This is a genomic window from Streptomyces sp. BPTC-684 (genome assembly GCF_030028635.1).
Lineage (GTDB): Bacteria > Actinomycetota > Actinomycetes > Streptomycetales > Streptomycetaceae > Streptomyces > Streptomyces noboritoensis.
Genome location: NZ_CP124863.1, coordinates 4,539,406 through 4,594,341, shown reverse-complemented (window position 1 = coordinate 4,594,341; position 54,936 = coordinate 4,539,406). Strand labels below are relative to the sequence as shown.

Here is a 54,936-nt window from a genome sequence, read left to right as displayed (position 1 = left end):
GCCGCCAAGGCCCGGGGCGAGAAGTGGCCCATGCTCACCGCGTACGACGCGATGACCGCGTCCGTCTTCGACGAGGCCGGGATCCCGGTGCTCCTCGTGGGCGACTCGATGGGCAACTGCCACCTGGGCTACGACACGACCGTCCCGGTCACGCTCGACGAGATCGCCATGCTGTCCGCCGCCGTCGTACGGGGCACCAAGCGCGCCCTCGTCGTCGCGGACCTGCCGTTCGGCACCTACCAGGAGGGCCCGGTGCAGGCGCTGCGCAGCGCCACCCGCCTGATCAAGGAGACGGGCGTCGGGGCCGTCAAGCTGGAGGGCGGCGAGCGCTCGCTGGCCCAGACCGAGCTGCTCGTGCAGTCCGGCATCCCGGTCATGTCCCACCTGGGCCTGACCCCGCAGTCCGTGAACGCCATGGGCTACCGGGTGCAGGGCCGCTCCGACGAGGCCGCGCACCAGCTGCTGCGCGACGCGAAGGCCGCGGAGTCCGCGGGGGCGTTCGCGGTGGTGCTCGAACTCGTGCCGGCCGAGGTGGCCGCGGAGATCACGCGCTCGCTGCACATCCCTACGGTGGGGATCGGGGCGGGTGTCGGGTGCGACGCGCAGGTGCTCGTCTACACCGACATGGTGGGGCTTACCGGGGGGAAGGTGCCGCGCTTCACTAAGCAGTACGCGGATATGCGGCGGGTTCTTGGCGATGCGGCCAAGGAGTTCGCGGGTGAGGTTGTCGGCGGGGCGTTCCCGGCCGAGGAGCACACCTTCCACTAAGCGCGCCGCTTGGGGGATGCGGTCAATTTTGACTGCGGACCGGCCTGGGCTGGTCGCGCAGTTCCCCGCGCCCCTGACGGGGCCCGCCAGCCCGTCGGTACTCCGGTATCGGCGGGCTGTCGGCGTCTGTAGGTCGCCTGTCGGTGGATTGTCGGTGGCGGCTGGCACCTTTGGGGCATGACGCGAATCGACAACAACCCCGAAGGCGGCGCGGCCAACGCCGTCACGGTGCGGGGGCTGGTGAAGCACTTCGGCGACACCAAGGCGCTGGACGGCGTGGACCTGGACGTCCGCGAGGGCACGGTCCTCGGAGTCCTGGGGCCCAACGGCGCCGGCAAGACCACCCTCGTCCGCTGCCTGTCCACCCTGATCGTGCCGGACGCCGGCACCGCCACCGTCGCCGGGTACGACGTGGTGAAGCAGCCCCGCCAGCTGCGCCGCACGATAGGCCTCACCGGGCAGTACGCCTCGGTGGACGAGAAGCTGTCGGGCTGGGAGAACCTGTACATGATCGGGCGGCTGCTCGATCTGTCCCGCAAGGACGCCCGGGCCCGCGCCGACGAGCTCCTTGAGCGGTTCTCGCTCACCGAGGCCGCCAAGCGGCCCGCGATGAACTACTCGGGAGGCATGCGCCGCCGCCTCGACCTCGCGGCCTCCATGATCGGCAACCCGGCCGTGCTCTACCTGGACGAGCCGACCACCGGTCTCGACCCGCGCACCCGCAACGAGGTGTGGGACGAGGTCCAGCGGATGGTGGCCGAGGGCGCCACCGTGCTGCTCACCACCCAGTACATGGAAGAGGCCGAGCAGCTGGCGAACCAGCTGACGGTCATCGACCGCGGCAAGGTCATCGCCAACGGCGGCATCAACGAGCTGAAGGCGAAGGTCGGCGGCCGCACCCTGCAGATCCGGCCCACCGACCCGGGTCAGCTGGGAGCGATGGCCCGCGCCATCACCGAGGCCGGTCTCGACGGGGTCTCCGGCACTCAGGCGGTCCCCGACGAGGGCCTGCTGAACGTGCCGATCCTCAGCGACGAGCAGCTGACCGCGGTGGTCGGCCTGCTGGGCGCCCGCGGCTTCGGCATCGCCCACATAGGTACCCATCTGCCCAGCCTGGACGAGGTGTTCCTGGCCATCACCGGCCAGAAGCCCACCCTCCAGGAGTCCGACAGCGACGACACGATCGAGGAGGTCGCGGCATGAGCACCGCCACCACCGCCGAGGCGGCCCCCGCGAAGGCGCCGACCGGCATCCGCCCGCCCGTCACGGACGCCGACGGCCGGATCGGCCCGCGCGCCAATCTGCGGCACATAGGCGCCCTGGTGCGCCGCAACGCGCTCCAGATCAAGCAGGACCCGGAGTCGATGTTCGACGCCGTGTTCATGCCGATCATCTTCACGCTGCTGTTCGTGTACGTGTTCGGCGGCGCCGTCTCCGGCAAGGGCAACCAGGGCGAGTACGTCAACTACCTGATCCCGGGCCTGATGGCGATGCAGGGCCTGAACATCGCGATGGCGGTGGGCACCGGCATCAACGACGACTTCAAGAAGGGCGTCATGGACCGGTTCCGGACCATGCCGATCGCCCGGTCGTCGGTCCTGATCGCCAAGATCGTGGTCGAGATCGGCCGCATGATCGTCGCCACCTCGATCCTGCTGGTCATGGGCTTCATCCTCGGCCTGTCCATCCACACCTCGGTGCTCGAACTGCTCGCGGCGGTCGGCCTGTCACTGGTGTTCGGCGCCTCGCTGATGTGGATCTTCATCCTGCTGGGTCTCACCATGAAGACGGCCCAGGCCGTCCAGGGAGTGGCGATGCTGGTGCTGATGCCGCTGCAGTTCGGCTCGTCGATCTTCGCGAAGCCGACCACGATGCCGGGCTGGCTGCAGACCTTCACGGACTACAACCCGCTCTCCAACCTCGCCGACGCCGCCCGCAACCTGGTCAACGGCGGCCCGGTCGCCCACTCGGCGCTGATGACGCTGGGCTGGGCGGTCGCGATCACCGCGATCACGGCCCCGCTGGCGGTCGCCAAGTTCCGCAAGAGGACGTGACCCTGACGGCTCGTCAGGGTTGACATCAGTCCCGTTCGCGTTGTGCCAGGGCGGCGGCCTCCTCCAGGGAGAGGCCGCCGCCCTCGGCGTACGCGGCGTCGTAGGCGGCGCCGTCGAGCAGCGGGCGGACCAGCGCCTCCACCTTCGCCCGCAGCTCCGCCTCCATGGGCGTGGCGAAGTGGACCGGCGGCAGCAGGGTGTCGTGCGCGCCGATCAGCCGCGCCGCGTCGGCGGCCCTCCCGGCGCCGGGTTCCGCGAGGCCCGCCCACGCCCAGGCGACGGAGAGCAGGTGCACCGGGATCATCTGGGGCGCGACCATCCGGGCCATCGGCTCCACGGCCCGGGCCAGCGCGGCGCGGGCGTCCGCCAGGCCCTTGCCGTAGGCGCCCTCCAGGTTCTCCAGCCAGGCCCGGATGCCGAGCACGAAGCCCTCGAAGAGCGCGAGGTTGCTCGACTTGAACTCCTCCAGCATCAGCGCGATCTGCTCCCGGGCCTCCGGGACCCGCTCGGTGCGGCCCAGCCACATCGCCAGGAACATCCGGGCGGCGGGCTGCGCCTCGTACCCCGCCTGGCGGCCCGCGGCGAGGATCTCGCGCAGCATCGCCTCGCCGCGCTCGCCCTCGCCGGTCTCCAGGAGCACCGACGCCAGGCGCGCCTTCAGGAGCGACACCTGCGCCTGGGCGCCGAGCCGTTCGGCGTACCGCACGGCCTCGGTGTAGTCCTCGGCCGCCGGCCCGTACTCGCCGCGCCGCTCGCGGGCCTCGCCGCGCGCGGACAGCGCCTCGGCGGCGCCCCAGTCGTCGCCGAGGCGCCGGTAGATGACCAGTCCCGCGTCGGCGTCGCGGGTCGCCTCACCGGCCCAGTCGCTGCGGTTGGCGAGGACGTTGGCCCGCATCTGGAGGGCGTTGGCGAGCTCCCACTCGTAACCGAACTCCTCACAGGCCCGCACGGTCGCGTCGAGCAGTTCCCTGAGCTTGTCCACGTCGCTGATCAGGACCACCGGGAAGAACCAGAGCGCGCCGGGCATCCGGCAGGTCTGCGGCAGCCCCGGCCGGTAGACGCCCACGATGGTGTGCAGGCGCTCCCGCGCCTCGGGCGTCGTCCAGTCGTCGGCGGCGTGGTCCATGGAGACGAGCAGGAACAGCCGCACCCCGCGCCGCGCCTCCTGGAGCACCTCGGGCTCCATCGGCGGCGGGCTGTCGGTGCAGCGCGCGAAGACCGGGGGCGCGGGCTCGGCGGGCGGCGCGAACGGGTCGGGGCCGAGCTCCGCGGCCGCCTCGGACCAGCGGCGGGACTCGCCGCGCAGATCGCGCATGTGCCAGTACGAGGCCAGCGCGTGCACCATGCAGAGCACTTCCTGCTCGTCGGCGAGGTCGACGGCCCGGCGCAGCGCGGTGCGCAGGTTCTCGTACTCCCGCTCCAGGAGATCGACCGCGGCGCGCTGGCCTCCGCCGCGCAGCTCGGGGTCGGTGGTCCGGGCCAGCTCGCGGTAGTGCACGAGGTGGCGGCGCTCGGTGGCGCCCCGGTCCCCGGCGCCGTCGAGCCGCTCCGCCGCGTACTCGGCGACGGTCTCCAGGAGCCGGTAGCGCATCTCGCCGCCGTTCCCGGGCGCGGCGACGACCAGCGACTTGTCGACGAGGGAGCCGAGCAGCGGGGCGACGTCGAGGGCGGCGACACCGGCCGGGCCGTCCGCGCAGACCTCCTCCGCCGCCGCGAGGTCGCAGCCGCCCGCGAAGACGGAGAGGCGGCGCAGGACCGTGCGCTCCGGGGCCTCAAGGAGGTCCCAGGACCAGTCGACGACCGCGCGCAGGGTCTGCTGGCGCGGCAGTACGGTCCGGCTGCCGCTGGTCAGGAGGCGGAACCGGTCGTCGAGCCGGTCCGCGATCTGACGAGGCGTCAGCATGCGGAGACGGGCGGCGGCGAGCTCCACCGCCAGCGGCAGACCGTCGAGGCGGCGGCAGATCTCGGCGGCCGCCCCCGGGTCGTCCTCCACCCGGAAGCCCGGCCGGGCCGCCGCACCCCGGTCCGCGAGCAGCCGCAGCGCCACCGGCGCCGGCAGCGGCTCCACCGGCCGCACCAGCTCGCCCGGCACGCCCAGCGGCTCCCGGCTGGTGGCCAGGACGGTCAGCCCCGGGCAGCGGGCCAGCAGATACTCCGCCAGCTCGGCGGCGGCGCCGATCACGTGCTCGCAGTTGTCCAGGAGCAGCAGCATCCGGCGGCGCTCGCAGTGCGCGGCGAGGTGGACGAGCGGGTCGCCGCCGGTGCGGTCGACGGCCCGCAGCTCCTCGGCGCCGGCGCCGTGCAGCACGGTCTCGCGGGCGCCGACCGAGGTGAGGACGGCGGCGGGCACGGCCGCCGGGTCGGCGACCGGGGCGAGTTCGGCCAGCCACACCCCGTCGGGCCAGCCGTCCCCGGCCGCGCCGACGGCCTCGGCGGCCTCCTGGGAGAGCCGGGTCTTCCCGGCCCCGCCGGGCCCGAGCAGCGTCACCAGGCGGGCGCCGCCCAGGTCCCCCCGGATCGCCTCGATGTCGGCCTCGCGCCCGACGAAGGAGGTGAGCCGGGCGCGCAGATTGCCGGGGGCGGCGGGACGGGCGGCGGCGGGCGCCTCGACGGCAACAGGCGCTTCGGGCGTGTGCAGCAACTCCCCGTGCAGCGACCGCAGTTCGGGGCCCGGGTCGGCGCCGAGGCGGTCGGCGAGGGTGCGGCGGACGTCCTCGTACGCGGCGAGGGCCTCGGCCGTGCGGCCCGCCGCGCGCAGGGCGCGGATGCGCAGGGCGTGCAGCGGCTCGTCGAGGGGGTGGGCGGCGCAGAGCGCGGCCAGCTCGGGCAGCGCCTCGTCGGCCCGGCCGAGGGCCAGGGCCGCGGCGAGGCGGGCCCGGCGGGCGTCGAGGCGGCGGGCCTCCCAGCGGGCCGCCTCGGCGGTCCGGTCGGGCAGATCGGCCAGGACCGGCCCGGTCCACAGCGCGAGCGCGTCGTCGAGCCTGGTCAGGGCCTTCGCCGGGTCGCCCTGCTCCAGGGCGCGGGCCCCGTCCCCGGCCAGCCGCTCGAACCGGTACAGGTCGATGTCGTCCGGCTCGGCGTCGAGGCGGTAGCCGCCGCCCTCCACCGAGGCGATCGCGGTGTGCCCCACCGCCCGCCGCAGCCGCCCCACCAGCGCCTGGAGCGCACCGGCCGCGTCGGCGGGCGGCTCGCCGTTCCACACCTCGTCGACGAGGAGGCCGACCGGGACCGTACGGCCGGGACGCAGGGCGAGCACCGTCAACAGGGCGCGCAGCCGCGCCCCGCCGACGGCGACCGCCGTTCCTTCGGGGTTCAACAGCTGGGTGGTGCCGATAATCCGGTAGCGCACGGCCCCATTCTCCGCGACGTGCGGCGCCCCCGTGCCCCCGCCCGCCAACTCCCGGCCAAGCGCCGGTGGCCAGGGGTGGAACTCGTACGGGATCGCCGGACGTTCTCGGGGTATCACCTGTACGGTCGGGGCCGTCCGACCGCACCTCCACCCCGGGAGCCCCGCACATGGCCACCGCCACCTCGCGCCGCAGCGACCGGAGGATCAGCCCGGTCTTCCTGGGGATCGCCGCCGTCACCGCGGTCGCCGGATGGGCGGTGTGGACGGGGTTCTCCAGCGCGCCGGGCTTCGCCGTCTTCCTCTTCGTGACGGGCGCCTGGGTCGTCTCCCTGTGCCTGCACGAGTACGCGCACGCCCGCACCGCGCTGCACGGCGGCGACATCTCGGTGGGCGCCAAGGGCTATCTGACGCTCAACCCGCTGAAGTACACGCACGCGATGCTGTCGATCGTGCTGCCGGTCATCTTCGTGATCATGGGCGGCATCGGTCTGCCCGGCGGCGCCGTCTTCATCGAGCACGGCCGGATCCGGGGCCGCTGGAAGCACAGCCTGATCGCGGCGGCGGGCCCGCTCACCAACGTGCTGTTCGCGGTGGTCTGCACGGCGCCGTTCTGGCTGCACACGCTGGACGGCGTGCCCGCCGGGTTCCGCTACGCGCTGGCGTTCCTGGCGCTGCTCCAGGTGACGGCGGCGATCCTGAACTTCCTGCCGGTCCCGGGCCTCGACGGGTACGGAGTGATCGAGCCGTGGCTGTCGCACGGGATCCGCCGCCAGATCGAGCCGTTCGCGCCCTTCGGGCTGCTCGCGGTCTTCGCGTTCCTGTGGCTGCCGTCGGTGAACAACGTGTTCTTCGACGCGATCCACTCGATCCTGCGCGGGCTCGGCGTCACCGAGTTCGACACCTACTGGGGCCAGCGCCTCTACCGCTTCTGGCAGGGCACCCCCGACATCCCGTCGCTCACCGGCTGACGGCGGCGGCCCGCCGCGCGTCGGCCTTCGCCTTGCGCAGGTAGTACCAGGCCATGTTGGAGGAGAGCCCGGCGAGCAGGATCCAGACGACGCCCGTCCAGTTGCCCTGGACGAAGGAGACCACAGCGGCGGCGACCGCGAGGGCGCAGACGACGAGGGCGTACAGAGCGAGGCGGGGCATGGGGGTCGGCTCCTGTCCGGGTACGGCGCTGATGCCCGTCCAGTGTCCCCCATGCCCCGGACGGACCTACACGTCGGTCACGCGCAGCCCGGCGTGCGCCTTGTAGCGGCGGTTCACCGAGATCAGGTTGGCGACGAGCGACTCCACCTGGTGGGCGTTGCGCAGCCGCCCCGCGAAAACCCCACGCATCCCGGGAATCCGGGCGGCCAGCGCCTGCACCAGGTCGGTGTCGGCGCGGCTCTCGCCGAGCACCATCACATCGGTGTCGATCTCCTCGATCGAGGCGTCCTGGAGGAGCACGGCCGAGAGGTGGTGGAAGGCGGCGGTGACCCGCGAGTGAGGCAGCAGGGCGGCGGCCTGCTCGGCGGCGCTGCCCTCCTCGGGCTTGAGGGCGTACGCGCCCTTCTTGTCGAAGCCCAGCGGGTTGACGCAGTCGACGACGAGCTTGCCCGCGAGCTCCTCGCGCAGCGCCTCAAGCGTCTTGGCGTGCCCGTCCCACGGCACCGCGACGATCACTATGTCGCTGCGGCGCGCGCACTCGGCGTTGTCCGCGCCCTCCACACCGAGGCCCAGCTCGTCGGCGGCGGCCCGGGCGCGCTCGGCGGCCCGCGAGCCGATGATCACCTTCTGGCCCGCCCGGGCCAGCCGGTAGGCGAGCCCGCGGCCCTGGTCGCCGGTGCCACCGAGCACGCCGACGACCAGGCCGGAGACGTCGGGCAGGTCCCAGGGGTCCTTGGCGGCGGGCTTCGGGGTGTTCTCAGCACTGTCAGTGGAAGTCATGGAGCCGACCTTACGCCGGGCCCTACCGGGAGGTAGGGCCCTGGTGTGCCTGCTCCCGTTCGGGTGAGGAGTGACGATCGCGGCCCGCCGGGGCGCGCGGTGCGGCAGGATGCCGGGCCATGGATGCCGTACGCGTCGCACTGTTGCGGGAAGTCCTCGCGGGGACGGAGTGGCTGCGGGGCACCCGCCGGTTCGCGGGGGTGCTGCGGGGGTCGGTGGTGCCGAACGGCGGGGGGCTGCTGCTTGTGGGGACCGAGGCGTACGAGCCGTGGCACCTGGCGGCGCACCTGACCGACGAGGCGGCCTGGTCGGGGGTTCCCGAGCTCACCCCCACGCTCGTACGCCACCGGGTCGAGCCGGGCCGCGGCCCTCACCTGTCCGTAGGACTGGGGCGCCTGGCGGCGGCCGGGCGGGGCGAGACCCTGCTCGTGGTGGCGCCGGAGCGGCCGGACGGCGGCCTCCTGGAGCGGGTGCACGACGCCCGGCGGGCCGGGGCGCGGGTCCTGGCCCTCGACGGGGGCGACCCGGAGGTGCGGGGCCTGGTCCACGAGTCGCTGACGGTGCCGCCGGGCGCGGAGGTGGACCTGGACACGGTGCAGCACCTGGTGAGCGCGGCGGCGGGGGAGAACGGGCTGCCGGTGCAGCGGGGGCGGCGGGGGTTCCGCGACCGGCTGTCCCGCTTGGCGGACCAGCTGACGGCGCCACCGCCGGCTCGGTGGTGACGGGGCAACTCTTGCACCGGGCTGTGCCCCGGGCCCCCTCGGGGCTTCGCCCCGAACCCCCGTTTCGGCTGCGGGCCGTGGGGGCTGGTCCGCAGACAAAGCACGGGGCCTGGGGCGAAGCCCCAGCAGGGGATACGGGGGCCTCAGTCCCCCGTCTCGGGTTGCTTGTCGTGCCACTTCGGGTCCGTGTCCCACTCCAGGTTCCGCTCCTGGGCGGTCTCCATCGCGTGCTGGGCCTCCTCGCGGGACCCGTAGGGACCGAAGCGGTCCTTCGCCGGGCACTCCGGGCCCTCCTCGACCTTCTGGTGGACCAGGCAGTAGTACCACTCGCCCGGCTTGCCGGCCGTGCGCTTCTTGAACAGGGCCATGCGGAGGCTCCTTCCTCGGCCCGCGCTCCGGACCTTCTCGACCATGCTGCCCCAACGCGGCTCGATAGACTCGGCGGCATGTCCGCCCAGTCGCTGCTAGTACCAGGGGAGCTCTCTCCCACCCGCTCCGTCCCGGGGAACATCCGACGCCCCGAGTACGTCGGGAAGCCCATGCCCACGCCGTACACCGGCCCAGAGGTGCAGACCGCCGAAACGATTGAGCTCATGCGGGTCGCGGGCCGCATCGCCGCCCGCGCGATGGAGGAGGCCGCCAAGCTCATCGCGCCCGGCGTGACCACCGACGAGCTCGACCGGGTCGCGCACGAGTACATGTGCGACCACGGCGCGTACCCCTCGACGCTTGGGTACCGGGGCTTCCCGAAGTCCCTGTGCAGCTCGGTCAACGAGGTCATCTGCCACGGCATCCCGGACTCCACCGTCCTGAACGACGGCGACATCGTGAACCTCGACGTCACCGCGTACATCGGCGGCGTCCACGGCGACAACAACGCCACCTACTTCTGCGGCGACGTCGACGAGGAGTCGAAGCTCCTGGTCGAGCGGACCCGGGAGTCGCTCAACCGCGCCATCAAGGCCGTCAAGCCCGGCCGCCAGATCAACATCATCGGCCGTGTCATCGAGTCGTACGCCAAGCGGTTCGGCTACGGCGTCGTGCGCGACTTCACCGGGCACGGCATCAGCACGGCCTTCCACTCCGGCCTGATCGTGCCGCACTACGACGCGCCGCACGCCACCACCGTGATCAAGCCGGGGATGACCTTCACGATCGAGCCGATGCTGACGCTGGGGACGCACGAGTACGACATGTGGGAGGACGGCTGGACGGTCGTCACCCGCGACCGCAAGCGGACGGCCCAGTTCGAGCACACGCTGGTGGTGACGGAGACGGGCGCGGAAATCCTCACGCTGCCGTGATCGATTCCCCGTGTCCGGGGGTACATGCTTACCGACAGGCCGTCGGGAACCAGTTGACTTAGGTAAGCCTAAGTAGTTAGGTGAGCCTAAGTAGCGGGATCGGTGCTGCTCCGTTGTTCCGAGCCGTTCCGATCAGTGCTGGTTCCCGTACCCCCTCGGTCCCCGGAGGCACGCCTTGGACACGCCCTTCTCCACCCTCATCCGCACGGCGTCGCACGAACAGCACACCGAGGCGGAGAACTCCGGCTTCATGAGCGCCCTGCTCGGCGGGCGGCTCGGCGTCGACGCGTACGCGCGCTACACCGAGCAGCTGTGGTTCGTGTACCAGGCCCTGGAGGAGGGCGCGGGCGCGTTGCGGAACGACCCCGTGGCGGGGCCGTTCATACGGCCCGAGCTGATGCGAACGGCCGAGCTGGAGCGGGATCTCACGCATCTGCGGGGCGAGGGCTGGCAGCGGGGCGCGACCCCGCTCCCCTCGACCCGGGCGTACGCGGCGCGGGTGCGGGAGTGTGCCGTGACCTGGCCCGCGGGGTATGTGGCGCACCACTACACGCGGTATCTCGGTGACCTGTCCGGTGGGCAGATCATCCGTGACCGGGCGGAGAAGACGTGGGGGTTCGCGCGCAAGGGCGACGGTGTGCGGTTCTACGTTTTCGAGGCGATTCCCAACCCGGCCGCTTTCAAGCGGGGGTATCGGGAGTTGCTGGATGCGGTGGATGTGGACGAGTTGGAGAAGCAGCGGATCGTGGACGAGTGCAGGCGCGCGTTCGCGCTGAACACCGCGGTCTTCCGGGAGCTGGGGCAGGAGTTCCCGCGGAGCGCGTGAGCAGTCCTCGTTCGGCTGCGGACCATGCGTGGCTGGTCGCGCAGTTCCCCGCGCCCCTTTTCGGCCCGGGGTTTGTCTGCGGATCGTGCTGGGTTGCTCGCGCAGTTCCCCGCGCCCCTTAAAGGCCCTGCGGGCCCTCAAGGCGTACTCGGCCGCCCAGTTCGATCGTGTCGTCCGGGCCCGGGGCCGTGAGTAGTTGGGAGCCCTTGCCCTGGGTGATGTTGAGGGCTCGGCCCAGCTGGGACGTGAGGAGGAGGGCTGCCGCGCCTGTTGCCTCGTCCTCTTCGATTCCGTCGCCTCGGCCGGGGAACGCCCTCGCCCGGACGCGTCCGGCGGCCTCGTCCTCCCAGCCCCAGGCGTAGACCCACTCCCCCGGCTCGGGCACGTCCAGGGCGTCGACCTCGGCGGCCGAGGCGTACTGCCGCAGGGTGCGCGGCGGGGCCCACTCCGGGCGGGCCGTGATCCAGGTGAACTCGCCGTCCTGGCGCGCGAAGACGTCGCCCACGGCCAGTTCCAGTACGTCGATGTCGAGCAGCCACGCCGCCCCGACCAGCGGATGGCCCGCGAACGGGAGCCGCAGACCGGGCGTGTAGATGTCGACGGCGCCCCGCTCGGGGTCGTCCACGAACACCGTCTCGCTGAAGCCGAGTTCCTTGGCCAGCGCCTGCCTGGCCGCCTCGTCGGGCAGCGCGGAGCCCTCGCGCACCACGCCGAGGGCGTTGCCGTGGCGGCCGTCGGGGCCGCAGAAGACCCTGAGTACGTCGATGAGTACGCCGGGTACGCCGTTTTCCGTCACCCCGGCATTCAACAACACCCACGACGGCCGCAGGGCCGCACCCTTCGGAAAGGGTGCGGCCCTGCGGTGCGGGTGGAGATCAGGCGCGGCCGAGGGTGGTCCGACGGCGGGCCGCGTACACGGCGGCCGCCCCGGTCACAGCGATCGCGCCCGCCGCGCCGAGCAGCGGTCCGGTCGGGGCGGAGGAGCCGGTGGCGGCGAGGGAGCCGCCGGTGGTCGAGCCTCCGACGTTCCCGCCGGCGGTGGCGGCGGTTCCGGAGGTGCCGGTTCCCCCGGCCGTACCGCCGCCGCCCGTCGTCGCCGTGTCAGCGGCGGTGTCCAGGTCCGCGCCCTCACTCAGGCCCAGCGCGACCGTGACCGGGTCGATGGCCTCCCCCGCCTTGTACTGGGACTGCTCGCCGGGCCGGGCGAAGACGGCGGCGCCGTCGGCGGTGAAGGCCGCCGGTACGGCGGTCAGCCGCACCACGTCCTTGCGGGCCGTGAAGTCGGCCCGGGAGAGGTCGAGGGAGGCGAACTCGACGTTCCGCTTGACCCCTTGGGGCGTGGTGACGTCGACGTACAGGGCGCCCTTGGCGCCGGACGCCTCTATCCGTACGGCACCGAAGGCGATGTCGAGGTTGCCGTGGGCCGCGTAGGTGAAGCGGACGTTGCCACGGAAGGAGGTGTTCACTTTGCGGGCGTCGGCCTTCAACTCACCCTTGTCGAGCGGGAACCCGAAGGAGTCCTTGGAGGCGGTCGCTCCCTCGGAGACGGTGGTCTTGCCGCCGCTGGCGATGTACGCGCGCCACGACTGCTTGAGCCCCCAGCTCAGCTTGGCCTTCACGACTTTGTCGGAGGTGGGGGCGGGGGTGGTCGGGGCGGGCTTGGTGGGAGTGGGCTTGGTGGGCGTCGGCTTGGTGGGGGTGGGGCTGGGCTTCGTCGGGTCCGGCTTGGTGGGGTCCGGCTTGGTGGGGTCGCCGCCCATCGGGAACGTCAGCGTCGCCGGGTCGAGCTTCTCCCCCTTCTTGTAATTGCCGTTGAACGCGGCGGCGCCCTGCTCGGTGAGGGTGGCCGGGATGTCCTTGAAGGTCATCGCGGCGCCCTGCGACGGCTTGACCTGCGACAGGTCGAGGTCGGCGAGCGGCACGTCGTCGGCGGTCTTGTCCTTGCCGCCGTCCTTGGTGGTCACATCGGCGGTGATGACGCCGGTCGTGGTGGTCGTGGTCACCTTCAGGTCGGACAGTTTGATGTCGAGGACGCCTCCGTGCGCCGAGAACCGGACGCTCCCCTTGAAGGCCGTGGCACTGGCGTGCGTGGACGTGTCGTACGCACCCGTGCCGTCCACGAACGTGAACACCCCGTTCCCGGGGGCCTGCTTGGCACCGTCCGCGACCGTGATGCCGCCCGCACCGACGTACCGACGGAAGCTGTCCTTGAACCCCCAGTCGAGCGTGGCGCCCTTCAGCTCGACTTTCGACGCGGCGAGGGCGGGGGCGGCGGACAACACCGTGGCGGCGGTGGCCGCACAGACGACGGCGATCGCCGTCGCACGGGCGGTGGACCGAGGAAGACGGGAGGTGACGGACATGGTCAGGTGGCTCCTTGGTGGATGGAGGGAGGGGTGGGACGGTCAGTCGGTCAGTTCTGGGTGATGCCGGGGCCAGGGTCGGTGTCGGGGCGGGTGCCGGTGCCGGGATCGGTGCCGGGATCGGTGCCGGGATCGGTGCCGGGATCGGGATCGGTGCCGGGGTCGAGGTGAGTGTCGGCGTGGGTGCCTGGGTCGGCTGCTGTGGAGGGCGTCGCGGGCGTACCTCCCCGCTCCCGAGCGCCTCCGCCTGCGGGCCGTGTGTGGCCGCTCATGGCATCCCCGGACGCCTTTAGGGGCGCGGGGAACTGCGCGACCAGCCCACGACGGCCCGCAGACGAAGAACGCCGCACCGCAAAAGCGACCGCCACCGCCGCGAGCAAACCCGCGCCCACCAGCCCGAGGTACAGCCGCCCGTGGTCGGGGGAGGCAGCCTCCGACCGGGCAACCGGCGAGGGCGACGGCGTCGCAGACCCCCCGCTCCCCACATCCGGCAGCGCCGGCAGCCGAGCCGCCCCCTCCACGGCCACGGTGAGCGACACCGGGTCCATGACGGTCCCCGCCGGGTACATCCCGCCGAACACCGTCGCCCCCTCCGCCGTGAGCGTCGCGGGCGCCTCCGTGACGGCCACCAGGCCGCCGCGCGGGGCGAGTCGGCCCGCCGCGAAGGTGATCAGGGGGCGCCCGGCCGAGGAGAGCGTGCCCCGGCCGTCCGCCACCTTGACCGCGATCCGGTCGAGCGTGAGCGAGAAGTGGGCGCCCGCGAACCGCACCGCGCCCGCGAACGAGGCGTCGAGCGTGCCCTTCTCCTCGTCGTACGAGCCGTGCCCGCGCGGGAACCTGAACAGCGCGCCGCCGTCCTGGGCCCCGCCCGACAGCGTCCAGCCGCCCTGGGCGACCGACCCCGTGACGTACTCCCGGAAGGTCCGGCGCACACCCCAGTCGACGGCCGCGTCCGCGAAACCGGCGCTCGCGCTACGGGAAGGCGCAGGAGACGACGGCGTGGGAGTCGGGCTCGCCGGCGCGTCCGCCGCCCGCGTGTCCACCGACAGACTCACCGGGTCGAGCGCGGTCCCGGCCGGGTAGTACCCGGCGAAGGCCGCGGCCCCCTGCGAGGTCAGCGTCGCGGGCACGTCGGTGAGCGCCACGGGCGAACCGCCGCCCCGCATGTCGATGCCGCCCAGGGACAGCGCGGCGAGCGGTACCTGGCTCGCCGTGGTGACCTTGCCGGTGCCCTTCGCCCGGCTGGTCATGTCGGCGTAGAGCGTGCCCCGGCCGCTGGAGATACGGACGGTGGGGCGGGCGATGGTCAGGTCGAGTTCGTACGAGCCGTCGGCCTTGGGGTGTCCGGTGAAGCGGACCCCGCCGGAGAAGGCGGCGTCGAGCGCCCCGCCGCCGGGGTCGTACGAGCCCGCCGCCGAGTGGAACCGGAACCGGCCGGTGCCGACCGTGGCGGCCCCGCCGAGCAGGCTCCAACTCCCGTGCGCCACCGGCCCGGTGACATAGCTCTGGAAGGACGATCTGACGCCCCAGTCGAGCCTGCCGCCGCGCACGGTCCGGTCCGCCGCGTGCGCCGGACCCACCGGGACGAGCAGGGCGCCGAGGACGGCCGCGAGCAGGGCGGACGCGAGGGAACGGGACGGCAGCATGACGAACCCCTTCAAGGGCTGGCGACTTAGGTAAGGCTAACCTAAGCTAACCCCTGGTCAATAGGCCACACCCCGATCCATCCGCAGACGACAGGACGGTGCACCCGGTGCGAACGACACGCACGACACGACTACTCACGGGCGCGCTGATCTCCCTACTCGCCCTCACGGGCTGCGGCACCAGTGGCGCGAAAGGCGACGGGCCCGCCCCCGCCGCCTCAACCGACCGCGCCGAGCCGCTCGCCGCCCGGGACATCGCGGCGCCGCACCTCCCCGCCACCGTCGACTCGGCCGACGGCCGCCGTGTCGAAGTGGCCTCCGCCGACCGGATCGTGCCGCTCACCGGCTCGCTCAACGAGATCGTCTTCTCGCTCGGCCTGGGCGGACACGTCGTCGCCCGCGACATCACCGCCACCTTCGAACAGGCCGCGAAACTGCCGGTGGTGACCCGCGCCCACGACGTCTCGGCCGAGAGCGTGCTCTCCCTGAAGCCGACCCTCGTCCTCGCCGACACCGAGACGGGACCCGCCGAGGCGATCGGCCAGATCCGCGCCGCCGGGATCCCGCTCGTGGTGGTCGCACCCGCCAAGAGCCTCACCGACGTGGGCCGCCGCATCACGACCGTGGCCGGGGCCCTGGGCGTACCGGGTGCGGGCCACAAGCTCGTCACCCGGACCGAGGAGCGGATCTCGGCCGTGCGCAAGGGCGTTCCGGCCGCGCCGGACGGCAGGAAGCCGCGCGTCGCCTTCCTCTATCTGCGCGGAACGGCCGCCGTCTATCTGCTCGGCGGCGCCGAGTCGGGCGCGCCCTCGCTCCTGGAGGCGGCGGGCGCGGCCGACGCGGGCGCGCAGTCGGGGCTGCGCAAGGACTTCACCCCGCTCACCAGCGAGGCACTGGTGAAAGCCGCACCCGACGCGATCCTCGTGATGCGCAAGGGGCTTGAGTCAGTGGGCGGGGTCGACGGGCTGCTGAAGATCCCGGGCGTCGCCCAGACCCCGGCCGGGCTCGACCGCCGGATCGTCTCCATCGACGACGGCGTGCTCCTCAACTACGGCCCCCGGACCGACCAGGTCCTGAAGTCGCTGGTGGACCAGTTGTACAAGGGGGCCAAGTGACGGCGCCCTCCTCCTCCACGGCCACCGAGGTGCGGGAGCCCGCCTCGAAGGTCCGCCGGTCCACCGCCGCTTGGACCCTCACCGTCGCCCTCGCCACCGCCCTGCTCGTGCTCGCCCTGCTCTCCGCCGGGCTCGGGGCGTACCACATCCCCCTCTCCGACGTGCTCGGCTCGGTCCGCCACCGGGCGGGGCTCGGCGGGCACCCGCTCGACCGGGTCGGCGAGAGCGTGCTCTGGAACGTACGACTACCCCGGGTGGTCCTCGCCCTGCTCGTCGGGGCCTCGCTCGGGTGCGCGGGGGCGCTCGCCCAGGGCGTGTTCGGCAATCCGCTCGCCGAGCCGGGTGTCATCGGGATCTCCTCGGGCGCGGCGGTCGGCGCGGCCGGCTCGATCGCGCTCGGGCTGAACTTCTTCGGCAACTGGACCGTGACGCTCTGCGCGTTCGCCGCCGGGCTCGTCACCGTCCTGCTCGTCTACGCCCTGTCCCGCTCGGGCGGCCGTACGGAAGTGGTCACGCTGATCCTCACCGGCATCGCCGTGAACGCCTTCGCGGGCGCGCTCATCGGCCTGTTCGTCTTCTTCGCGGACAGCGCGCAGCTCTCCCAGATCACGTTCTGGCAGCTCGGTTCGCTCGCCCAGGCCACCTGGCCCAAGGTGCTGGCCGTGCTGCCGTGCGCGGCGGCCGGCCTGGCCGTCGCCCCGTTCTACGCCCGCAAGCTGGACCTGCTCGCGCTCGGCGAGCGCCCGGCCCGGCATCTGGGCGTGGACGTGGAGCGGCTGCGGATCGTCCTGGTCCTGGTGGTCGCGCTGCTGACGGCGGCCGCGGTCGCGGTGGCCGGGGTCATCACGTTCGTCGGGCTGCTCGTGCCGCATCTGCTGCGGATGGCGGCCGGGCCCGGGCACCGGTTCCTGGTGCCCGCGAGCGCGCTCGGCGGGGCGGTGGTGCTGGTCGCGGGCGATCTCGCGGCCCGGACCGCCGCCGCGCCCGCCGAGCTCCCCCTCGGCGTGCTCACCGCGCTCATCGGCAGCCCGTTCTTCTTCTGGCTGCTGCGCAGGACCCGTCGTGGACAAGGTGGTTGGGCATGAGATTCGTACGGTTCACGGCGGCGCGCCGCAGGAGCGTGCCCGGGGCCGCCGCCCCGGGCGAGGTCCTGGCCGAGGCGCGCGGGCTGCGGGTGCGCCTGGGCGGGCGGACGGTGCTCGACGGGGTGTCCGTCCGGGCCCGCGCCGGGGAGGTGCTCGCGCTGGTGGGGCCGAACGGCGCGGGCAAGTCGACCCTGCTGGGGGCGCTCGCCGGGGACCTCGCCGTCTGCGGGGGCGAGGTGCGGATCGCCGGGCGGCCGCTCGCCGCCTGGTCCCCGGGCGACCTGGCGCTGCGCCGCGCGGTGCTCCCCCAGTCCGCCGCGCTCTCCTTCCCCTTCCCGGTCGAGGAAGTGGTGCGGATGGGCCGGGCACCCTGGGCCGGGATCGGCGGGGCGGACGCAGAAGACACAGACGACGCGGTGGTCGCGGCCGCCATGGCGGCCACCGAGGTCGCCGCATTCGCCGACCGCCCGTACGCCGAGCTCTCCGGCGGCGAGCGCGCCCGGGTGGCGCTGGCCCGGGTGCTGGCCCAGCGCGCCCCGGTGCTGCTGCTCGACGAGCCGACCGCCGCGCTCGACCTGCGCCACCAGGAGCTGGTGCTGCGGCTGTGCCGGGAGCGGGCCGGGGCGGGGGACGCCGTGGTGGTGGTCCTGCACGACCTGGGGCTCGCGGCGGCGTACGCGGACCGGGTCGCCGTACTGCACTCCGGCGCGGTGGCGGCCGAGGGGGCGCCCGCCGAGGTGTTCCGCGAGGAGCTGCTGAGCCGGGTCTACCGACAGCCGGTGGAGGTCTTCCCGCACCCGGGGACCGGGGTTCCGCTGGTGGTGCCCAAACGGGAGTCCGTACGGAGTCACGGGGGCGCAAAGAAGCGTGCGGGAGCGCAAGAAATCAGCCATGCGCAGGCGTGTGAGCCCGGGGCAAAACCCGTGGATCATGGTCCACGCAGCGCCGCTTGACCGTTCCTTGACCCCACCATGGCTTTCCTGTGATTGGCCTGTTATCGACGGCCGAGAGCGGGGGTGAGGTGAGAGCTGAATCACTTACCCGATGGGTATCGGTCAGGTAAGCCTCGGTTAAGTTAGGTCCGCCTCACCCCCCTGACCGAAACCAGTGTGGAGCCCGCATGCGAGCCGTCCGTCTCTCCGTAGTCACCGCCGCCACGACCGTCGCGGCGCTGGCCGCCGTCACGGGCTGCTCCTCGAAGAGCGACTCCAAGAGCGCCGACGGTGCCATCCAGGTCACCGCCTCCGACGACGCCTGCAAGCTGTCGAAGACCGAGTTCGCGGCCGGCCACGTGCAGTTCTCCATCGAGAACAAGGGCTCCAAGATCACCGAGGTCTATCTGCTCTTCCCGGACGACCGGATCGTCGCCGAGCGCGAGAACATCGGCCCGGGCACGAAGCAGAACCTCACCGCCGAGGTGAAGGCCGGCTCGTACGAGGTCGCCTGCAAGCCCGGCATGAAGGGCAGCGGCATCCGCCAGAAGGTCACCGTGACCGGCGGCGCCCAGACCCCCAAGCGCGACCCGAAGCTGGACGCGGCCGTCGCCGCCTACCGCACCTATGTGCAGCAGCAGGCCGACGACACCCTGCCCAAGCTGAAGACCTTCACCGACGCCATCGCCGCCGGTGACGTCGAGGGCGCGAAGAAGGCGTACGCGCCCTCGCGCATCGGCTGGGAGCGCACCGAGCCGGTCGCGGAGTCCTTCGGCGACATCGACCCGAAGACGGACGTGCGCGAGGACGGCCTGGAGAAGGGCCAGACGTGGACCGGCTGGCACCGCCTGGAGAAGGCGCTGTGGGCCGACGGCAAGATCGGTGACGAGGAGAAGAAGCTGGGCGTCCAGCTCTCCAAGGACATCGCGGACTGGCAGAAGCGCGTCGGCACCGCCGAGATCACCCCGACCTCCATGGCCAACGGCGCCAAGGAGCTCCTGGACGAGGTCGCCACCGGCAAGGTCACCGGCGAGGAAGAGCGCTACAGCCACACCGACCTGGTCGACTTCAAGGCCAACGTCGAGGGCGCCCAGAAGGCGTACGAGCTGCTCAAGCCGGTCGCCTCGAAGAACGACCCGGCGCTGACCGCCGAGCTCGACAAGCAGTTCGCGGCGATCGAGGCCCAGCTCGACAAGTACCGCACCGACAAGAACTCGTACGAGTTCACCTCGTACGACAAGGTCGGCGCGGGCGAGCGCAAGCAGCTCGCGGACGGGGTGAACGCGCTCGCCGAGCCGCTCTCCAAGCTCGCCGCGGCCGTCGCCAAGTAACACCGCACGCAGTCAGAACAGGAGGGATTCCGCCATGAGCGACACGACCGACACCGGCGCCGGCACCACCGCCGACGCCGCCGGGGGCACCACGTCCTCGGCCCCGTCCCGCCGTTCCCTGCTCGGCTGGGGCGGTGCGGGCCTGGCGCTCGGCGCCGCCGCGGCCGGCGGTGCCGTCGCCGCGGTGCGCAGCGACACCAGTGACGCGGTGCCCGCCGCCGACACCGGCGCGGCCGTGCCCTTCTACGGCGCCCACCAGGCCGGTATCGCCACCGCCGTCCAGGACCGGCTGCACTTCGCCGCGTTCGACGTGACCACCAAGGACCGCGGCGAGCTGATCAAGCTCCTCAAGGACTGGACGGCCGCCGCCGCGCGGATGACCGCGGGCCAGACGGTCGGCGAGGGCGCCTACGGCGGGCTCGCCGAGGCGCCGCCGGACGACACCGGCGAGGCGCTCGGCCTCAAGCCGTCCCGGCTCACCCTGACCATCGGCTTCGGCCCCTCGCTGTTCGCCAAGGGCCGCTTCGGCCTGGAGGGCAAGCGGCCCGAGGCGCTCGTCGACATCGAGAAGTTCCCCGGCGACAACCTCGATCCCGCGCGCAGCGACGGCGACCTGTGCGTCCAGGCGTGCGCGGACGACCCGCAGGTCGCGGTGCACGCGATCCGCAACCTGGCCCGGATCGGCATGGGCAAGACCGCCATCCGCTGGTCGCAGCTGGGCTTCGGCAAGACCTCCTCGACGACGCCGGACGCCCAGACCCCGCGCAACATGATGGGCTTCAAGGACGGCACCCGGAACGTCTCGGGCACCGACGCCGCCGCCCTGGACAAGCACGTCTGGGTCGGCGAGAAGGACGGCTCGCCCTGGATGACCGGCGGCTCCTACCTGGTGGCCCGCCGCATCCGGATGCACATCGAGACCTGGGACCGCACCCCGCTGTCGGAGCAGGAGGACATCTTCGGCCGCGACAAGGGCGAGGGCGCCCCGGTCGGCAAGGCCAAGGAGCGCGACGAGCCGTTCCTGAAGGCGATGAAGCCGGACGCGCACGTGCGCCTCGCGCACCCCGACTCGAACAGTGGCGCAACGATCCTGCGCCGCGGCTACTCCTTCACGGACGGCACGGACGGCCTCGGCCGCCTGGAGGCGGGCCTGTTCTTCCTCGCGTACCAGCGCGACGTCCGCAAGGGCTTCCTGCCGGTGCAGCGCAGCCTGGCGCGCCAGGACGCACTCAACGAGTACATCCAGCACGTGAGTTCGGCGATTTTCGCCGTCCCGCCGGGCGTCCGCGACAAGGACGACTGGTGGGGCCGGGCACTGTTCAGCTGATCGGCCGAGGGCTGAGGGGAAACTAATGTTCGGCAATTATCTGATCGGCCTGCGCGAGGGTCTGGAAGCCAGTCTGGTCGTCTGCATCCTCGTCGCCTACCTGGTCAAGACGGGTCACCGCGAGGCGCTGCGGCCGATCTGGATCGGCGTCTCCGTGGCCGTCCTGGTCGCCCTTGGCTTCGGCGCGGGCCTGGAGTTCGGCTCGCAGGAGATGACGTTCAAGGCCCAGGAGGCGCTCGGCGGCTCGCTGTCGGTCGTCGCCGTCTGCCTGGTGACCTGGATGGTCTTCTGGATGCGGCGCACCGCGCGGTTCCTGAAGTCCGAGCTCCAGGGCAAGCTGGACGCGGCGCTGCGGCTCGGCACCGGCGCCCTGGTCGCCACCGCGTTCCTGGCGGTGGGCCGGGAGGGCCTGGAGACCTCGCTGTTCGTCTGGACGTCGGTGCACGCGGCCGGGTCCGAGAACGGCAACACCGACCCGCTGATCGGCGCGCTCCTCGGACTCGCCACCGCGGTGTTCCTCGGCTGGCTCTTCTACCGGGGCGCGCTCAAGATCAACCTGGCGAAGTTCTTCACCTGGACCGGCGCGATGCTGGTCGTGGTCGCGGCGGGCGTGCTCGCGTACGGCGTGCACGACCTGCAGGAAGCCGACTTCGTTCCCGGCATCAAGAACCTGGCGTTCGACATCAGCTCCACGATCCCGCCGGACAGCTGGTACGGCACGGTCCTCAAGGGCGTCCTCAACTTCCAGCCCGACCCGACCGTCCTCCAGGTCACGGTGTGGGCGCTGTACCTCATCCCCACGCTCGCGCTGTTCTTCGCCCCGGTAGGGTTCGCGAAGTCCGTGAGGAGCTCCGCTCCCGCGGCGGCGGCCAAGAAGGACGAGGGGCAGAAGGCAGTCCATGAGCAGGGTGAGTCGGCTGACGGCGGCGCTCGCGGCGGTGACCGTACTGACGGTGACGGCGAGCGGCTGCGTGACGGTGCACGGCGAGCGGGAAGTAGTACCGTCGGCGACCAGGGCTGAGGCCGCACAGGCGCTCAGGGACTTCACGGACGCGTACAACAAGGCCGACAAGGCCTTCGACCCGGCCCTCGACGCGGGCCGGGTCACCGGTCCGCTCGGGGCGGTCAACCAGGCGGGCCTCAAGGCCCGGCACGTCACCGACCCGGGCGGCAACCCGCAGCACGTGCCGCTGGAGCTGACGGACGCGAAGTTCTCGATACCCAGGAAGGCGGGCTGGCCGCGCTGGTTCGTCGCCGACACCGACTCCAACCGGGACAGGGACTCCGGCCCGGACGACACGCGCTGGCTGCTGGTGTTCGTACGCGGCGGGGTCGGCGACGTCTGGAAGGCGGCCCACCTCTCGGTCCTGGCCCCCAAGGACGTCCCTTCCTTCGCGGCCGACAAGGACGGCTTCGCCGAGCCCGTACGGCCGGACGACACCGGGCTCGCGGTGGCGCCGAAGGATCTGAGCGAGCAGTACGTGTCGTATCTGCGCACCGGCCGCCCCGAGGCGTTCGCGCCCGGCCCGCACACCACGCTGTGGCGCGAGCAGCGCAAGAAGAACGCGGTGCTGCCGGGTCTTTCCACGCAGTACGTGGACCAGCCGCTGGACGGCGGCGACTTCGCGCCGCTCGCTCTGCGGACGCGGGATGGCGGCGCGCTCGTCTTCTTCGGTACGCGGCACTTCGAGAGGCAGACGGCGGCGAAGGGTGTACGTCTGAACATCAACGCGGATGTTCGGGCGCTGATGACCGGGGAGGCCCGGTCTACGGTGACGAAGGAGCGGGTATCTGATGACGCCGCGCTCGTCCCGTCGACGGGGCGGGGCCCTATCACGGTGATCAATCGCCTTCAGGGCCTGGTCTCGGCCAAGGGCGAATAAGGTTTCGCGTTCATCTGCGGGCCGGTGGCGGGCTGGTCGCGCAGTTCCCCGCGCCCCTGAAAATGCCGCTGCGCGGCAATCCCCTGGGCGCCCCGAAGGGGCGCATCTCAGGGGCGCGGGGAACTGCGCGACCAGCCCGCCACCGGCCCGCGGACGAAAGCGCACCCCCGCAGGGGCTACCGGCCCAGGGGCCAAGCCACGGCGTGGGCGTCAGCCGCGCCGTGCCGGGCGCACGCGTCCGTGAGCGCCTCAAGGAGGGTCAACGGATCGGGCAACCCGTGCTCCGGACCGCGTACCCACGCCACCTCGTGGTCGCCGGGAAGGCGGGCCGGGGGGAGCAGGACGTAGCTGCCCCGGCAGTGCCAGCGCAGCCCCGGGTGCTCGTCCATCGTCTCGGGGTGGCAGTCCAGCTCGCACGGCCACCACTCGTCCTCGTCCTCCGGCGTACCCCGCGTCGCCGTGAAGAAGAGCATCCGGGCCTGGTCGCCCACGCCGCCGGACTCGGCCACCGGGCCGACGTCGACGCCCTCGGCGAGCAGCCGCTCCAGGGCCTCGCGGCCCGCTTCGAGGGGCACGTCCAGGACGTCGTGGACCATGCCCGTCGCCGTGATGAAGTTCGCCTCGGGCTGGCCCTGCGCCCACCGCTCGATCTGGGCGCGGTCGGTGGTCGACTGCGTCTGCCAGGCGAACGAGACCGGATGGCGCGCCGGGGTCGGACAGCCCACGCGCTCACAGGAGCAGCGGTAGCCGACGGGGTACGCGGCCGGGGCGATCGGCAGCTTCGCGGCGGCGACGGCGAGCAGCAGGGCGAGGCGGCCCTCGTCGGCGCCGGGGACGTCCTTGGCGCGCCTGCGCAGCCAGCGGGACAGCTTGCTCTCCGAGCTGCCGGAACGCCCGTACTCCGCGCCCATCTATCCCCTCACCTCACCGTTGCCCCGCGAGAACCTTCCCCCATGCTCCCACCATCCTGCGCCTCCCGAGGCCGTACCCCCCGATCCGGGGCCCTCAGCGGGGGGCGAGTCCGCGCAGGGCGTATTCGACGACGGTGTCCGCGTACGCGTGGGTGAGCGGCAGGGTGCGCAGCAGCCAGCGGTGCGAGAGCGGGCCGACCAGCAGTTCCAGGGCGGTGCGCGGGTCGACGTCGGCCCGTACCTCGCCCGCGTCCTGGGCGGACCGCAGCCGGTCCACGTACAGCTTCAGCTGGGGCTCCAGGAGGTTCTGCACGAAGGCGGCGCACAGCTGCGGGTCGATGACGCCCTCCGCGGCGAGCGCCCGGTACGGGGCCTCGGTCGCGGTGTCGTTGAGCTCGTCGACGGTGGCGCGCAGCACCAGCTTGAGGTCGGCCTCCAGGTCGCCGGTGTCGGGCAGGGACACCTCGCCCTGGACGGCCTGGTGGCTGAGGTCGACGAACGCTTCGAGCAGGACCGCCGCCTTGGAGGGCCACCAGCGGTAGATGGTCTGCTTGCCGACCCCGGCGCGGGCGGCGATGCCCTCGATGGTCGTCTTCGCGTACCCGGCCTCGCCGACGAGGGAGAGCGCCGCGTCGTAGATCGCGCGCCGCGAGCGCTCGCTGCGGCGGGTGGAGTCGGGCGCCTGCCCCTTGTTCGCCATGCCGGGATCTTAGCGCCACCGAGGCGAAACGTATCGTCTCTGTCAAGGGCGCGCGCAGGGCAACAGTGTGTGAAGCGGCGAAAAACACCCGGACGGATCACTGCGCGAACGCCGGTCAGGACGCACCATGGGCTGACCACGACCGCAGATGCGGCGCGTGCAGCCGAAGTCGTCCGTGAGGAGCCCTCATTGCTCAGTGAGACCCGTGACCTCAGTGCACCCCGAGTCGCCAGACCCCGGCGCTATCTGATGTGCCCACCGGCACACTTCAAGGTCACGTACTCCATCAACCCCTGGATGGACCCCGCCAAGCCCGTCGACCTGCCGCTCGCCCTCGCCCAGTGGGAGGACCTGCGCGACCGCTACCGGGCGCTCGGCCACACCGTCGAGCTGCTCGAACCCCGCCCCGATCTGCCCGACATGGTCTTCGCCGCGAACGGGGCGACCGTGATCGACGGCCGGGTGCTCGGCGCCCGCTTCGCCCACCCGGAACGGGAGGCGGAGGCCGCGGCCCATCTGGACTGGTTCCGCGCCCACGGATTCACCGAGATCCACGAGCCGTCCCACATCAACGAGGGCGAGGGCGACTTCGCCGTCACCGCGTCCTATCTGCTGGCCGGGCGCGGCTTCCGGTCCAGCCCGCTCTCGCACGACGAGGCCCAGGAGTTCTTCGGCCGCCCGGTGATCGGGCTCGACCTCGTCGACCCGCGCTACTACCACCTGGACACGGCCCTGTGCGTCCTTGACGACTCGGCCGACGAGATCATGTACTACCCGGGCGCCTTCTCGCCCGGCAGCCGGGCCGTGCTCGCGCGGCTGTTCCCGGACGCGGTGATCGCCTCGGCGGAGGACGCGGCGGCGCTGGGGCTGAACGCGGTGAGCGACGGCCTCCATGTGCTGTTGCCCCAGGGCGCGTTGGGGCTCTTCTCGTCGCTGCGCGAACGCGGCTTCGTTCCCGTGGGGATGGACCTCGGTGAGCTGCTCAAGGGTGGGGGCAGTGTGAAGTGCTGCACGCAGGAGCTTCGCGTCTAGCAGGTCGTTCGTCTGCGGGCCGCCGGTGGCTGAGCGCGCAGTTCCCCGCGCCCCTAAAAGCGCCCCTCCGGGGAGCCCAGGGGATTGCCGCGGAGCGGCATCCAAGGGGCGCGGGGAACTGCGCGAGCAACCCGCCCCCGGCCCGCAGACGAAAAACGGCCTACCCGGCCGGAGGCCACGCGTCGCCCCACGACGCGTCCCGGGCCGCGCGGTACAGCGCGCCGTGGCGCTTGGTCACCGTCTCACGGCGCAGCACCTCCTCCGCCGTGCACAGGTCGAGCAGCACCTGACCCTTGCGGATCTGGGGCCGCCGCACGACCCGGTTCACGGCGGCCTCGGCCGCCCCCCGCACCGCCGCGACGTAGCTGAACTTCTCGTCCTCGTACGCCAGTGAGCCGCCCTTGACCTGCCGGTGCAGGGACGAGCGGCTGACCCGGGCGGAGAAGTGGCACCAGTCCGTGCCCGGCTCGATGGGGCAGGCGGCGCTGTGCGGGCAGGGCGCGGCGACGGTGAACCCGGCCCCGATCAGCCGGTCCCGGGCCTCGATGATCCGGGCGTAGCCGTCCGGGGTGCCCGGCTCGACGATGACCACGGCGCCGGTCGCGGCGCGGGCGGCGGCGTCCACGAGCGCGCGGCGGTCGTCGGCGGTGAGCTCGTTCAGTACGTACGAGACGGTGACGAGGTCGGTCTCCGGCAGGCTCAGCGCCGTGCCGATCCGGGCCCGCTCCCAGCGGATCGCGCCGAGGCCCTCGATGCCGGAGGCGTCGGCGAGTTCGCGGCCGATCGCGAGCGCGGGCTCGGCCCAGTCCAGGACCGTGGTGGCGGTGTCCCACGCCTCCGCGACCGCCCAGCTCGCCGCGCCGGTGCCGCCGCCGACGTCGGTGTGGGTGGCCGGGGCCCAGTCGGGGACGGCGTCCTGGAGGGCGGCGAGGGCGGACCGCACCGCCTCGAAGGTCGCGGGCATCCGGTACGCGGCGTACGCGGCCACGTCGGAGCGGTCGCGCAGCACCGGGGCGTGGGTCTGGGTGTCGCCCCGGTAGTTGGCGATCAGCCGGTCGACGGCCTGCGCGGCCTGCGACGGCGGCAGCCCGTCGAGCAGCCCGGCAAGGGCGGAGCGCAGCACCTGCGGGACGGGGACGTTCTCGTTCACCTGGGGATTCTACGGGCGGGAGCCGGGGGCGGCGGCGCGCCCTGGGCGGCTCAGACCTCGGCCGACTGCCGCTGCCACGGCCTGCACAGCACCAGGAAGCACAGCAGTGCGGCCACCCCCGACACCAGCTGCACCACCGCCATCGGCACCGCCGTCCCCTCCCCCGCGATCCCCACCAGCGGTGACGCCACCGCCCCGATCAGGAACGACGACGTGCCGAGCAGCGCCGACGCGGAGCCCGCCGCGTGCGGGGTGCGCATCAGGGCCAGGGTGGTGGTGTTGGGCGTGGCCATGCCCATCGCGGACATCAGCACGAACAGCCCGGCCGCGACCGGCGCGAGGCCGGGGTGGCCGAACACCCCGGACACCATCACGAGCAGCGCCACCGCCGCGAGCACGATGACGGTCAGGGCACAGGCGAGCACCTTGTCGAGGCTGACCCGGCCCACCAGCAGCTTCCCGTTGATCTGACCGGCGGCGACCAGGCCGACCGAGTTGAGCCCGAAGAGGAGCGAAAAGGTCTGCGGCGAGGCCCCGTAGATCTCCTGGATCACGAACGGGGAGGCCGAGATGTATGCGAAGAGCGCGGCGAAGGCGAGCCCGCCGGCCAGTACGTACCCGGTGAAGACCCGGTCCTTGAGCAGCGCGCCCATGGTCCGCAGGGCCTCGCCGACCCCGCCCTCGTGCCGTCGCTCCGGCGGCAGCGTCTCGTCCAGGCACCGCCACACGAAGAGGGTGAGCAGCAGCCCGACGGCGGTGAGCACCACGAACACCCCGCGCCAGTCGGTCAGCCGCAGCACCTGCCCGCCGATCAGCGGGGCCACGACGGGGGCGGCGCCGGAGATCAGCATCAGGGTGGAGAAGAACCGGGCCATCTCGACGCCGTCGTACAGGTCGCGCACCACCGCCCGGGCGATCACTATGCCCGCCGCGCCCGCCAGGCCCTGGAGCAGCCGGAAGGCGATGAGCAGTCCGGCGTCGGGCGCGAAGGCGCAGACGGCGGTGGCGACGACGTACACGACCATGCCGACCAGCAGCGGCCTGCGGCGTCCCCACTTGTCGCTCATCGGCCCGACCACCAGCTGGCCGAGCGCCATGCCCGCCAGGCACGCGGTGAGGGTGAGCTGCACGGTGGCGGCGGGCGCGTGGAGCGCGCCGGTGACCTCGGGCAGGGCGGGCAGGTACATGTCCATGGAGAGCGGCGGGAGCGCGGTGAGCCCGCCGAGGACCAGCGTGACCAGCAGACCGGCGCGGCGGGCGGCGGGGGCCGCCGCCGGTATGTGGGCCGGTGCGGTCCGGCTGGTCTCCGCCATGGGTGTCTCCGCTTCCGGCCGTACCGACCGTTGTAGTTTCAAGTACCTATGCTCTCAGCCCGCCGGGGATGCTCCGGACCGGGGGTGCGGCCCGGGCCCACATCGCGGACGGCTCCGGCCGGGGCGCGGGCGGCTCCCGTACGCTCCGGACCATGAACGCATCCGCAGCGCGCAAGACCGCCGTCGTCACCGGCGCCGGCTCCGGCATCGGCCGCTCCGTGGCGCTCACGCTGGCCGCGGCGGGCTGGTCGGTGGCCCTGGCGGGCCGCCGCCAGGAGCCGTTGGAGGAGACGGCGGCGCTGGCGGGCCCCGACGCCGATGTCATGACCGTCCGTACGGACGTGACGTCACCGGACGAGGTGGCGGCCCTGTTCGAGGCGGTACGGGAGCGGTACGGGCGGCTGGACCTGCTCTTCAACAACGCGGGTACGTTCGGGCCGGGCGGGGTCGCGGTGGAGGACCTGGCGTACGAGGCGTGGCGCCATGTCGTCGACACCAACCTCAACGGGGCGTTCCTGTGCGCGCAGGCGGCGTTCCGGCAGATGAAGGGGCAGGACCCGCAGGGCGGACGGATCATCAACAACGGCTCGATCTCGGCGCACGTGCCGCGGCCGCACTCGGTGGCGTACACGGCGACCAAGCACGCGATGACGGGCCTGACGAAGGCGCTCTCCCTGGACGGCCGCCCCTACCGGATCGCCGTCGGCCAGATCGACATCGGCAACGCGGCCACGGACATGACGGCCCGCATGCGGACGGGTGTGCCGCAGGCCAACGGGGAGCTGGCGGTGGAGCCGGTCATGGACGCGGCGGACGTGGCCCGCACGGTCCTGCACATGGCGGAACTCCCCCTGGAGGCGAACGTGCAGTTCGCGACGGTGATGGCGACGGCTATGCCGTACATCGGGCGGGGTTGAGGGGACCATCCCCTCAACCACCTCCCCGCCCCCGCCGCTGTGGGCATGCGTGCCGCTAGGGGCGGCACGGGTGGGCACAGCGGCAACCCCGTCCCGCCGGGCTGCGCAACCCGCCCTGACCCCGGCCCGCGTCAACGCCGAGTTACACCTGCGGCCCGGTGGCCCGTGTGCCCACCCTCCCCCAAGCTCTTAAGGAGCAGGGGGGACCCCCAGCCATGCGGAGCGCCTGCTCACAACGAGGGGGGAGGCAGCACGCCTAGTGCCCGGGAATGACCGCCCCGCACCCGGAGTTGATCTCGACATGACAGACGTACTGCGCTACACCGCCTTCTCCTCCGACCCCGCCGGGGGCAATCCCGCCGGGGTCGTCCTGGACGCCGCCGGGCTCGACGACGCCGCGATGCTCGCGATCGCCGCGGAGCTCGGGTACAGCGAGACCGCGTTCCTGACCGCTCCCCCGGAGGGCCTCGGCGAGGCGGGGCGCGCGTTCACGATCCGGTACTTCAGCCCGCGGGCCGAGGTCCCGTTCTGCGGTCACGCCACCGTCGCGACGGCCGTGGCGCTGGGCGAGCGGCTCGGCCCGGGCGACCTGGCCTTCGCGACCCCGGTCGGCACCGTCCCGGTGACCGTCACCGAGGACGACGGCGCCCTGCGGGCCACGCTCACCAGCGTCGAGCCGCACAGCGAGGACATCGCGCCCGACGACCTCGCCGAGGCGCTGGCCGCGCTCGACTGGCCCGCCGCCGACCTCGACCCGGCCCTGCCGCCGCGCATCGCGTACGCCGGAGCCCGCCACCTCGTCCTCGGCGCCGCCACCCGCGAGCGGCTGGCGGACCTCGACTACGACTTCGACCGGCTCGCCGCGCTGATGCGGCGGCTCGACCTGACGACGGTTCAGCTGGCGTGGCGCGCGTCGGACACCGTCTTCCACGTCCGCGACCCGTTCCCGGTCGGCGGGGTCGTCGAGGACCCGGCGACGGGCGCGGCCGCGGTGGCCTTCGGCGCGTACGTACGCGAACTCGGCCTGGTCCCCGAGGAGTCCGTCCTCACGCTCCACCAGGGCGAGGACCTGGGCCGCCCCGGCGTCCTGACGGTGACGCTGCGGGCGGGCGACGCGCGCGTACGGGTGGGCGGCGCGGGCGCCCGTATCCCGGACTGACCGGCGGGGCCGCTACGCCTGCCCGGTCTCGAACCGGCTGACCTTTCCGCCGTCGACGTCGAAGCGCCAGGCGGTCCGCATCGCGCCCCAGGTGTCGTTGCGGTAGCTGACGACGAGCGAGCGGCCGCCGTCGGCCTCCGACTCGACGTCCATGTGGCCGTTGGAGGAGAAGACCTCCCGCTCGGTCCACTCGGCCAGGTCCCGGTCCGACCCGTCGTCGGACATGGTCGCGCCCGGCGTGAGCACCGCCTGGAAGGCGGCGCGGTCGTTCGCGTTGAGCGCGGTGACGAAGGCCCGGACGGCCGGGTCGCTGAGCTGGTCGACGGGGACGGTCATGGGGGGGCACCTCCGGTGCGGGGCTACGGGACCGGGCGCGTCCACCCCGGACGGGCCCGCCTCCCAGCTCACCCCATCCCCACGGGTCCCGCCAGCGGAGGGGGAGTGTGGAGCGGCAGACGAGTCGGGCTGTACGCCGGGTTCTGTCGCCCGGTCGCCTCGCGGCGGCCGGGGAGACGGCCATCCATCTAGGACCGGTGTTGCCACCGGCCTCGTGCGGTCTACCCGCGGACTCGGGCGGGCAGCCCTCGAACGTCCGCGCAGGAGCACCAGGGTGCTCCCTCTTGACCTTGCTCCGGGTGGGGTTTACCTAGCCGCCTGAGTCACCCCAGGCGCTGGTGGTCTCTTACACCACCGTTTCACCCTTACCCAGCACCTGAGTGCTGGGCGGTCTGTTCTCTGTGGCACTGTCCCGCGGGTCACCCCGGGTGGGCGTTACCCACCACCCTGCCCTGTGGAGCCCGGACGTTCCTCGGGAGGATCCGAGGATCCCCACGCGGCCGTCCGCCCGGCTCGTCTGCCGTGCCGACCATGCTACCTGCCGGGCGGGCGGTCGCGCTGCCGCCGCCCTCAGGCAGGGGCGAACTCCACCTTCGCGGTGCCCGGGTCGGCCTGGGTGAGGCGGACCCGGAGGCGCTCGCCCAGGGGCAGGGGGGCGGTGCCCTTGACGGGGGCCACCACGGCCGGGTCGGTCAAGTGGACGGTGCCGGAGGCCGGTTCGTCGTCCTTGACGTCGACGACGGTCGCGTCGAAGACGTCGCCGACGCGGTCCTTGAGGAGGGCCGCCTCCACGAGGTCGACGCACTCGCGCTCGACCGTGTTGGCCCTGCGGGTGCCCTCGGCCATCTCCTTGGGGAGGCCGTCGAGCGCGGCCAGCACCCACTCGGGGATGTCGGCGGCGGCGACCGCCGCGAGGCAGAGCTCACTGGCGTAACGGTCCACGAGGCGCCGCAGGGGCGCCGTGCAGTGGGTGTACTCGTCGGCGACGGCGGCGTGGACCGCGGGGTCGGGGACGTTCCCGCCGGTGAACACGGTGTACCCGGCGCCGCGCAGCAGCGCCGTGCACTCCTGGAGGAACGCGGCGTGGTGCGGGTCGCGCGGGTCGAGGGAGCGGACGACCTGGGCGTACGGGACGTGGTGCGGCCAGTCGATGCCCAGCGCCTGCGCGGAGCGGCGCAGCCGGGCGACGGCGCCGTCGGGGGCGCTGGGCAGGGTGCGCAGGACGCCGGTGCCGTACGCCAGCATCAGGTCGGCGGCGGCCATGCCGGTGAGCAGGGAGATCTGGGCGTTCCAGCCGTCGGCGGGGAGGGGGGCGCGGTACTCCAGGCCGTACCGGCCGTCGCGCTCGACGATCTCCTGCTCGGGGACGTTGAGGGAGATGCCGCCGCGTGCGACCTCCTGCTCCTCGCGCAGCCGCCCGATGTCCCGGAGCAGGGCGAGGGGCGGCTCGGCGGTGCCGTCGTCGATCTGCCGCTGCGCCCCGTCGTAGTCGAGCTTGGCCCGGCTGCGGACGAGGGCGCGCTCGACGTGGGTGGCGGTGACGGCCCCGTCGGCGTCCAGGTCGATGGTCCACAGGACGGCGGGGCGGACCCGGCCCGGGAGCAGGCTGGCGGCGTCCTCGCTGAGTACGGGCGGGTGGAGCGGGACGCGCTCGTCGGGGAAGTAGAGGGTGTTCACGCGGCGGTGGGCCTCGGTGTCCACGGGGGCGCCGGGGGTGACGAAGGCGGCGACGTCGGCGATGGCGTAGTGCACGCGGTAGCCGCCGCTGCCGCTGCCGCGCTTGGCCAGGTGCATGGCCTGGTCCAGGTCCATGGACGTGGGCGGGTCGATGGTGAAGAAGGGGAGGTCCGTGGCGTCGCGGGCGGGGAGGCGGGGGTTGCCCGCGGCTCTGTCCGCCTCGGCGAGGACGTCCGGGGGGAAGTCCTCGGGGACGTCGAGGGTGGTGCGGAGGTCGCGCAGGGCGGCCCTCAGCGGGTCGGCTGCGCCGGTCATGTGGAGGTGACGGCGAGGCATGCCCCGAGCGTAGGCCGCGTGCCGCGTCTCGGCCCGTTTTGGTGCCCCCCACCCCGCCCCTTCCCGAAAGCCCTCTGGCGGGCGGCCGGGTTCGTCGTCTGCGGACCGTGGTGGGTTGCTCGCGCAGTTCCCCGCGCCCCTGACTACCTAGGGGCGCGGGGAACTGCGCGACCAGCCATCCACGGTCCGCAGACAATCAGGTCCCCCGGAGGGTTTAGGGAAGGGGCGGGGTGGGGGCTTAATCTGGGCTTGGGGCCGCACCCCCGTCCCGTACCACCCCCAAGGAGACCCCGTGCTCGTGCTGCTCCCGCCCTCCGAAGGAAAGGCCGGCGGGGGGCGCGGGACGCCCCTCAAGGAGGAGGCCCTGGCGATGCCGGGGCTCAGGAACGCCCGCACCGCCGTCCTCGACGAGCTCATCGAGCTCTGCCTCGGCGACGAGGACAAGGCCCGCGACGTGCTCGGCCTCAGCGAAGGCCTCCGCGGCGAGGTCGCCAAGAACGCCGAGCTCCGCACCGCCGGCACCCGCCCCGCCGGCGAGATCTACACCGGCGTCCTCTACGACGCCCTCGGCCTCGCCACCCTCGACCCCGCCGCCAAGCGCCGCGCCGCCGCGTCGCTGCTCGTCTTCTCCGGCCTGTGGGGCGCCGTCCGCACCACCGACCGCATCCCGTCGTACCGCTGCTCGATGGGCGTGAAGCTGCCGGGACTCGGCGCGCTCGGGGCGTACTGGCGCGGTGTCATGGACCCGGTCATGACCGAGGCCGCCGGGACCGGCCTCGTCCTCGACCTGCGCTCCTCCGCGTACGCCGCCGCCTGGAAGCCCAAGGGCGAGGTCGCCGGGCGGACCGCGACCGTACGCGTGCTGCACTCCCAGATCGTCGACGGCGTCGAGAAGCGTTCGGTCGTCAGCCACTTCAACAAGGCGACCAAGGGCCGCCTGGTGCGCGACCTGCTGCTGTCCGGGGCCGCCCCCGCCGATCCGGCGCGGCTCGTGGAGGCCCTGCGCGACCTCGGGTACGTGGTGGAGTGCACCGCTCCCGCCAAGCCCGGCAAGGCGTGGGCCCTGGACGTGGTCGTGGAGCAGATCCACTAGCCGCATCGGGCCTGTTGCACAGGGTGCAACGATCGTTGCAGGGGTCGCATCCGCCCGGCAGGATGCCCCCATGACCTCCGTCCTGGACCTCGCCCCCGTCGTCCCCGTGGTCGTCCTCGACGACGCCGCCGACGCCGTACCGCTCGCGCGGGCCCTCGTGGCGGGCGGGCTGCCGGCGATCGAGGTGACCCTGCGTACGCCCGCCGCGCTCGACGCGATCCGGGCGATCGCGGACGCCGTGCCGGAGGCCGTGGTCGGCGCCGGGACCGTGGTGTCGGCCGCCGGGGTCGCCGACGCCGTGGCGGCCGGGGCGCGCTTCCTGGTCAGCCCGGGCTGGACCGGCGGCCTCCTCGACGCGATGACCGCGTCCGGGGTCCCGTTCCTGCCCGGGGTCGCGACCGCGTCCGAGGTGGTGGCGCTCCTGGAACGCGGGATCGGCCAGATGAAGTTCTTCCCGGCGGAGGCGGCGGGCGGCACCGCCTATCTGAAGTCCCTGGCCGGACCGCTCCCCGGCGCCCGCTTCTGCCCCACCGGCGGCATCTCGCTCGCCTCGGCGCCGGAGTATCTGGCGCTGCCCAACGTGGGCTGCGTCGGCGGTACGTGGATGCTGCCCCCGGACGCGCTCGCCGCGAAGGACTGGCGTCGGGTGGAACTGCTCGCCCGCGAGGCGGCGGGGCTGCGCTAGGAGGGCCGGGGCCGGGATTCGTCTGCGGGCCGGTGGGGGCTGAGCGCGCAGTTCCCCGCACCCCTGAAAATGCCGCTGCGCGGCATCCCCTGGGCGCCCCGCAGGGGCGCGGGGAACTGCGCGAGCAACCCAGCACGGTCCGCAGACGAAGGCAACAACCCTTACCGCAAGTGCGACGTCTCGTTCAGCAGCCGCACCGACGCGTTGCCGTCCCCGTAGTACGCCACCGCCGACACCGACGCCGCCGACAGCTCCATCCGGAACAGCGACTCCGGCGGGGCGCCCAGGGCGAGCCGGACCAGCGTCTTGACCGGGGTCACATGCGTGACCAGCAGGACCGTGCGGCCCTCGTACGCCGTGAGCAGCCGGTCCCGGGTCGCCGAGACGCGCCGCGACACCGTCGCGAAGCTCTCGCCGCCGCCCGTCGGCGCCGCCTTGGGCGAGGCGAGCCACGCGTCGAGGTCGTCGCCGTACCGCTCGCGCACCTCCGCGAAGGTCAGGCCCTCCCACGCGCCGAAGTCCGTCTCGCGCAGGCCGTCCTCGACCCGTACGTCCAGACCGAGGCGCGCCGCGACCGCCGCCGCCGTCTCGCGGCAGCGCCGCAGCGGGGAGGAGACGACCGCCTGGATCGTGCCCCGGGCCGCCAGCGCGGCGGCCACCTGGTCGGCCTGGCGGCGGCCCGCCGCCGACAGCTCCGGGTCGGAGCCGCCGCTGCCGGAGAACCGCTTCTCGGGGGTGAGCGCGGTCTCGCCGTGCCGCAGCAGGACGAAGGTCGTGGGCGTGCCCAGGTCGGGCGCGCTCCACCCGGTGGCCGGGGCCCCGGCCGTCGCCGCCCGGGCCGGAGCCGGAACGGTCGCCGTGGAGGACGCGACGGCCGGAGCCGTCGCCAGCGCCGCCCGGGCCCGCGCCGCACCCGCCGCCGCGTCCCCGACGACCCGCGCCGCACCCGCGTCGGCGGAACCCGCGTCCAGCGCCGCCGTGGACGCCGACGGCTCCCACTGCTTGCCGCGCTTGCCCGCGTCCATCGCCTCGTTGGCGAGCCGGTCCGCGTGCTTGTTCTTCTCGCGCGGGATCCACTCGTACGTGACCTGCGCGGGCGGTAGGATCCGCCCGGCCTCGGCCGCGAGCGGCTTCATGTCGGGGTGCTTGATCTTCCAGCGGCCCGACATCTGCTCGACGACCAGCTTGGAGTCCATCCGGACCCGCACCTTCGCCGCCGGGTCAAGCGCCTTCGCCGCCTTCAGCCCGGCGATCAGGCCCTTGTACTCGGCGACGTTGTTGGTCGCGACGCCGATGTACTCCGCCGCCTCGGCCAGCGTCTCGCCCGTCACCGGGTCCAGGACCACCGCGCCGTAACCGGCCGGACCCGGGTTGCCCCGGGAGCCGCCGTCGGCCTCGACAACGAACTGCCGCACTACAGGCCCGACTCCGCCGTACGGACCAGGATGCGGCTGCAGTTCCCGCACCGCAGCACGGTGTCCGGGGAGGCCGCCTTGACCTCGTTGACCTCGGTGATGTCGAGCTCCAGGCGGCAGCCCTCGCACTTGCGCTGGTAGAGGCGGGCCGCACCGACGCCGCCCTGCTTCTCGCGCAGCTTGTCGTAGAGCTTCAGCAGGTCGGCCGGGATCACGCCCGCGACGACCTCGCGCTCCTTGGCCACCTCGGCGGCCTCGGCGTCGAGCTGCTGGGTCGCGGCGTCGCGGCGGGCGGTCGCGTCGTCGGTCTTCGTCTGGACGGAGGAGACGCGCTCGGTCAGCTCGGCCGCCCGCTCCTGGGCGGACTCACGGCGCTCCATGACCTCCAGGACCACGTCCTCCAGGTCGCCCTGGCGCTTGGCCAGCGAGACGATCTCGCGCTGGAGGGACTCCAGGTCCTTGGGGGACGAGACGGCGCCCGAGTCCAGGCGCTGCTGGTCGCGGGCGGCGCGCTGGCGGACCTGGTCGACGTCCTGCTCGGCCTTGGTCTGCTCGCGGGCGGTGTCGCTCTCCTCGGTCTGCGCGGCGACCAGCAGGTCGCGGAGCTGGGTGAGGTCCTTGTTCAGCGAGTCGATCTCGGCGTGCTCGGGCAGCGACTTCCGCTTGTGGGCGAGCTGCGACAGGCGTACGTCAAGGGCCTGTACGTCGAGGAGGCGGATCTGGTCGGCGGGCGCGGCGTTCAGTTGGGGGCTCCAGAAGAGTGGTGGGATGACCAGGGGTCGGTGACCGTCTTCGAGACGTGGACCCGCAGGTCCCAGCCGTGGCGGTCGGAAATCTCGTCGAGCTGTGCGGCGGCCTGCTCGCACCAGGGCCACTCGGTGGCCCAGTGGGCGGCGTCGATCAGGCCGAGTGGTGCGTGCTGGGTCGCCTCCGACACCGGGTGGTGGCGCAGGTCGGCGGTGAGGAAGGCATCGGCTCCCGACGCCCGTACGGCGTCGAAGAGGCCGTCGCCCGAGCCGCCGCTGACCGCGACGGTCTTCACCAGGGCTCCGGTGTCGCCGGCGACCCGGATGCCCTGCGCGGTGGCGGGCAGCCGGGCGGCGGCGCGGGCAGCGAACTCGCCCAGCGTCATCGGGTGGTCGAGCTCGCAGATCCGGCCCAGGCCCCGGCGGCCCGAGGGGTCCGTGGCGTCGGGCACGAGCGGCCGGACGACCCGGATGTCCAGGGCGCCCGCGAGGGCGTCGGAGACGCCGGGGTCGGCGGTGTCGGCGTTGGTGTGGGCGACGTGCAGCGCGATGTCGTGCTTGATCAGGGTGTGCACGACGCGGCCCTTGAAGTGGTCGGCCGCGACCGTCGTCGTACCGCGCAGATAGAGCGGGTGGTGGGTGACGATCAGATCGGCGCCGAGCTTCACGGCCTCGTCCGCGATCTCCTGTACGGGGTCGACGGCGAACAGCACGCGCCGGACCTCCGCGTCGGGCTCTCCGCAGACGGTGCCGACCGCGTCCCATCCCTCGGCCCGCTCGGGCGGCCAGAGGGCGTCGAGCGCGGCGATGACTTCAGACAGACGGGGCACGGACACAGGTTACCCGCGCTCCGGGCCCCGCCCACCATGGCTTCGGCCCCCGCCCGCCCCCGAGTGGCCCGGGTACGCCCCGCCCTGCCCGCACCGCACTGCACATCCGTCGCCCCGCTCACAGGGGAATCGCCCGATGGCCACCCTTTGGTGTGAAGCGGGTGGTCTCGTGTTGTTCGGCAGGAAGTGCGAAAACTAGCTTCATGGGCCGGAGGTGAGCCATCTCATGACGGCCTTGGCCATCGAGACCGCTGCCGGGAACGGCGCGGTCCGGCAGACGGAGTTCACGATCACCGCGGACGGCTCCTACGCGGCCCGCCTGGTACGGGGAGAGGGCGAGGGCGACAGCTGGTTCCCCGAGCGGTGGACGCTCGACGGCCCCGAGCCGTACGCGGTGCCGCTGCCCGGCAACCAGCCGGAGGAGCCGGACGCCTCGGTGCTGCCTATGGCGGACGGGCGGGTGCTGATCCACCGCCGGGTCGCGGACCGGGACGCCTTCGCCCTGCTCTACCCGACCGGCCCCGGCACCGGCGAGCTCGCCCTCGGCACGATCGCCCGCGACTCGGGGCGGCGGCTGACCCTGCTGCCGCCGTCCCCGAACGGCAGCTGTGCGTACGCGCTCGCGGCCGGGCCACAGAACAGCACGCTCTGGCTGGTGGCGGGCGGCGCCTTCGGCCCGGAGCCGGTCGCCACCTTCCAGGGCCGCTGCTCGGGCGGCGTCTGGCTGGACCGGACGGGCCGGATGCTCGCCCTGGACCGGGAGCTGGAGGGGCGGACCAAGGCGGTCGCGGTGGACCTGGAGCGCGGCGGCGAGGTGACCCCGCTGCTCCAGATCACCGAGGAGAGCCAGGACCGGCTGCTGCTCGCGGACCCGGACACCGGTCTGCTGCTGCTGCGCTCCGACGCGCCCGGCCACGACCGGCTCGGCTGGGGCGTGCTCGGCTCCACCCTGCCGGTCCGCTTCCCCGAGTGCCTGCGGCTCGCGGACGCGGCGGTCACGCCGTTCGCCATACAGCCCGGGCAGGCGCTGATGCCGGAGAGCTGCGCGGTGGCGCTGCGGATCGACGCGGCGGCGGGCACCTGGCTCGGGGTGTGGCGCCCTGCGGGCCGCCGCCTTCACCAGCTGGCCGCGCCCGAGGGGTGGCTGGCGGGCTCGGGCCTGTGGACCCGGGACGGGGTGCTGCGGCTGCCGTGCACGACGCCCTCGGCGCCCTGCTCGGTGGCGGCGGTCCCGGCCCCGGCGGACGTGCCGCGGCCCGCCCCCGTACCGCTGAAGCCGCAGGCCCCCCGGCCCGTACCGCTCGCGCAGGCGCCCCTGACCGGCCGTCAGTAGGCCGTGGCCGTCTGGCTAAGATCCACGGCGAACGCAACGGACGAAACACAACGGGGTGACTGCACCACATGTCCGAGACACTGACCGCCGCGTCCGTCGAAGCCACGACGGACCCCGACGGCCACGGCCGGCACCGGGGCGGTGCCGCGGCGACCGAGGAGCCGACGACGGAGGCCCATGGCCGTCACCGGCGGATGGACGCAGAGGCGAGCTGATCAGATGGCTGGGGCCGGGACGCGAAAGCGTCCCGGCCCCAGCCGCTTAGGGGCGCGGGGAACTGCGCGACCAGCCCAGGACGGCCCGCACCCTGCATACAACAGTCAGTCCCGCTTCAGTCCCAGCACTTCGGTCGCCGCGAACGTCTCGTTCGCCGGGCGGTCGGCGTAGTACGGCGTGAGCAGCTCGTCCAACTCCCCGTACGAGAAGGACTCCTTCGCCGCGTCGAACTTCGCCGCCACCTTCGGGCGTTCCACGATCGCGACCATCCCGCCGTGCACCACCATCAACTGGCCGTTGACCCGAGCGGCGGCGGGGGACGCCAGATAGCCGACGAGCGGCGCCACGTGCTCCGGCGCCAGCGCGTCGAGCTGCCCTTCCCCCGGCTCCTCGCTGCCTGGATTTGCTGAAATGGCCGCGAAGACGTCCTCGGTCATCCGGGTGCGGGCCCGGGGGCAGATGGCGTTCGCGGTGACCCCGTATTTGGCGAGCGCGAGGGCCGTGGAGGTGGTGAGGCCCACGATCCCGCCCTTGGCGGCCGCGTAGTTGGGCTGTCCGGCCGACCCGGCGAGGAACGCCTCCGAGGAGGTGTTGACGATCCGGCCGTAGACCGGGCCGCCCGCCGCCTTGGACCGCTCGCGCCAGTGCGCGGCGGCGAAGTGGGTGGTGTTGAAGTGGCCCTTGAGGTGTACGTGGATGACCGCGTCCCACTCGGACTCGGTCATCGAGAAGATCATCCGGTCGCGCAGGATGCCCGCGTTGTTGACGAGGACGTCGAGCTTCCCGTACGTGCTGACCGCCAACCCGACCAGTTCGCAGGCCTGTTGGTGGTCGGCCACGTCGCCGGTGTGGGCGACCGCCGTGCCGCCCGCCGTGCGGATCTCGGCGGCGACCTCCTCGGCGGGCCCGGCCGAGGCCTCGCCGGAGCCGTCCCGGCCCGGCTGCCCGAAGTCGTTGACGACGACGGACGCGCCGAGCCGGGCGAGTTCGAGGGCCTCGGCCCGGCCCAGGCCCCGCCCGGCGCCGGTGACGATCGCGGACAGGCCTTCAAGGGGAAGTGCTGCCATGCCGGTCGGCTCCTCTCGGGTTCACAGGGAGATGCACGTGCGCAGGGCCTCGCCCGTGCGCATCTGGTCCAGGGCGTCGTTGATCCCGGCGAGCGGCACCCGGTGGGTGATCAGGCCCTCCAGATCGATCCGGCCCGCCCGCCACAGCGCGATGGCCCGCTCGTACGAGCGCAGGACGTCGCCGCCGCCGTACAGGGAGGGCAGGATCCGCTTCTCGTCGAAGAACAGCTCGAACATGTTGACCTGGAAGAAGTCGTCCATGGCGCCCGCGCCGACCACGCACAGGGTGCCGCCGCGCCGGGTCGCACCGTAGGCGGTGCGGGCGGTGGCGGACTTGCCGACGACCTCGAAGACGTAGTCGAAGCCCTCGCCGCCGGTGATCCGCTGCTTGGCGTCGTCGAGTTCGCCGGGCGAGACGGCCTCGGTCGCGCCGAAGGTGAGCGCGGCCTCGCGCCGGGAGGCCACCGGGTCGACGGCGACGATCTGCGCCGCGCCCTGCACCTTGGCGCCCTGGACGGCACAGATGCCGACCCCGCCGCAGCCGATGACGGCCACCGACGAACCGGCTTCCACCTTCGCGGTGTTGATGGCCGCGCCGAGCCCGGTGGTCACCCCGCACCCGATGAGCGCGGCGATCTCGTACGGCACGTCGTCGGGGATCGGGACCGCGCACCCGGCGCCGACCACGACCTCCTCGGCGAAGGTGCCGGTACCGGCGAAGCCGAACACATCGCCGCCGGGGCGCTTGAAGTTGGGCGTGCCCGCGTTCATGAACCCGGCGAGGCAGAGCTGGGTCTGGCCGCGCTTGCAGGAGGGACAGGTGCCGCACGCGGGCAGCCAGCTCACCAGGACGCGGTCGCCCGGGGCGAGCGAGGCGACCCCGTCGCCGACGTCGAGGATCTCGCCCGCGCCCTCGTGGCCGGGGACGAAGGGGGCGGGCTGCGGGAGCACCCCGTTCATGGCGGAGATGTCGGAGTGGCAGAGCCCGGTCGCACGGATCCGGATCCGCACCTTCCCGGGGCCGAAGCCCACCGCCTCGACGTCGTCGAGCACATCGAGCTTGTCCTGGCCGATCTCGTGCAGTACGGCTGCGCGCATGGTGCGGCTCCCCTCTGATGAGCCTTGGCTGAGGCGGTGTTGAGGCGGTTCAGTCGTGTGCGACGAGCGTGTCGGAGAGCACCGGCGCGTCGTCCCGCTCGGCGGCCGTCACCGACACCTGGACGCGGCCCGGACCGGCCCACATCCGGATGCGCAGGGTCTCGCCGGGGAAGACGACCCCGGTGAAGCGGGTGGTGTACGAGCGGACGCGGGCCACCTCGCCGCCGAGCAGCGTGTCGACGACCGCCTTGAGCGTCATGCCGTACGTGCACAGGCCGTGCAGGATCGGCCGGTCGAACCCGGCGAGCTTCGCGAACCCGGGGTCGGCGTGGAGCGGGTTCCAGTCGCCGGAGAGCCGGTAGAGCAGCGCCTGCTCCTCGCGCACCTTCCGCTCGACGGTGTGGTCGGGGGCGCGGTCGGGCTGCTCGGTGCGGGCGGAGGGGCCGCGTTCGCCGCCGAAGCCGCCCTCGCCGCGTACGAAGATCTGGGCGTCGCTGGTCCACAGCGGCCCGTCCGCGTCGGCGGCCTCGGTGCGCAGCACCAGGACGGCGGCCTTGCCCTTGTCGTACACGGCGGCCACCTTGGAGGTGGAGACGGCCTTGCCCCGTACGGGGATCGGGCGGTGCAGGACGATGCCCTGGCCGCCGTGGAGCACGGCCGCGAGGTCGATCTCGATGCCGGGCGCCGAGAGCCCGCCGACGACGCCCATGCCGGCGCCCGCGACGGTGGCGAACGAGGGCAGCACGTGCAGCCTGGACTCCAGGGTGTAGCGCAGCTCGTCGGGGTCGGTCGCCGGGACGCCCGCGCCGAGTCCCAGGTGGTAGAGCTGGATGTCCTTGTGGTCCCAGACGATCTCGGTGGACCGGGGCTCGGCGGCGAGCGCCTTCGCGACGTCGATGGGCATACGGGGGCTGCTCCTTGGAGGTGGGAAGACCTCGGCGCGGCCGTCCGCACCGTCGGCCGCACCGAGGCCGTGCGGGCCGGCTCGGAGAGCCGGAATTTAGAACGCGTTCTAGGACTCGATGGGCCCCATGTATAACGCAGTGGCCCTGGATTGGGAACACTTCTGACGTCTCGTCAGGTCGCGTCGGGTTTTCGCTGCGGGCCGGTGGGGGCTGGTCGCGCAGTTCCCCGCGCCCCTGAAAATGCCGCTACGCGGCATCCGCCTTCAGGGGCGCGGGGAACTGCGCGAGCAACCCACCACAACCCGCAGACGAACACCGGCCCGATAAGGGGCGCGGGGAACTGCGCGACCAGCCCCCGCCCACCCGCAGGCGAACGAACCACCGGGACATTTGTCCCACGCAACCCCGTACAAGAACATCTGCCGGGCCCCGGGGCCCACTCCGTAGCGTCAACGGCATGACGCAGACAGCACCCAGCGCCGTACGCTTCGACGGCGTGGCCAAGACCTTCGGCCCCGTACGGGCCGTGGACGGCATGGACCTCGACATCCGCCGGGGCGAAACCGTCGCCCTCCTCGGCCGCAACGGCGCCGGAAAGTCCACCACGATCGGCCTCCTGCTCGGCCTCGACGAGCCGGACGCGGGCGAGGTGCGGCTCTTCGGGCGGACGCCCGAGCGCGCGGTACGGGCCGGGCTCGCCGGGGCGATGCTCCAGGAGGGCCAGCCGATCCCCCGCGTCACCGTACGGGAGCTCGTCGCGTTCGTCGGCTCGGCCTACCCCCGCCCGATGCCGGCCGCCGAGGCCCTCGCGCTCGCCGGGCTCACCGAGTTCGCGGACCGCCGGGTCGACAGGCTCTCCGGCGGCCAGGCCCAGCGCGTCCGGTTCGCGGTGGCGATCGCCGGGGCGCCCGCGCTGCTGGTCCTGGACGAGCCGACCGCCGCGCTCGACGTGGAGGCCCGCCGCGCGTTCTGGGACGCGATGCGCACGTACGCGGCCCGGGGCAACACCGTGCTGTTCTCCACCCACTACATGGAGGAGGCGGACGACAACGCCGACCGGATCGTGGTCGTCGACCAGGGCCGCGTCGTCGCCGACGGCCCCGGCGAGCGGATCAAGCGCGCGGCGGGCGGCAGCCTGGTCTCCTTCGACCTGGCGGGCGGCCCCAGCGCGGGCCTGGCGGCGCTGCCGGGCGTGGTCGCGGTCGAGGTGCGCGGCGACCGCGCCCGGCTGCGTACGGACGACCCGGACGCCACGGTCGTGGAGCTCGCCCGGCTCGGCGCGGTCCGGGGCCTCGAAGTCGCCCCGGCCAGCCTGGAGGACGCGTTCCTCTCCCTCACCTCCACCGTCGGTTCCGAAACCGTCGGCTCCGTACGCGAAAGCGAGACCGTCTGATGCCCGGCTACGTCCTGCTCGAAATACGGCGCACCTTCCGCGACGCGTCGTTCGTGGTCTTCGGCATCGGCATGCCCGTCCTGATGTATCTGCTCTTCACCAACACCGGCTCGGGCGACGGCGACTCGGCCGAGTGGAAGACCGCCTCGATGGTCGGCATGGCGGCGTACGGCGCGCTCGGCGCGTCCCTGAGCACGGGGACGGGCGTGGCCGCCGACAAGACCGCCGGATGGCTGCGCCAGCTGCGCGTCACCCCGCTGGCCCCGTCCCGCGTGGTGGCGGGCCGGGCGGTCAGCGGCTCGGCGACCGTGCTGCCCGCGATCGCCGCGGTGCTCGCGACGGGCGCGCTGGTCAACGGCGTACGCCTGGACGCCTGGCAGTGGGCCGCGCTCACCGTCCTGCTGTGGGCCGGGGCGCTCCCCTTCACCCTGCTCGGCCTCGGCAACGGCTACCGGCTCGGCCCGCAGGCCATGGGCGTGGTCAACACGGCGTGCCTGATGGGGCTCGCGGTGATCGGCGGACTGTGGTTCCCGCTCTCCGCCTTCCCCGGCTGGCTCGCCTCGATCGCCGCGTACACCCCGGCCCACCGGTTCGCCGACCTCGGCTGGTCCGTCTCGCACGGCGCGGCCCCCGGGACCGGGACGGTCGCGGTGCTCGGTGCCTGGCTGCTGGCGTTCGGCTCGTACGCCGTGGTCTCCTACCGACGGTCCGCGAGGACGGTCTGAGCCTGATGAACGACGGGGAGAACGAGACAGTGGCACGACTCCTGCCGAAACTGCCGGAGCGGAACAAGGCGGCGTCCGCGCCGAAGAAGTGCGACCGCGACGCCGACCTCCCCGGCCCCCCGGCGAGCGCCTACACGCTGCTGCCCTGGCTGCTGATGTGTCTGGGCGCGTTCTCCAACCTCGTCCAGGGCAGGACCCCGAACCCGTGGATCGGCGGCGCGGGCCTGCTGGCCTTCAACTCCCTCTACGTCACGATCTCCTTCCGCGCCTTCGTCAAGGAGAAGCGGGAGAGCCGCACGACGCTGATGATCCTGGCCGCGATGGCCGCGATCACCTACACCCTCACCCTCTGCTACGGCGGCACCTGGCTGTTCTTCTTCCCGCTGCTCGCGCTGGCCTGCGGCGCGGTGCTGCGGGACCGCGGGCTCGGCCTGACGATCATGGTCCTGGCGACGTCGGCGGGCGCGATCTCCGGCATGGAGGCGGGTGAGGTGTGGGACAACGTGACCATCGCGTACGGCACGTTCCTCTCCGGCATGGTGACGGCGGCGGTCCTCTCGCTCTCCCAGACCGTGCGCGAACTGCGCGACACGCGCCAGGAGCTGGCCCGTACCGCCGTGGAGAAGGAACGTCTCCGCTTCTCCCGGGACCTGCACGACCTGCTCGGCCACACGCTCTCGGTGATCGTGGTGAAGTCGGAGGCGGCCCGCCGCCTCGCCCCGCGCGACCTGGACGCCGCGCTCGGCCAGGTCGCCGACATCGAGTCGGTCGGCCGCCAGGCGCTCACCGAGATCCGCGAGGCCGTCACCGGCTACCGCGAGGGCAGCCTCGGCACCGAGCTTGACCGGGCCCGCTCGGCGCTCCTGGCGGCCGAAGTGGAGCCGGTGGTACGCCTGTCGGGCCCGCCGCTGCCCTCGCAAGTGGAGGCGCTGCTCGGCTGGGTCGTACGGGAGGCGGTCACCAACGTCGTACGGCACAGCGGCGCGGCCCGCTGCGAGATCGCGGTCGACGGCGCGCCCGGCCGGGTACGGCTGAAGATCACCGACGACGGCCGCGGCGTACCGTCCGAACAGCCCGTCGCCCCCGGTCCGCGCATCGGCGGCACGGGCCTGAAGGGTCTCACCGAACGCCTCGCGGCGGCCGGCGGCTCACTCGAAGCGGGCCCCGGTCCGCGCGGCGGCTTCCAGGTGAGCGCCGAGCTGCCGGTGGATCCCCTCGACGCGGAGCTCGAAGCGGAGCTGGAGGTGCGGGGCTCACGGCAGGACTAGCGGGACTGCTTGGCGTACTCCACCAGTCCGGCGAAGGTACCGGGGGACAGCAGCAGAACGGGGCTGTTGGCCGGCTTGCTGTCGCGGACGGGGACGATGCCGTGCGAAGTGAGGAGGTTTGCGGCGATCTCGACGCAGGCGCCCCCGTTGTCGCTGTACGACGACGTGAACCACTGAGGAGACGGTGCGGATATCACGGGGTGCCCTTTCGTAACTGCTCGCTCAAGGCCACGGATGCCGCCTGGAACTGGGCTTCGGCCTGTAGCTGATGGTAGGCCGTCAACAGGGGCAGTACCGAGGTGCTTTCCCGCTCAAGATGCCCTTGTTGAGCGGGCTCGGCGTACGACATGAGTGACCGGTCCGGCAGGGTCAGCAGATACACCGGCAGATTGAAGGGCCGCGTTCGCCCATGTCGAACGGAGCGATCTGCAGCACGCTGGTCGGGCTGGCGGGAGGACGACCATGCCCATGACCATGCAGGAGTGGCGGGACAGCACCGCCGTCGCGAGCAGCGCCGCCGATGCCCTGCGCGAAGCGCTGAGACTGGTCGGCGCGCCGGAGCGGACGATCAACAGCGTCCGAGGATCCGCCACGCACCGGGGGCGCCCCCTCGTGCGTGCACTGCGGACGCTGACCGGGGCGTCCCGCCGTCGTTGGTGGCTGGCCTTAGCCTGTCGCCATGGATGAAATGCCCCAAGACCACCGCCCCGGAAAGTCCGTAAGAGTTCTCCTCGCCGAGGACCAGGGCATGATGCGCGGTGCCCTCGCCCTGCTGCTCGGGCTTGAGGAGGACATCGAGGTCGTCGCGCAGGTCGGCGCCGGGGACAAGATCGTGGCCGAGGCGCTCACCGCCCGGCCCGACGTCGCCCTCCTGGACATCGAACTGCCGGGCCTCAGCGGTCTGGACGCGGCGGCCCAGCTGCGCGAGGAGTGCCCCGACTGCCGGGTGCTCATCCTCACCACGTTCGGGCGGCCCGGGTATCTGCGGCGCGCGATGGAGGCGGGTGCGGCCGGGTTCCTGGTGAAGGACGGGCCGGTGGAGGACCTGGCCGAGGCGATCCGGCGGGTGCTGCGCGGCGAGACCGTGATCGACCCGGCCCTTGCCGCGGCAGCGCTGAGCGCGGGCGCGAACCCGCTGACCGCGCGGGAGCGGGACGTCCTGAACGCCTCGGTGGACGGCGCGACCGTCGCCGACATCGCGGGCAAGCTGCACCTGTCGGAGTCGACGGTGCGCAACTACCTCTCGTCCGCGATCGGCAAGACGAGCACCCGCAACCGCATGGAGGCGGTGCGGGCGGCGCGGCAGCAGGGCTGGCTCTGAGTCACTTCTTCGACGTGGTCGTCCTGGGCAGCCACACCAGCGCGACCACCGTGCTGGCGAGCAGGACGAACCCACCGGTGCGGAAGGCGAGCGCGTAGCCCTCGGTGAGCGACTCGGGCGTCAGCGAGTCGCCGGTACGGGCCGTGGCCACCGTCGACAGGATGGCGAGGCCGAGCGCGCCGCCCATCGTGCGGGAGGTGTTGATCAGCCCGGACACGAGCCCGGCCTCGCCCGGCGCGGCGCCGGAGGTGGCGAGGGAGGCGAGCGGCGTGGTGGCGAGCCCCGCGCCGGTCATCATCAGCACGCCGGGCACCAGGATCGACATCCAGTACGGGTCGTGCGCGTGCATCGTGGACTGCCAGCCGAACCCGGCGGCGGCGATCAGGACGCCGATGACGGTGAGGTTGCGGGTCCCGGTCACCGGCATCAGCCGGGGTGCGATCTTGGCGCCGAAGACGATGCTCAACGAGCTGGGAATGAGGGCGAGTCCGGCGCCCAGCGGGGTGTAGCCGAGGACGTTCTGGGCGTACAGGGTCATGAAGTACCAGGTGCAGAAGGTGGCCGAGCCGCAGGCGAACATCACGACGTTGGCGGACGAGACGGCTCTGATCCGCAGCAGCCGCAGCGGCATCAGCGGCGCCGCCGCCCGCGTCTCGACCGCGAGGAACGCGCCGAGCAGCGCGAGTCCGCCGAGCAGCGGGGCGAGGGTCCGGGGCGCGGTCCAGCCGGACTGCTCGGTCTGCACGATGCCGTACGCGAGGACCGCGAGCCCGCCGGTGACGGCGACCGCGCCGGGCAGGTCCAGGCGGTTGCGGGTGGCCGCGCGGCTCTCCGTGATCCACAGGGTGGCGCCGGTGAGGACGAGGGCGCCGACGGGCACGTTGATGAGCAGCACCCAGCGCCACGACAGGGTGTCGGTGAGCACCCCGCCGACGAGCCCGCCCGCCGCGCCGCCGCCCGCGCCGACCGCCGCCCAGGTCCCTATGGCCCTGGTACGGGCGGCGCCCTCGGGGACGGCGGCGGTGAGGATGGTGAGGGTGGACGGCGCGAGCACGGCGGCGCCGAGTCCCTGTACGCCGCGCGCGAGCAGCAGCTGCCAGCCCTCCTGGGCGAGCCCGCCGGCGAGGCTGGCGGCGGTGAAGAGGCCGAGCCCGACGAGGAACATGCGCTTGCGCCCGAAGAGGTCTCCGGCGCGGCCGCCGAGGAGCATGAACCCGGCGTACGCGATGGAGTAGGCGTTGACGACCCACTGCAGCCCGGTCGGGGTCATCCCGAGCCCGGTCCGCATCGAGGGGAGGGCGACGTTGACGACGGAGACGTCGAGGACGACGAGGAACTGCCCGGCGCAGGCGGCGAGGAGGACGAGCCAGGTGCGGGGCGTGTGTGTGCGGGCGGGTATGGCGGCGGTGTCTGGGGGCGCTTGGACCATGCGGGCCATGTTTGCAGCCGGGGGTTGGTTTCCCCACCCCGCCCCTTCCCTAAAGCCCTCTGGCGGGCAGCCGGTTGGGGCTCCGCCCCGGGCCCCGTGTTCGTCTGCGGACCGTCTGTGGCTGGTCGCGCAGTTCCCCGCGCCCCTAACCACCTAGGGGCGCGGGGAACTGCGCGAGCAACCCAGCACGGTCCGCAGCCGAACGGGTCCCCCGGAGGCCGCGCGGCGGAGCCGCAAATGTCACAGTGGGAAGGGGCGGGGTGGGGGCTCTACCTCCGTAGGAGCGTCAGCACCGCCGCCCCGCCCAACCCGATGTTGTGCGCCAGCCCGACCCCCGCACCCCCCACCTGCCGAGCCCCCGCCTCCCCCCGCAACTGCGCCACCAGCTCACACACCTGCGCCAACCCCGTCGCCCCCAACGGATGCCCCTTCGAGATCAGACCCCCGGACGGGTTCACCACCCACCGCCCGCCGTACGTCGTCGCCCCGGACTCCACCAGCTTCCCGGACTCCCCCTCCCCGCACATCCCCAGCGCCTCGTACGTCAGCAGCTCGTTGATGGAGAAGCAGTCGTGGAGCTCGATCACGTCGACGTCCTCGATGCCGAGGCCGGAGCGCTCGTAGACCAGACGCGCCGCCGCCCGCGTCATGCCGACACCCACCACGTCGATGCACCGGCCGGACGCGAAGGACTCCGCCGTGTCCGTCGTCATCGCCTGGGCGACGATCTCCACCGCCCGCTCCTCCAGGCCGTGTTCGGCGGCGAAGCGCTCGGAGACGACGACGGCCGCCGCCGAACCGTCCGACGTCGGGGAGCACTGGAGCTTGGTCAAGGGACGGTGGATCTCCTTCGACGCCAGCACCTCCGCCACCCCGTACTCCACCTGGAACTGCGCACGCGGGTTGTGCACCGAGTGGCGGTGGTTCTTCGCGCCCACCGCCGCCAGCTGCGCCGCCGTCGTCCCGTACAGCTCCATGTGCTCGCGCGCCGCGTTGCCGAAGATCTGCGCGGTGGGCGGGCTCATCTCGAAGCCGTGGGCGGCGGCCATGACGGAGTAGTGGCGGGCGACCGGGGACGTCGAGAAGCCGTCACCCGCGCCACCACCCAGCGCGCCCCGCTTCATCTTCTCGAACCCCAGCGCCAGCACGCACTCGCTCACCCCGCCCTCCACCAACTGCCGGGCCAGCATCAGCGCGCTCGCGCCCGTCGCGCAGTTGTTGTTGACGTTGTGGACGGGGACTCCGGTCAGGCCCAGTCCGTACGCCGCCCGCTGGCCCGCCGTCGACGGCTGGAAGCAGTAGCCCGCCAGGACCTGCTCCACCTGCCCGTACGCGATCCCGGCGTCCGCCAGCGCCGCCGTCCCGGCCTCCCGCGCCATGTCCCAGTACTGCCACTCCCGCGACTCGGGCTTCTCGAACTTCGTCATGCCGACACCGGCAACAAAGCTCTTCACATCCGTACCCCTTCAGTCTCGCGGCAGGCCGAGGATCCGCTCGGCCACGACATTGAGCTGGACCTGCGTGGTGCCGCCCGCGATCGTCAGACAGCGGGACATCAGATAGCCGTGGACGGCCCGCCGCGCCGGGCCCTCGGCCGCCGCGCCCGCCGGGCCGAGCAGCTCCAGGGCGAGGTCGGCCACCTTCTGCTGGTGGGCGGTCTGGACGAGCTTGCGCACGCTGGCCCCGGCGCCGGGCTCAAGGCCCGACACCTGGAGCATCGTGGTGCGCAGCCCGATGCAGGCGAGTGCGTGCGCCTCGGCGGCCAGTGCGCCGATCCGGGCGCGGTACGAGCCGTCCAGGCCGTCGGCGCGGGCCAGCAGCGCCTCCAGGCCGGTGTCGAAGGTCAACTGGTCGGCCATGTGGACGCGTTCGTTGCCCAGGGTGTTTCGGGCGACCCGCCAGCCGCCGCCCGGCTCGCCGACGACCGCGTCGTGCGGCAGCGGCGCCCCGTCGAAGTACACCTCGTTGAAGAGCGCGTCCCCGGTGATCTCGCGGAGCGGGCGTACGTCGATGCCCGGCGTGTTCTTCATGTCGACCAGGAAGTAAGTCAGGCCCTCGTGCTTGGGAGCCTCGGGGTCGGTCCTGGCGAGCAGGATCCCGTGGTCCGCCCACTGGGCCGCGCTCGTCCACACCTTCTGGCCGGTGATCCGCCAGCCGTCGTCGGTGCGCTCGGCCCGGGTCCGCAGGCTCGCCAGGTCGGAGCCCGCCTCCGGCTCCGAGAACAGCTGGCACCACAGCAGGTCCCCGCGCAGGGTCGGCAGCAGGAAGCGCTCCTGCTGCTCGCGCGTCCCGTACGCCAGCAGCGACGGCACCACCCAGGTGCCGATCCCCAGCTCGGCGACCTTCACCCCCGCCGCCCTCAACTCCTCCTGGATGACCAGCTGTTGGACCGGCTCAGCGCCCAGGCCGTACGGCGGTGGCAGGTGCGGTGCGGCGTAGCCGGTGGGGGCGAGGGCGCGTCGGGCGGCCGCCGGGTCGAGGCCGCGTACGGACTCCGCCGCCTCCCGCGCCGGGCCCCGGAACTCCTCCGCCTCCCCGGGCAGTTCGAGGCGCAGCTCCCGGCGCGCCCCGGCCCCGGCGAGCCGGACGGCCCGCTGCCGGTGGGCGTCCCCGGCGCCCAGGAGCTGGCGGGCCACCAGGGCGCGGCGCAGATGCAGATGGGCGTCGTGCTCCCAGGTGAAGCCGATGCCGCCGAGAATCTGGACGCAGTCCTGGGCGCAGGTGAACGCGGCGTCCAGAGCCGCGGCCGCCGCCAGCGCCGCGACCAGGCCGCGCACCTCGGCCCGCTCCGAGTCCGCCGCCCGCGCCGCGTCCCACACCAGCGCCCGCGCCTGCTCGACCCGGACCAGCATGTCCGCGCAGAGGTGCTTGACCGCCTGGAACTGCCCGATGGGGCGCCCGAACTGCTCGCGCACCTTGGCGTGGGCGACCGCCGTCTCCAGCGCCCGGGCGGCGGTGCCGCACGCCTCGGCGGCGAAGAGCACGGCCGCGAGGTCCGGTACGAGCGCGGGGTCCACGGCCAGGACCCGGTCGTCCGCCACCGTGAGGCCGTGCGCGGCGACCTCGGCGGTGGGGCGGGTCGGATCGGCGCCGTCGTGCGCCCGTACGCCCAGGTCCGCCGCGTCCACCGCCAGCCACAGCGTCTCCTCGCCCGCCCGGGCGGCAAGCACCAGCAGGTCCGCCTGCGCCCCGGCGAGCACGGGCGGCGCGACCCCGTCGAGCGTCCAGCCCGCCGGGGCCCGTACGGCGGTGAGGTCCCCGGGGCCGAGCGCCACGGCGGCGGTCCGCACCCCGGTCGCGATCGCGTCCACCAGCTCGTTCAGTCCGGTCAGTCCCGTCGGCCCCGCCGCCGCGTGTCCCGCCCGATCGAGCACCGCCGCCGCGAGCGCGCTGGGCAGGTACGGGCCGGGCAGCGCACCCCTCCCCGCTTCCTCCAGGACCACCGCGAGCTCCACCAGGCTCCCGCCGCCGTGCCGCTCGCCCAGGTGCACCCCGAGCAGGCCCTGCTCGGCCAGCGCGTCCCAGTAGGGCGGACGGGCGTCCCCGGCGGGCGCGTCGAGCAGCTTGCGCACCTCCTCGACCGGCACGGCCCGCGCCAGCCGGCCGCGCACCGCCTCGGCCAGCTCCCGCTGCTCCCGGGTGATTCCGATGCCCATGCGCACTCCCCCGCCGCCGCGGCCGCCACTGGAACGGCGACAGACTAGAACACGTTCCAATCTGACGGAAGGTCAGATCGGGGACCGGATTCACCGGGGAGGGGTCCGGTTCGACGGGGATTACGATGTGGCGCCACCCTCCACGCGTTCCGCGCGCACAACCACGGGAGCCCTGCCATGGCGACACCCAAGCCGGAGATCCTCGCCGCCTTCGAGGCCGCCAAGGGGTTCATGCCCGTACGCGAAGGGCTCGCGCTCTACGAAGCCGCGGTCGAGGCGGGCGCGCTCGGCCTGCCGCTCCTGGAGGTCGGCACCTACTGCGGCCGCTCCACGCTGCTGCTCGCCGACGCGGCCCGCGCCGCCGGGACCGTCGCCATAACCGTCGACCACCACCGGGGCAGCGAGGAGCAGCAGCCCGGCTGGGAGTACCACGACCCGACCGTGGTCGACCCGGAGGTCGGCCTGATGGACACCCTGCCGACCTTCCGCCGCACCCTGCACAAGGCGGGCCTCGAAGACCACGTGATCGCGGTCGTGGGGCGCTCGCCGCAGGTGGCGCGGGTCTGGGGCGGCAAGGTCGGGTTCGTCTTCATCGACGGCGGGCACACCGACGAGCACGCCAACGGGGACTACGAGGGCTGGGCCCCGCACCTCGCCGAGGGCGGCCTCCTGGTGATCCACGACGTCTTCCCCGACCCGGTCGACGAGTTCACCGGCCAGGCCCCGTACCGCGTCTATCTGCGCGCGCTGGCCTCCGGCGCGTTCACCGAGGTCTCGGCCACCGACTCACTGCGCGTCCTGCGCCGCACGCGCGCCGGGGTGTGACGGCGCACACCGCAGTGCACCCCTTCGGCACACGCGGGAACCACGCTCCCGAAGACCGCCCCCGCTAGCATCACTGCGTGTCGTACGACAGCGAGTCCCCCACCCCCGCCCGGCGCCGGCTGCGCGGCAACCTCGTCATCGCCACTGCCGCGCTGGTCCCGACCGCCCTGGCCGGATGGCTGGTGTGGCAGGCCATGGACGGCTCCGGCGGCCAGGACGACAAGCCGCCGAGGGTGCTGCCGCTGCCGAGCGGGCCGTCCGTGGCGCCCTCGGGGAACCCTCGGCCGCCGACCGTGACCGTGACGGCGACCCCGTCGCCGTCCGCCTCGCCGTCCACCTCGCCCTCCACCCAGTCGGCCCGGCCCACCGGGCCGCTCGCCGGACGGGTCGTGGTGATCGACCCGGGGCACAACCCCAGCAACTTCAAGCACGCGGCCGAGATCAACCGCCAGGTCGACATCGGGACGAACAAGAAGGAGTGCGACACCACCGGCACGGACACGGCGGGCGGGTACACCGAGGCCGCGTTCACCCTGGACGTCTCGCACCGCGTCCGGGCGCTCCTGGAGAAGCAGGGCGCGACCGTCACGTACACCCAGGACAACGACCGGCCGTTCGGCCCGTGCGTGGACGAGCGGGCGGCGCTCGGCAACAAGGCGAAGGCCGACGCGGTCGTCTCGGTGCACGCCGACGGCGCGGACGAGGGCAACCACGGCTTCCATGTGATCCTGCCCGCCCTGGTGAACGCGGGGAAGGCGAACACCGCCCCGATCGTGGGCCCCTCGCGTGAGCTGGGTGTGAGGATCGCGGGGAAGTTCGTGCACGCCACGGGCATGCCGCCCTCCAACTACGTGGGTGGCGGCACCGGGTTGGACGTCCGCAAGGACCTCGGCGGGCTCAACCTGTCGACCGTGCCGAAGGTGTTCATCGAGTGCGGGAACATGCGGGATTCCGGCGATGCGGCCCTGCTGACGAGCGCGGACTGGCGGCAGAAGGCGGCTCGGGGCATCGCGGACGGGATCAGCAGCTTCCTGCAGAAGTGAAGGGGTCGCCGACGCGAACGGTCGGCTGCGGGTCGGTCACGGTCTGAGCACCGGGGGGACTTCCCACCCGGTCAGACGATAGATTCTCCTCCGGGCGGGGAACCGCCCCCGTGCTTCGCGCCGTGTGCACGTACACCGGCGGCAGCGATGACCGCCCCGACGAGACGACCCAAAAAGGACTATTACGTGAACATCCGCTCCCTCACGCGAGGCGACGGCGTGGTGATCGGAGCAGCGGTGGTGCTGTTCATCGCCTCGTTCCTCGATCTCTACTCGGTCGACAACGCTTGCGTCGGCTCCATCTGCTCCCATGCCGACGTTCCGAACGCGTGGGACGCGCTGGGCCTGCTGATGAGCATGTTCCTGGCCGGCATCATCGGAGCGGTCCTCATCGTCGTGGCCCGCTCGCTGCCGCAGCCGAAGAAGATCGCCGGGATGGACCTGGCCCAGTTCGGCACCGCCTTCACGATCTTCGCCGCGTGGACCGCGTTCTGGACCATCATCGACATGGACAGCGCCGGCGCCGGCATGATCCTCGGCCTGATCTCCGCGCTGGTGCTCGCCGCCGGTGCGGTGGCCGGTCCGATGGTCGCCGCGCTCAAGGCTCCGCTGATGGGCGCCCCGCGTCCGGCCGTGGCCCCGTACGGCGCCCAGCCCTACGGTGCGCAGCCCGCGGGCGGCTACGGCTACCCGGGCGGCGCCCAGCCGCAGCCCCAGCCGTACGGTGCCGCCGGCGCCGACCCGAGCCTGGGCGGCCAGACCCCGGCGCCCGGCGCCGCGGCCCAGCCGGCCCCGGCGGCCGGTGCTCCGGCCGCTGACTTCGCCCCGTTCTGGTTCGCCGTTCCGGTGGCCCGTCCGCTGTACCCGGAGGACGGCTCCCCCACGCCGATCGCGGAACTCGCGCCCGGTACGTGGTACCTGGCGGTGGAGCAGCGTGGTGCGGCGCTGGTCGCGCAGACGCAGGACGGGCGTCGTGGTGTTCTTCAGGACACCACGGGTATCCAGCGGGGTTAGTTTCTGCTTCGACTGCGGACCGTGCGTGGCTGGTCGCGCAGTTCCCCGCGCCCCTAGATGCCAAAGGCCCCTCGCCCCTTTCGGGCGAGGGGCCTTTGGCATACGCTCCGCTGACGGTCCGTCAGATTATGGAGGCTCGTCATGCGGCTGGGACTCGCACTTGGCTACTGGGGGCGGGGTCCCAACCCCGGGCATCTGGAACTCGCTCAGGAAGCCGAGCGCCTCGGGTATGACTCGGTCTGGACTGCGGAGGCGTGGGGGTCGGACGCGTTCACGCCGCTGACCTGGATCGCCGCGCACACCTCCCGTATCGGACTGGGCACGGCCGTCGCGCAGATGGCGGCACGCACACCCACCGCGACCGCCATGCACGCGCTGACCCTCGACCACCTCTCCGGCGGCCGCGTGCTGCTCGGCCTGGGGCTTTCGGGGCCGCAGGTGGTGGAGGGGTGGTACGGGCGGCCGTTCCCGGCCAGCCCGCTGACGGCGACGCGGGAGTACGTGGAGGTGGTCCGGCAGGTGCTGCGGCGCGGGGCGCCGGTGGAGCTGGACGGCCGCTTCCACGCGCACCCTTACCGGGGCGCGGACGGCACCGGCCTCGGCAAACCGCTCAAGCCGATCACGCATCCGCTGCGGGCGGACCTGCCGGTGCTGCTCGGCGCCGAGGGCCCCAAGAACATCGCGCAGACGACCCGGATCGCGGACGGCT

The 54,936-nt window shown here is 73.1% G+C and carries 52 protein-coding genes, 1 other RNA gene and 1 pseudogene (2 of these 54 cut by a window edge); 29 read left to right on the top strand and 25 right to left on the bottom strand.

Annotated elements, in window-relative coordinates:
• From panB to QIY60_RS20305, 3 genes are all read left to right on the top strand, one after another.
• Positions 1–768 carry the 3' portion of a 3-methyl-2-oxobutanoate hydroxymethyltransferase gene (panB, locus tag QIY60_RS20315; protein ID WP_283143695.1) on the top strand. Its footprint begins 111 nt before the window's first position, so only the last 768 of its 879 coding nucleotides appear in the window; the start codon falls outside the window, past its left edge; it ends in the stop codon at positions 766–768.
• 177 nt (positions 769–945) lie between these two features.
• Positions 946–1,971, top strand: a complete 1,026-nt coding sequence (locus tag QIY60_RS20310; protein ID WP_283143694.1) for an ATP-binding cassette domain-containing protein — start codon at positions 946–948, stop codon at positions 1,969–1,971.
• Positions 1,968–2,822 carry an ABC transporter permease gene (locus tag QIY60_RS20305; protein ID WP_283143693.1) on the top strand — a complete coding sequence of 285 codons (855 nt, stop codon included), beginning with the start codon at positions 1,968–1,970 and terminating at the stop codon, positions 2,820–2,822. Before QIY60_RS20310 ends, QIY60_RS20305 begins: the two co-directional genes overlap by 4 nt.
• A 25-nt stretch (positions 2,823–2,847) precedes the next feature.
• Here QIY60_RS20305 and QIY60_RS20300 read toward each other — a convergent pair whose 3' ends face one another.
• A complete protein-coding gene (locus QIY60_RS20300) occupies positions 2,848–6,171 on the bottom strand; it encodes a BTAD domain-containing putative transcriptional regulator (RefSeq protein WP_283143692.1) in 3,324 nt (1,107 codons plus the stop codon).
• Between the two features lie 167 nt (positions 6,172–6,338).
• Here QIY60_RS20300 and QIY60_RS20295 point away from each other — a divergent pair, with 167 nt between their 5' ends.
• Positions 6,339–7,139: a site-2 protease family protein gene (locus QIY60_RS20295; protein ID WP_283143691.1), complete on the top strand. Its 801-nt coding sequence runs from the start codon at positions 6,339–6,341 to the stop codon at positions 7,137–7,139.
• Here QIY60_RS20295 and QIY60_RS20290 read toward each other — a convergent pair.
• Together QIY60_RS20290 and npdG are read right to left on the bottom strand one after the other, a co-directional pair.
• Entirely contained in the window at positions 7,129–7,320 is a 192-nt protein-coding gene (locus QIY60_RS20290) for a hypothetical protein (protein WP_101388078.1), read from the bottom strand. The genes QIY60_RS20295 and QIY60_RS20290 overlap by 11 nt on opposite strands.
• A gap of 66 nt (positions 7,321–7,386) precedes the next feature.
• Positions 7,387–8,100 carry an NADPH-dependent F420 reductase gene (gene npdG / locus QIY60_RS20285; RefSeq protein ID WP_283143690.1) on the bottom strand — a complete coding sequence of 238 codons (714 nt, stop codon included), beginning with the start codon at positions 8,098–8,100 and terminating at the stop codon, positions 7,387–7,389.
• 119 nt (positions 8,101–8,219) lie between these two features.
• Between npdG and QIY60_RS20280 the strand changes: the two genes are divergently transcribed.
• Complete coding sequence (locus QIY60_RS20280) at positions 8,220–8,822, top strand: hypothetical protein (protein WP_283143689.1); 603 nt, start codon at positions 8,220–8,222, stop codon at positions 8,820–8,822.
• A gap of 143 nt (positions 8,823–8,965) precedes the next feature.
• Here the strand turns inward: QIY60_RS20280 and QIY60_RS20275 are convergent, their stop codons facing one another.
• Positions 8,966–9,190: a hypothetical protein gene (locus QIY60_RS20275; RefSeq protein WP_283143688.1), complete on the bottom strand. Its 225-nt coding sequence runs from the start codon at positions 9,188–9,190 to the stop codon at positions 8,966–8,968.
• 78 nt (positions 9,191–9,268) lie between these two features.
• Here QIY60_RS20275 and map point away from each other — a divergent pair, with 78 nt between their 5' ends.
• A complete protein-coding gene (gene map, locus QIY60_RS20270) occupies positions 9,269–10,126 on the top strand; it encodes a type I methionyl aminopeptidase (RefSeq protein WP_101388082.1) in 858 nt (285 codons plus the stop codon).
• A gap of 175 nt (positions 10,127–10,301) precedes the next feature.
• Positions 10,302–10,952: a biliverdin-producing heme oxygenase gene (locus QIY60_RS20265; protein WP_283143687.1), complete on the top strand. Its 651-nt coding sequence runs from the start codon at positions 10,302–10,304 to the stop codon at positions 10,950–10,952.
• A 118-nt stretch (positions 10,953–11,070) separates the two neighbouring features.
• On the opposite strand, the gene QIY60_RS20260 is transcribed toward QIY60_RS20265, so the two are convergent.
• From QIY60_RS20260 to QIY60_RS20250, 3 genes are all read right to left on the bottom strand, one after another.
• Positions 11,071–11,748 (bottom strand): PhzF family phenazine biosynthesis protein, encoded by a 678-nt coding sequence (locus QIY60_RS20260; RefSeq protein WP_283143686.1) that lies wholly within the window; start codon positions 11,746–11,748, stop codon positions 11,071–11,073.
• 79 nt (positions 11,749–11,827) lie between these two features.
• Positions 11,828–13,315: an HtaA domain-containing protein gene (locus QIY60_RS20255; RefSeq protein WP_283143685.1), complete on the bottom strand. Its 1,488-nt coding sequence runs from the start codon at positions 13,313–13,315 to the stop codon at positions 11,828–11,830.
• Positions 13,316–13,365: 50 nt separating this feature from the next.
• Positions 13,366–14,961: an HtaA domain-containing protein gene (locus QIY60_RS20250; RefSeq protein ID WP_283143684.1), complete on the bottom strand. Its 1,596-nt coding sequence runs from the start codon at positions 14,959–14,961 to the stop codon at positions 13,366–13,368.
• Between the two features lie 107 nt (positions 14,962–15,068).
• Here QIY60_RS20250 and QIY60_RS20245 point away from each other — a divergent pair, with 107 nt between their 5' ends.
• The 7 genes from QIY60_RS20245 to QIY60_RS20215 all read left to right on the top strand — a co-directional run bounded on the left by QIY60_RS20245 (position 15,069) and on the right by QIY60_RS20215 (position 22,634).
• Entirely contained in the window at positions 15,069–16,076 is a 1,008-nt protein-coding gene (locus QIY60_RS20245; protein WP_283143683.1) for an ABC transporter substrate-binding protein, read from the top strand.
• Between the two features lie 29 nt (positions 16,077–16,105).
• Positions 16,106–17,161 carry an iron ABC transporter permease gene (locus QIY60_RS20240; RefSeq protein ID WP_283146012.1) on the top strand — a complete coding sequence of 352 codons (1,056 nt, stop codon included), beginning with the start codon at positions 16,106–16,108 and terminating at the stop codon, positions 17,159–17,161.
• Positions 17,158–18,114, top strand: a complete 957-nt coding sequence (locus QIY60_RS20235; protein WP_283143682.1) for a heme ABC transporter ATP-binding protein — start codon at positions 17,158–17,160, stop codon at positions 18,112–18,114. The genes QIY60_RS20240 and QIY60_RS20235 overlap by 4 nt, the downstream gene beginning before the upstream one ends.
• A 167-nt stretch (positions 18,115–18,281) precedes the next feature.
• Entirely contained in the window at positions 18,282–19,424 is a 1,143-nt protein-coding gene (gene efeO / locus QIY60_RS20230) for an iron uptake system protein EfeO (protein WP_283143681.1), read from the top strand.
• A 34-nt stretch (positions 19,425–19,458) separates the two neighbouring features.
• Positions 19,459–20,751, top strand: coding sequence for an iron uptake transporter deferrochelatase/peroxidase subunit (gene efeB / locus QIY60_RS20225; protein ID WP_283143680.1), 1,293 nt, complete (start codon positions 19,459–19,461; stop codon positions 20,749–20,751).
• 25 nt (positions 20,752–20,776) lie between these two features.
• Positions 20,777–21,772, top strand: coding sequence for an iron uptake transporter permease EfeU (gene efeU, locus QIY60_RS20220; RefSeq protein ID WP_283143679.1), 996 nt, complete (start codon positions 20,777–20,779; stop codon positions 21,770–21,772).
• Positions 21,660–22,634: a hypothetical protein gene (locus tag QIY60_RS20215; RefSeq protein WP_283146011.1), complete on the top strand. Its 975-nt coding sequence runs from the start codon at positions 21,660–21,662 to the stop codon at positions 22,632–22,634. The genes efeU and QIY60_RS20215 overlap by 113 nt, the downstream gene beginning before the upstream one ends.
• A 176-nt stretch (positions 22,635–22,810) precedes the next feature.
• On the opposite strand, the gene QIY60_RS20210 is transcribed toward QIY60_RS20215, so the two are convergent.
• Both QIY60_RS20210 and QIY60_RS20205 read right to left on the bottom strand, forming a co-directional pair.
• Positions 22,811–23,545: a bifunctional DNA primase/polymerase gene (locus tag QIY60_RS20210; protein WP_283143678.1), complete on the bottom strand. Its 735-nt coding sequence runs from the start codon at positions 23,543–23,545 to the stop codon at positions 22,811–22,813.
• Between the two features lie 94 nt (positions 23,546–23,639).
• Positions 23,640–24,245: a TetR/AcrR family transcriptional regulator gene (locus QIY60_RS20205; RefSeq protein ID WP_283143677.1), complete on the bottom strand. Its 606-nt coding sequence runs from the start codon at positions 24,243–24,245 to the stop codon at positions 23,640–23,642.
• A 189-nt stretch (positions 24,246–24,434) separates the two neighbouring features.
• Here QIY60_RS20205 and ddaH point away from each other — a divergent pair, with 189 nt between their 5' ends.
• Positions 24,435–25,277: a dimethylargininase gene (gene ddaH, locus QIY60_RS20200; RefSeq protein WP_349253936.1), complete on the top strand. Its 843-nt coding sequence runs from the start codon at positions 24,435–24,437 to the stop codon at positions 25,275–25,277.
• Positions 25,278–25,437: 160 nt separating this feature from the next.
• On the opposite strand, the gene QIY60_RS20195 is transcribed toward ddaH, so the two are convergent.
• Entirely contained in the window at positions 25,438–26,427 is a 990-nt protein-coding gene (locus QIY60_RS20195; protein WP_283143675.1) for a small ribosomal subunit Rsm22 family protein, read from the bottom strand.
• A gap of 50 nt (positions 26,428–26,477) precedes the next feature.
• The gene (locus tag QIY60_RS20190) at positions 26,478–27,740 is read right to left on the bottom strand and encodes a multidrug effflux MFS transporter (protein WP_283143674.1); all 1,263 of its coding nucleotides are present in this window, start codon (positions 27,738–27,740) and stop codon (positions 26,478–26,480) included.
• Positions 27,741–27,892: 152 nt separating this feature from the next.
• On the opposite strand from QIY60_RS20190, the gene QIY60_RS20185 reads away from it, so the two are divergent.
• Together QIY60_RS20185 and QIY60_RS20180 are read left to right on the top strand one after the other, a co-directional pair.
• The gene (locus tag QIY60_RS20185; RefSeq protein ID WP_283143673.1) at positions 27,893–28,657 is read left to right on the top strand and encodes an SDR family oxidoreductase; all 765 of its coding nucleotides are present in this window, start codon (positions 27,893–27,895) and stop codon (positions 28,655–28,657) included.
• Between the two features lie 301 nt (positions 28,658–28,958).
• The gene (locus tag QIY60_RS20180; protein ID WP_283143672.1) at positions 28,959–29,816 is read left to right on the top strand and encodes a PhzF family phenazine biosynthesis isomerase; all 858 of its coding nucleotides are present in this window, start codon (positions 28,959–28,961) and stop codon (positions 29,814–29,816) included.
• Between the two features lie 12 nt (positions 29,817–29,828).
• Here QIY60_RS20180 and QIY60_RS20175 read toward each other — a convergent pair whose 3' ends face one another.
• From QIY60_RS20175 to QIY60_RS20165, 3 genes are all read right to left on the bottom strand, one after another.
• Positions 29,829–30,152: a nuclear transport factor 2 family protein gene (locus tag QIY60_RS20175; RefSeq protein WP_283143671.1), complete on the bottom strand. Its 324-nt coding sequence runs from the start codon at positions 30,150–30,152 to the stop codon at positions 29,829–29,831.
• 116 nt (positions 30,153–30,268) lie between these two features.
• An RNA gene (rnpB, locus tag QIY60_RS20170) (RNase P RNA component class A) lies at positions 30,269–30,668 on the bottom strand.
• A gap of 54 nt (positions 30,669–30,722) precedes the next feature.
• The gene (locus QIY60_RS20165) at positions 30,723–32,165 is read right to left on the bottom strand and encodes an RNB domain-containing ribonuclease (RefSeq protein ID WP_283143670.1); all 1,443 of its coding nucleotides are present in this window, start codon (positions 32,163–32,165) and stop codon (positions 30,723–30,725) included.
• A gap of 292 nt (positions 32,166–32,457) precedes the next feature.
• On the opposite strand from QIY60_RS20165, the gene yaaA reads away from it, so the two are divergent.
• The gene (gene yaaA / locus QIY60_RS20160; RefSeq protein WP_283143669.1) at positions 32,458–33,258 is read left to right on the top strand and encodes a peroxide stress protein YaaA; all 801 of its coding nucleotides are present in this window, start codon (positions 32,458–32,460) and stop codon (positions 33,256–33,258) included.
• Positions 33,259–33,328: 70 nt separating this feature from the next.
• On the top strand, positions 33,329–33,943 hold the full coding sequence (eda, locus tag QIY60_RS20155; RefSeq protein WP_283143668.1) for a bifunctional 4-hydroxy-2-oxoglutarate aldolase/2-dehydro-3-deoxy-phosphogluconate aldolase: 615 nt from the start codon (positions 33,329–33,331) through the stop codon (positions 33,941–33,943).
• A gap of 161 nt (positions 33,944–34,104) precedes the next feature.
• Here the strand turns inward: eda and QIY60_RS20150 are convergent, their stop codons facing one another.
• From QIY60_RS20150 to QIY60_RS20140, 3 genes are read right to left on the bottom strand one after another with little or no spacing between them, the layout of a single operon-like run.
• Positions 34,105–35,358 (bottom strand): bifunctional RNase H/acid phosphatase, encoded by a 1,254-nt coding sequence (locus QIY60_RS20150; RefSeq protein ID WP_283143667.1) that lies wholly within the window; start codon positions 35,356–35,358, stop codon positions 34,105–34,107.
• On the bottom strand, positions 35,358–36,101 hold the full coding sequence (locus tag QIY60_RS20145) for a C4-type zinc ribbon domain-containing protein (RefSeq protein ID WP_283146010.1): 744 nt from the start codon (positions 36,099–36,101) through the stop codon (positions 35,358–35,360). Before QIY60_RS20145 ends, QIY60_RS20150 begins: the two co-directional genes overlap by 1 nt.
• Positions 36,098–36,934: a Nif3-like dinuclear metal center hexameric protein gene (locus tag QIY60_RS20140; protein WP_283143666.1), complete on the bottom strand. Its 837-nt coding sequence runs from the start codon at positions 36,932–36,934 to the stop codon at positions 36,098–36,100. The genes QIY60_RS20145 and QIY60_RS20140 overlap by 4 nt, the downstream gene beginning before the upstream one ends.
• 226 nt (positions 36,935–37,160) lie before the next feature.
• On the opposite strand from QIY60_RS20140, the gene QIY60_RS20135 reads away from it, so the two are divergent.
• Both QIY60_RS20135 and QIY60_RS20130 read left to right on the top strand, forming a co-directional pair.
• Complete coding sequence (locus tag QIY60_RS20135; RefSeq protein WP_283143665.1) at positions 37,161–38,267, top strand: hypothetical protein; 1,107 nt, start codon at positions 37,161–37,163, stop codon at positions 38,265–38,267.
• Positions 38,268–38,335: 68 nt separating this feature from the next.
• Complete coding sequence (locus QIY60_RS20130) at positions 38,336–38,482, top strand: hypothetical protein (protein WP_283143664.1); 147 nt, start codon at positions 38,336–38,338, stop codon at positions 38,480–38,482.
• A 105-nt stretch (positions 38,483–38,587) separates the two neighbouring features.
• On the opposite strand, the gene QIY60_RS20125 is transcribed toward QIY60_RS20130, so the two are convergent.
• Genes QIY60_RS20125 through QIY60_RS20115 form a run of 3 tightly spaced genes read right to left on the bottom strand, consistent with a single transcriptional unit; the run spans position 38,588 to position 41,552 of the window.
• Positions 38,588–39,550 carry a 3-oxoacyl-ACP reductase gene (locus tag QIY60_RS20125; protein WP_283143663.1) on the bottom strand — a complete coding sequence of 321 codons (963 nt, stop codon included), beginning with the start codon at positions 39,548–39,550 and terminating at the stop codon, positions 38,588–38,590.
• A gap of 21 nt (positions 39,551–39,571) precedes the next feature.
• Positions 39,572–40,648 carry a Zn-dependent alcohol dehydrogenase gene (locus tag QIY60_RS20120; protein ID WP_283143662.1) on the bottom strand — a complete coding sequence of 359 codons (1,077 nt, stop codon included), beginning with the start codon at positions 40,646–40,648 and terminating at the stop codon, positions 39,572–39,574.
• Between the two features lie 49 nt (positions 40,649–40,697).
• Positions 40,698–41,552, bottom strand: coding sequence for a MaoC/PaaZ C-terminal domain-containing protein (locus QIY60_RS20115; protein WP_283143661.1), 855 nt, complete (start codon positions 41,550–41,552; stop codon positions 40,698–40,700).
• A gap of 458 nt (positions 41,553–42,010) precedes the next feature.
• Between QIY60_RS20115 and QIY60_RS20110 the strand changes: the two genes are divergently transcribed.
• The 3 genes from QIY60_RS20110 to QIY60_RS20100 all read left to right on the top strand — a co-directional run bounded on the left by QIY60_RS20110 (position 42,011) and on the right by QIY60_RS20100 (position 44,939).
• Complete coding sequence (locus tag QIY60_RS20110; protein WP_283143660.1) at positions 42,011–42,946, top strand: ABC transporter ATP-binding protein; 936 nt, start codon at positions 42,011–42,013, stop codon at positions 42,944–42,946.
• Positions 42,946–43,671 (top strand): ABC transporter permease, encoded by a 726-nt coding sequence (locus QIY60_RS20105; protein WP_283143659.1) that lies wholly within the window; start codon positions 42,946–42,948, stop codon positions 43,669–43,671. Before QIY60_RS20110 ends, QIY60_RS20105 begins: the two co-directional genes overlap by 1 nt.
• 137 nt (positions 43,672–43,808) lie before the next feature.
• Entirely contained in the window at positions 43,809–44,939 is a 1,131-nt protein-coding gene (locus QIY60_RS20100) for a sensor histidine kinase (RefSeq protein WP_283146009.1), read from the top strand.
• Here the strand turns inward: QIY60_RS20100 and QIY60_RS20095 are convergent.
• Together QIY60_RS20095 and QIY60_RS20090 are read right to left on the bottom strand one after the other, a co-directional pair.
• Entirely contained in the window at positions 44,936–45,133 is a 198-nt protein-coding gene (locus QIY60_RS20095) for a DUF397 domain-containing protein (RefSeq protein WP_283146008.1), read from the bottom strand. The genes QIY60_RS20100 and QIY60_RS20095 overlap by 4 nt on opposite strands.
• Positions 45,133–45,377 (bottom strand): annotated as a pseudogene (locus QIY60_RS20090) (DNA-binding protein); the annotation flags it as partial. The gene QIY60_RS20095 and the pseudogene QIY60_RS20090, both read right to left, overlap by 1 nt.
• 241 nt (positions 45,378–45,618) lie before the next feature.
• Here QIY60_RS20090 and QIY60_RS20085 point away from each other — a divergent pair.
• The gene (locus tag QIY60_RS20085; protein WP_283143658.1) at positions 45,619–46,260 is read left to right on the top strand and encodes a response regulator transcription factor; all 642 of its coding nucleotides are present in this window, start codon (positions 45,619–45,621) and stop codon (positions 46,258–46,260) included.
• A gap of 1 nt (position 46,261) precedes the next feature.
• Here QIY60_RS20085 and QIY60_RS20080 read toward each other — a convergent pair whose 3' ends face one another.
• From QIY60_RS20080 to QIY60_RS20070, 3 genes are all read right to left on the bottom strand, one after another.
• Positions 46,262–47,689, bottom strand: coding sequence for an MFS transporter (locus QIY60_RS20080; protein ID WP_283143657.1), 1,428 nt, complete (start codon positions 47,687–47,689; stop codon positions 46,262–46,264).
• Positions 47,690–47,958: 269 nt separating this feature from the next.
• Entirely contained in the window at positions 47,959–49,143 is a 1,185-nt protein-coding gene (locus tag QIY60_RS20075; RefSeq protein WP_283143656.1) for a lipid-transfer protein, read from the bottom strand.
• Between the two features lie 12 nt (positions 49,144–49,155).
• On the bottom strand, positions 49,156–51,345 hold the full coding sequence (locus QIY60_RS20070) for an acyl-CoA dehydrogenase (protein WP_283143655.1): 2,190 nt from the start codon (positions 51,343–51,345) through the stop codon (positions 49,156–49,158).
• A gap of 177 nt (positions 51,346–51,522) precedes the next feature.
• Between QIY60_RS20070 and QIY60_RS20065 the strand changes: the two genes are divergently transcribed.
• The 4 genes from QIY60_RS20065 to QIY60_RS20050 form a co-directional block, all read left to right on the top strand.
• Positions 51,523–52,170, top strand: coding sequence for a class I SAM-dependent methyltransferase (locus tag QIY60_RS20065; RefSeq protein ID WP_283143654.1), 648 nt, complete (start codon positions 51,523–51,525; stop codon positions 52,168–52,170).
• 77 nt (positions 52,171–52,247) lie between these two features.
• Positions 52,248–53,213, top strand: coding sequence for an N-acetylmuramoyl-L-alanine amidase (locus QIY60_RS20060; protein ID WP_283143653.1), 966 nt, complete (start codon positions 52,248–52,250; stop codon positions 53,211–53,213).
• 186 nt (positions 53,214–53,399) lie between these two features.
• A complete protein-coding gene (locus tag QIY60_RS20055) occupies positions 53,400–54,227 on the top strand; it encodes a DUF5336 domain-containing protein (protein ID WP_283143652.1) in 828 nt (275 codons plus the stop codon).
• A gap of 141 nt (positions 54,228–54,368) precedes the next feature.
• Positions 54,369–54,936, top strand: partial view of an LLM class F420-dependent oxidoreductase gene (locus tag QIY60_RS20050; RefSeq protein WP_283143651.1) — the 5' portion only. Its footprint extends 443 nt past the window's final position; 568 of the gene's 1,011 nt are visible here — the first part of the coding sequence; the start codon lies at positions 54,369–54,371; its stop codon lies off the right edge, out of view.

What these genes read in the sequence shown, in the direction of transcription:
- QIY60_RS20120 (WP_283143662.1), bottom strand. Translation starts at nt 40,648, where the DNA reads ATGCGCGCAGCCGTACTGCACGAGATCGGCCAGGACAAGCTCGATGTG.
- QIY60_RS20070 (WP_283143655.1), bottom strand. Translation starts at nt 51,345, where the DNA reads ATGGGCATCGGAATCACCCGGGAGCAGCGGGAGCTGGCCGAGGCGGTG.
- QIY60_RS20065 (WP_283143654.1), top strand. Translation starts at nt 51,523, where the DNA reads ATGGCGACACCCAAGCCGGAGATCCTCGCCGCCTTCGAGGCCGCCAAG.
- QIY60_RS20085 (WP_283143658.1), top strand. Translation starts at nt 45,619, where the DNA reads ATGGATGAAATGCCCCAAGACCACCGCCCCGGAAAGTCCGTAAGAGTT.
- QIY60_RS20185 (WP_283143673.1), top strand. Translation starts at nt 27,893, where the DNA reads ATGAACGCATCCGCAGCGCGCAAGACCGCCGTCGTCACCGGCGCCGGC.
- eda (WP_283143668.1), top strand. Translation starts at nt 33,329, where the DNA reads ATGACCTCCGTCCTGGACCTCGCCCCCGTCGTCCCCGTGGTCGTCCTC.
- QIY60_RS20180 (WP_283143672.1), top strand. Translation starts at nt 28,959, where the DNA reads ATGACAGACGTACTGCGCTACACCGCCTTCTCCTCCGACCCCGCCGGG.
- QIY60_RS20290 (WP_101388078.1), bottom strand. Translation starts at nt 7,320, where the DNA reads ATGCCCCGCCTCGCTCTGTACGCCCTCGTCGTCTGCGCCCTCGCGGTC.
- efeB (WP_283143680.1), top strand. Translation starts at nt 19,459, where the DNA reads ATGAGCGACACGACCGACACCGGCGCCGGCACCACCGCCGACGCCGCC.
- QIY60_RS20135 (WP_283143665.1), top strand. Translation starts at nt 37,161, where the DNA reads ATGACGGCCTTGGCCATCGAGACCGCTGCCGGGAACGGCGCGGTCCGG.
- QIY60_RS20235 (WP_283143682.1), top strand. Translation starts at nt 17,158, where the DNA reads ATGAGATTCGTACGGTTCACGGCGGCGCGCCGCAGGAGCGTGCCCGGG.
- QIY60_RS20280 (WP_283143689.1), top strand. Translation starts at nt 8,220, where the DNA reads ATGGATGCCGTACGCGTCGCACTGTTGCGGGAAGTCCTCGCGGGGACG.
- QIY60_RS20115 (WP_283143661.1), bottom strand. Translation starts at nt 41,552, where the DNA reads ATGCCCATCGACGTCGCGAAGGCGCTCGCCGCCGAGCCCCGGTCCACC.
- QIY60_RS20255 (WP_283143685.1), bottom strand. Translation starts at nt 13,315, where the DNA reads ATGTCCGTCACCTCCCGTCTTCCTCGGTCCACCGCCCGTGCGACGGCG.
- efeO (WP_283143681.1), top strand. Translation starts at nt 18,282, where the DNA reads ATGCGAGCCGTCCGTCTCTCCGTAGTCACCGCCGCCACGACCGTCGCG.
- QIY60_RS20080 (WP_283143657.1), bottom strand. Translation starts at nt 47,689, where the DNA reads ATGGTCCAAGCGCCCCCAGACACCGCCGCCATACCCGCCCGCACACAC.
- QIY60_RS20250 (WP_283143684.1), bottom strand. Translation starts at nt 14,961, where the DNA reads ATGCTGCCGTCCCGTTCCCTCGCGTCCGCCCTGCTCGCGGCCGTCCTC.
- map (WP_101388082.1), top strand. Translation starts at nt 9,269, where the DNA reads ATGTCCGCCCAGTCGCTGCTAGTACCAGGGGAGCTCTCTCCCACCCGC.
- QIY60_RS20310 (WP_283143694.1), top strand. Translation starts at nt 946, where the DNA reads ATGACGCGAATCGACAACAACCCCGAAGGCGGCGCGGCCAACGCCGTC.
- efeU (WP_283143679.1), top strand. Translation starts at nt 20,777, where the DNA reads ATGTTCGGCAATTATCTGATCGGCCTGCGCGAGGGTCTGGAAGCCAGT.
- QIY60_RS20275 (WP_283143688.1), bottom strand. Translation starts at nt 9,190, where the DNA reads ATGGCCCTGTTCAAGAAGCGCACGGCCGGCAAGCCGGGCGAGTGGTAC.
- QIY60_RS20105 (WP_283143659.1), top strand. Translation starts at nt 42,946, where the DNA reads ATGCCCGGCTACGTCCTGCTCGAAATACGGCGCACCTTCCGCGACGCG.
- npdG (WP_283143690.1), bottom strand. Translation starts at nt 8,100, where the DNA reads ATGACTTCCACTGACAGTGCTGAGAACACCCCGAAGCCCGCCGCCAAG.
- QIY60_RS20190 (WP_283143674.1), bottom strand. Translation starts at nt 27,740, where the DNA reads ATGGCGGAGACCAGCCGGACCGCACCGGCCCACATACCGGCGGCGGCC.
- QIY60_RS20305 (WP_283143693.1), top strand. Translation starts at nt 1,968, where the DNA reads ATGAGCACCGCCACCACCGCCGAGGCGGCCCCCGCGAAGGCGCCGACC.
- QIY60_RS20205 (WP_283143677.1), bottom strand. Translation starts at nt 24,245, where the DNA reads ATGGCGAACAAGGGGCAGGCGCCCGACTCCACCCGCCGCAGCGAGCGC.
- QIY60_RS20130 (WP_283143664.1), top strand. Translation starts at nt 38,336, where the DNA reads ATGTCCGAGACACTGACCGCCGCGTCCGTCGAAGCCACGACGGACCCC.
- QIY60_RS20175 (WP_283143671.1), bottom strand. Translation starts at nt 30,152, where the DNA reads ATGACCGTCCCCGTCGACCAGCTCAGCGACCCGGCCGTCCGGGCCTTC.
- QIY60_RS20210 (WP_283143678.1), bottom strand. Translation starts at nt 23,545, where the DNA reads ATGGGCGCGGAGTACGGGCGTTCCGGCAGCTCGGAGAGCAAGCTGTCC.
- QIY60_RS20165 (WP_283143670.1), bottom strand. Translation starts at nt 32,165, where the DNA reads ATGCCTCGCCGTCACCTCCACATGACCGGCGCAGCCGACCCGCTGAGG.
- QIY60_RS20125 (WP_283143663.1), bottom strand. Translation starts at nt 39,550, where the DNA reads ATGGCAGCACTTCCCCTTGAAGGCCTGTCCGCGATCGTCACCGGCGCC.
- QIY60_RS20295 (WP_283143691.1), top strand. Translation starts at nt 6,339, where the DNA reads ATGGCCACCGCCACCTCGCGCCGCAGCGACCGGAGGATCAGCCCGGTC.
- QIY60_RS20110 (WP_283143660.1), top strand. Translation starts at nt 42,011, where the DNA reads ATGACGCAGACAGCACCCAGCGCCGTACGCTTCGACGGCGTGGCCAAG.